The sequence below is a fragment of the Pseudomonas sp. CHM02 genome, assembly GCF_000612585.1.
Lineage (GTDB): Bacteria > Pseudomonadota > Gammaproteobacteria > Pseudomonadales > Pseudomonadaceae > Aquipseudomonas.
Genome location: NZ_JFCA01000001.1, coordinates 1 through 57671, shown reverse-complemented (window position 1 = coordinate 57671; position 57671 = coordinate 1). Strand labels below are relative to the sequence as shown.

General features: G+C 60.3%; 48 protein-coding genes, 4 tRNA genes and 1 riboswitch (1 of these 53 running past the window's edge). Of the genes, 13 read left to right on the top strand and 39 right to left on the bottom strand.

Translation table 11 applies throughout. The annotated features are described in order from the left end of the window. The 3 genes from BM70_RS0100260 to BM70_RS0100250 form a co-directional block, all read right to left on the bottom strand. On the bottom strand, positions 1-84 hold the 5' end (the start) of the coding sequence (locus BM70_RS0100260) for an NTP transferase domain-containing protein (RefSeq protein WP_025854140.1). Its footprint begins 507 nt before the window's first position; the window shows 84 of its 591 coding nt (coding positions 1-84); its start codon is at positions 82-84; the stop codon falls past the left edge of the window. Next, on the bottom strand, positions 81-1067 hold the full coding sequence (locus BM70_RS0100255; RefSeq protein ID WP_025854139.1) for an XdhC family protein: 987 nt from the start codon (positions 1065-1067) through the stop codon (positions 81-83). The genes BM70_RS0100260 and BM70_RS0100255 overlap by 4 nt, the downstream gene beginning before the upstream one ends. 261 nt (positions 1068-1328) lie before the next feature. Further along, positions 1329-2660, bottom strand: a complete 1332-nt coding sequence (locus BM70_RS0100250; protein ID WP_025854138.1) for a dicarboxylate/amino acid:cation symporter — start codon at positions 2658-2660, stop codon at positions 1329-1331. Positions 2661-2998: 338 nt separating this feature from the next. Between BM70_RS0100250 and BM70_RS0100245 the strand changes: the two genes are divergently transcribed. After that, the gene (locus BM70_RS0100245) at positions 2999-3997 is read left to right on the top strand and encodes an AraC family transcriptional regulator (protein ID WP_025854137.1); all 999 of its coding nucleotides are present in this window, start codon (positions 2999-3001) and stop codon (positions 3995-3997) included. Between the two features lie 140 nt (positions 3998-4137). Here BM70_RS0100245 and BM70_RS0100240 read toward each other — a convergent pair whose 3' ends face one another. Genes BM70_RS0100240 through BM70_RS0100230 form a run of 3 tightly spaced genes read right to left on the bottom strand, consistent with a single transcriptional unit; the run spans position 4138 to position 6485 of the window. Beyond that, complete coding sequence (locus BM70_RS0100240; protein ID WP_025854136.1) at positions 4138-5484, bottom strand: ATP-binding protein; 1347 nt, start codon at positions 5482-5484, stop codon at positions 4138-4140. Further along, complete coding sequence (locus BM70_RS0100235; RefSeq protein WP_025854135.1) at positions 5481-6158, bottom strand: response regulator; 678 nt, start codon at positions 6156-6158, stop codon at positions 5481-5483. The genes BM70_RS0100240 and BM70_RS0100235 overlap by 4 nt, the downstream gene beginning before the upstream one ends. A gap of 18 nt (positions 6159-6176) precedes the next feature. Continuing rightward, positions 6177-6485, bottom strand: coding sequence for a hypothetical protein (locus BM70_RS0100230; protein ID WP_025854134.1), 309 nt, complete (start codon positions 6483-6485; stop codon positions 6177-6179). A gap of 147 nt (positions 6486-6632) precedes the next feature. Between BM70_RS0100230 and BM70_RS0100225 the strand changes: the two genes are divergently transcribed. Next, positions 6633-7349 (top strand): 4'-phosphopantetheinyl transferase, encoded by a 717-nt coding sequence (locus BM70_RS0100225; protein WP_025854133.1) that lies wholly within the window; start codon positions 6633-6635, stop codon positions 7347-7349. Between the two features lie 82 nt (positions 7350-7431). On the opposite strand, the gene BM70_RS0100220 is transcribed toward BM70_RS0100225, so the two are convergent. Together BM70_RS0100220 and BM70_RS0100215 are read right to left on the bottom strand one after the other, a co-directional pair. Continuing rightward, a complete protein-coding gene (locus BM70_RS0100220) occupies positions 7432-9042 on the bottom strand; it encodes an ATP-binding protein (RefSeq protein ID WP_025854132.1) in 1611 nt (536 codons plus the stop codon). Beyond that, on the bottom strand, positions 9039-9764 hold the full coding sequence (locus tag BM70_RS0100215) for a response regulator (protein WP_025854131.1): 726 nt from the start codon (positions 9762-9764) through the stop codon (positions 9039-9041). The genes BM70_RS0100220 and BM70_RS0100215 overlap by 4 nt, the downstream gene beginning before the upstream one ends. A gap of 815 nt (positions 9765-10579) precedes the next feature. On the opposite strand from BM70_RS0100215, the gene BM70_RS0100210 reads away from it, so the two are divergent. Then, complete coding sequence (locus BM70_RS0100210) at positions 10580-13477, top strand: ribonucleoside-diphosphate reductase subunit alpha (RefSeq protein WP_025854130.1); 2898 nt, start codon at positions 10580-10582, stop codon at positions 13475-13477. A gap of 88 nt (positions 13478-13565) precedes the next feature. Here BM70_RS0100210 and BM70_RS0100205 read toward each other — a convergent pair whose 3' ends face one another. The 7 genes from BM70_RS0100205 to BM70_RS0100175 form a co-directional block, all read right to left on the bottom strand. Further along, complete coding sequence (locus BM70_RS0100205; RefSeq protein WP_371262090.1) at positions 13566-14495, bottom strand: hypothetical protein; 930 nt, start codon at positions 14493-14495, stop codon at positions 13566-13568. Between the two features lie 292 nt (positions 14496-14787). Next, positions 14788-16098 (bottom strand): flagellar hook protein FlgE, encoded by a 1311-nt coding sequence (gene flgE, locus BM70_RS0100200; protein WP_025854128.1) that lies wholly within the window; start codon positions 16096-16098, stop codon positions 14788-14790. A gap of 31 nt (positions 16099-16129) precedes the next feature. Further along, positions 16130-16855, bottom strand: a complete 726-nt coding sequence (gene flgD, locus BM70_RS0100195; protein WP_025854127.1) for a flagellar hook assembly protein FlgD — start codon at positions 16853-16855, stop codon at positions 16130-16132. A 16-nt stretch (positions 16856-16871) separates the two neighbouring features. Next, positions 16872-17315 (bottom strand): flagellar basal body rod protein FlgC, encoded by a 444-nt coding sequence (gene flgC / locus BM70_RS0100190; RefSeq protein ID WP_015885456.1) that lies wholly within the window; start codon positions 17313-17315, stop codon positions 16872-16874. Positions 17316-17318: 3 nt separating this feature from the next. Then, entirely contained in the window at positions 17319-17726 is a 408-nt protein-coding gene (gene flgB / locus BM70_RS0100185; protein ID WP_003175633.1) for a flagellar basal body rod protein FlgB, read from the bottom strand. A 284-nt stretch (positions 17727-18010) separates the two neighbouring features. After that, positions 18011-18838, bottom strand: coding sequence for a protein-glutamate O-methyltransferase CheR (gene cheR / locus BM70_RS0100180; RefSeq protein WP_025854126.1), 828 nt, complete (start codon positions 18836-18838; stop codon positions 18011-18013). Positions 18839-18881: 43 nt separating this feature from the next. Continuing rightward, positions 18882-19814 (bottom strand): chemotaxis protein CheV, encoded by a 933-nt coding sequence (locus tag BM70_RS0100175; protein WP_025854125.1) that lies wholly within the window; start codon positions 19812-19814, stop codon positions 18882-18884. 82 nt (positions 19815-19896) lie between these two features. Between BM70_RS0100175 and flgA the strand changes: the two genes are divergently transcribed. The 4 genes from flgA to BM70_RS0100155 all read left to right on the top strand — a co-directional run bounded on the left by flgA (position 19897) and on the right by BM70_RS0100155 (position 22491). Then, positions 19897-20661, top strand: coding sequence for a flagellar basal body P-ring formation chaperone FlgA (flgA, locus tag BM70_RS0100170; protein WP_025854124.1), 765 nt, complete (start codon positions 19897-19899; stop codon positions 20659-20661). Positions 20662-20802: 141 nt separating this feature from the next. After that, positions 20803-21126 carry a flagellar biosynthesis anti-sigma factor FlgM gene (flgM, locus tag BM70_RS0100165; RefSeq protein ID WP_025854123.1) on the top strand — a complete coding sequence of 108 codons (324 nt, stop codon included), beginning with the start codon at positions 20803-20805 and terminating at the stop codon, positions 21124-21126. A gap of 48 nt (positions 21127-21174) precedes the next feature. Continuing rightward, the gene (locus BM70_RS0100160; protein WP_025854122.1) at positions 21175-21645 is read left to right on the top strand and encodes a flagella synthesis protein FlgN; all 471 of its coding nucleotides are present in this window, start codon (positions 21175-21177) and stop codon (positions 21643-21645) included. 96 nt (positions 21646-21741) lie between these two features. Next, positions 21742-22491 carry a flagellar brake protein gene (locus BM70_RS0100155; protein WP_025854121.1) on the top strand — a complete coding sequence of 250 codons (750 nt, stop codon included), beginning with the start codon at positions 21742-21744 and terminating at the stop codon, positions 22489-22491. Between the two features lie 60 nt (positions 22492-22551). Here the strand turns inward: BM70_RS0100155 and BM70_RS0100150 are convergent, their stop codons facing one another. Continuing rightward, on the bottom strand, positions 22552-23937 hold the full coding sequence (locus tag BM70_RS0100150; RefSeq protein ID WP_025854120.1) for an MFS transporter: 1386 nt from the start codon (positions 23935-23937) through the stop codon (positions 22552-22554). A gap of 269 nt (positions 23938-24206) precedes the next feature. After that, a tRNA-Arg gene (locus tag BM70_RS0100145) sits at positions 24207-24283 on the bottom strand. A gap of 325 nt (positions 24284-24608) precedes the next feature. On the opposite strand from BM70_RS0100145, the gene BM70_RS0100140 reads away from it, so the two are divergent. The 3 genes from BM70_RS0100140 (at position 24609) to BM70_RS0100130 (ending at position 25733) form a co-directional block, all read left to right on the top strand. Then, on the top strand, positions 24609-24836 hold the full coding sequence (locus BM70_RS0100140; protein WP_025854119.1) for a hypothetical protein: 228 nt from the start codon (positions 24609-24611) through the stop codon (positions 24834-24836). Positions 24837-24846: 10 nt separating this feature from the next. Then, positions 24847-25026: a PA3371 family protein gene (locus tag BM70_RS0100135; protein WP_025854118.1), complete on the top strand. Its 180-nt coding sequence runs from the start codon at positions 24847-24849 to the stop codon at positions 25024-25026. A 380-nt stretch (positions 25027-25406) separates the two neighbouring features. Then, complete coding sequence (locus BM70_RS0100130; protein WP_003175643.1) at positions 25407-25733, top strand: Arc family DNA-binding protein; 327 nt, start codon at positions 25407-25409, stop codon at positions 25731-25733. Positions 25734-25923: 190 nt separating this feature from the next. On the opposite strand, the gene mgtE is transcribed toward BM70_RS0100130, so the two are convergent. The 8 genes from mgtE to ltaE form a co-directional block, all read right to left on the bottom strand. Next, on the bottom strand, positions 25924-27366 hold the full coding sequence (gene mgtE / locus BM70_RS0100125) for a magnesium transporter (protein ID WP_025854117.1): 1443 nt from the start codon (positions 27364-27366) through the stop codon (positions 25924-25926). A 339-nt stretch (positions 27367-27705) separates the two neighbouring features. Beyond that, positions 27706-27782, bottom strand: a tRNA-Arg gene (locus BM70_RS0100120). Positions 27783-27854: 72 nt separating this feature from the next. Next, positions 27855-27931, bottom strand: a tRNA-Arg gene (locus tag BM70_RS0100115). Positions 27932-28039: 108 nt separating this feature from the next. Next, positions 28040-28130, bottom strand: a tRNA-Ser gene (locus tag BM70_RS0100110). Positions 28131-28192: 62 nt separating this feature from the next. Next, a complete protein-coding gene (gene csrA, locus BM70_RS0100105) occupies positions 28193-28381 on the bottom strand; it encodes a carbon storage regulator CsrA (protein WP_003175645.1) in 189 nt (62 codons plus the stop codon). Positions 28382-28555: 174 nt separating this feature from the next. After that, entirely contained in the window at positions 28556-29797 is a 1242-nt protein-coding gene (locus BM70_RS0100100; protein WP_010208327.1) for an aspartate kinase, read from the bottom strand. A gap of 94 nt (positions 29798-29891) precedes the next feature. After that, entirely contained in the window at positions 29892-32510 is a 2619-nt protein-coding gene (alaS, locus tag BM70_RS0100095) for an alanine--tRNA ligase (RefSeq protein ID WP_025854116.1), read from the bottom strand. Between the two features lie 146 nt (positions 32511-32656). Further along, positions 32657-33661, bottom strand: coding sequence for a low-specificity L-threonine aldolase (ltaE, locus tag BM70_RS0100090; RefSeq protein WP_025854115.1), 1005 nt, complete (start codon positions 33659-33661; stop codon positions 32657-32659). A gap of 190 nt (positions 33662-33851) precedes the next feature. After that, positions 33852-34021, top strand: a riboswitch (FMN riboswitch). A gap of 96 nt (positions 34022-34117) precedes the next feature. On the opposite strand from ltaE, the gene BM70_RS0100085 reads away from it, so the two are divergent. After that, entirely contained in the window at positions 34118-34627 is a 510-nt protein-coding gene (locus BM70_RS0100085) for a 6,7-dimethyl-8-ribityllumazine synthase (RefSeq protein ID WP_025854114.1), read from the top strand. 192 nt (positions 34628-34819) lie between these two features. Here the strand turns inward: BM70_RS0100085 and astE are convergent, their stop codons facing one another. The 7 genes from astE to BM70_RS0100050 form a co-directional block, all read right to left on the bottom strand. Then, positions 34820-35824, bottom strand: coding sequence for a succinylglutamate desuccinylase (gene astE / locus BM70_RS0100080; protein WP_025854113.1), 1005 nt, complete (start codon positions 35822-35824; stop codon positions 34820-34822). A gap of 11 nt (positions 35825-35835) precedes the next feature. After that, positions 35836-36126 carry a hypothetical protein gene (locus BM70_RS0100075; RefSeq protein WP_003214319.1) on the bottom strand — a complete coding sequence of 97 codons (291 nt, stop codon included), beginning with the start codon at positions 36124-36126 and terminating at the stop codon, positions 35836-35838. Between the two features lie 38 nt (positions 36127-36164). Further along, complete coding sequence (astB, locus tag BM70_RS0100070; RefSeq protein WP_025854112.1) at positions 36165-37511, bottom strand: N-succinylarginine dihydrolase; 1347 nt, start codon at positions 37509-37511, stop codon at positions 36165-36167. 186 nt (positions 37512-37697) lie between these two features. Next, complete coding sequence (astD, locus tag BM70_RS0100065; protein WP_177326519.1) at positions 37698-39167, bottom strand: succinylglutamate-semialdehyde dehydrogenase; 1470 nt, start codon at positions 39165-39167, stop codon at positions 37698-37700. Further along, entirely contained in the window at positions 39164-40189 is a 1026-nt protein-coding gene (astA, locus tag BM70_RS0100060; RefSeq protein WP_025854110.1) for an arginine N-succinyltransferase, read from the bottom strand. The genes astD and astA overlap by 4 nt, the downstream gene beginning before the upstream one ends. A gap of 51 nt (positions 40190-40240) precedes the next feature. Beyond that, the gene (aruF, locus tag BM70_RS0100055) at positions 40241-41260 is read right to left on the bottom strand and encodes an arginine/ornithine succinyltransferase subunit alpha (protein WP_003175655.1); all 1020 of its coding nucleotides are present in this window, start codon (positions 41258-41260) and stop codon (positions 40241-40243) included. A 246-nt stretch (positions 41261-41506) separates the two neighbouring features. After that, positions 41507-42727: an aspartate aminotransferase family protein gene (locus BM70_RS0100050; protein WP_025854109.1), complete on the bottom strand. Its 1221-nt coding sequence runs from the start codon at positions 42725-42727 to the stop codon at positions 41507-41509. A 309-nt stretch (positions 42728-43036) separates the two neighbouring features. Here BM70_RS0100050 and BM70_RS0100045 point away from each other — a divergent pair, with 309 nt between their 5' ends. Further along, positions 43037-48967: a dermonecrotic toxin domain-containing protein gene (locus tag BM70_RS0100045; protein ID WP_025854108.1), complete on the top strand. Its 5931-nt coding sequence runs from the start codon at positions 43037-43039 to the stop codon at positions 48965-48967. Positions 48968-48981: 14 nt separating this feature from the next. On the opposite strand, the gene BM70_RS0100040 is transcribed toward BM70_RS0100045, so the two are convergent. The 7 genes from BM70_RS0100040 to acs all read right to left on the bottom strand — a co-directional run bounded on the left by BM70_RS0100040 (position 48982) and on the right by acs (position 57011). Next, entirely contained in the window at positions 48982-49962 is a 981-nt protein-coding gene (locus tag BM70_RS0100040; protein ID WP_025854107.1) for a GlxA family transcriptional regulator, read from the bottom strand. A 226-nt stretch (positions 49963-50188) separates the two neighbouring features. Further along, on the bottom strand, positions 50189-50953 hold the full coding sequence (locus BM70_RS0100035; protein ID WP_016973723.1) for an ABC transporter ATP-binding protein: 765 nt from the start codon (positions 50951-50953) through the stop codon (positions 50189-50191). A 27-nt stretch (positions 50954-50980) separates the two neighbouring features. Further along, positions 50981-52093, bottom strand: a complete 1113-nt coding sequence (locus BM70_RS0100030) for a succinylglutamate desuccinylase/aspartoacylase family protein (RefSeq protein ID WP_025854106.1) — start codon at positions 52091-52093, stop codon at positions 50981-50983. Position 52094: 1 nt separating this feature from the next. After that, on the bottom strand, positions 52095-52793 hold the full coding sequence (locus BM70_RS0100025) for an ABC transporter permease (RefSeq protein WP_025854105.1): 699 nt from the start codon (positions 52791-52793) through the stop codon (positions 52095-52097). Continuing rightward, on the bottom strand, positions 52790-53479 hold the full coding sequence (locus BM70_RS0100020) for an ABC transporter permease (RefSeq protein ID WP_010208305.1): 690 nt from the start codon (positions 53477-53479) through the stop codon (positions 52790-52792). The genes BM70_RS0100025 and BM70_RS0100020 overlap by 4 nt, the downstream gene beginning before the upstream one ends. Before the next feature lie 91 nt (positions 53480-53570). Next, the gene (locus BM70_RS0100015; RefSeq protein WP_025854104.1) at positions 53571-54356 is read right to left on the bottom strand and encodes an ABC transporter substrate-binding protein; all 786 of its coding nucleotides are present in this window, start codon (positions 54354-54356) and stop codon (positions 53571-53573) included. Between the two features lie 699 nt (positions 54357-55055). Continuing rightward, the gene (gene acs, locus BM70_RS0100010) at positions 55056-57011 is read right to left on the bottom strand and encodes an acetate--CoA ligase (RefSeq protein WP_025854103.1); all 1956 of its coding nucleotides are present in this window, start codon (positions 57009-57011) and stop codon (positions 55056-55058) included. 397 nt (positions 57012-57408) lie between these two features. Between acs and BM70_RS0100005 the strand changes: the two genes are divergently transcribed. Then, positions 57409-57671, top strand: a 263-nt coding sequence (locus BM70_RS0100005) for a DUF2790 domain-containing protein (protein WP_025854102.1), incomplete at its 3' end; no start/stop codon positions are given.

The following is a 57671-nucleotide window of genomic DNA, read 5'->3' as shown; positions in this document are numbered from 1 at the left end:
CAGCAACTTATCCTGGTCAGCCCCCGCCACAGCGCGATAGCGACTGCCCTGCCCCGCCGCCAATACAATCGCGGTAATCGTCACTCAGCCACGACCGGCAGCGGCTTTTTCTGCATCGGCACCACGCCGTTCTTGATCGCGACTATTTCCGCCATCAGCGAGAGCGCGATCTCCGACGGGGTATGGCTGCCGATATGCAAGCCAATCGGCCCATGCAGACGTGCGATCGCCTCGGCAGACAACCCCAGCGCAGCCAGGTTTTCGCGCCGCTTCTGGCTGTTGACCCGTGACCCCAGCGCGCCAATGTAGAACGCGCTGGAGTTCAACGCCGTCAGCAACGCCATGTCATCCAGCCGCGGGTCATGGGTCAGGCAGACGATGGCCGTGCGCTCATCCGTCTGGATATTCAGCACCGCTTCATCGGGCATCCCCGGCACGAAGCGCCCGTGCTGTTCCTGCCAACCGTAGACGAATTCATCACGCGGATCGCAGATCAACACGTCGAAATCCAGCAGTCGCGCCATCTCTGCCACATAGCGCGACAGTTGCCCGGCGCCGATCAGCAGCAGACGCCAGCGCGGACCGTAGATGGCCCGCAGGCGTTCACCGTCGAAGGTGACCACGTCGGTCTTGCTCGCGCTGCTCAAGCTCACACCGCCGGTGGCCAGGTCCAGCTCGCGGGCGACGATCTCATGGGCTTCACAGCGCTCCAGCAACTGCGCCACCCAGGCCCAGTCTTCCACGCGCTCTTCAGTCAGGCGCAGCGTGCCACCACAAGGCAAGCCGAAACGGGCCGCCTCATCGCGGGTAACGCCGTAGGTGACCAATTGCACCGGCGGCCCATCCTGCGCCAGCCGGCCATCCTGCAGGCGCGCAATCAAGTCGTCCTCGATGCAACCGCCCGACACCGAGCCAATCACCACGCCATCGCCCCGCAGCGCCAGCATGGCACCTGGCGGACGCGGCGCACTGCCCCAGGTCTGAACAACGCTGTACAACACGACTTGCTGCCCGGCACGGCGCCATTCGAGCACGCTGCGCAAGACATTCAGATCCACACTGTCCATCAAGACTCCTGCAAGCGATGCAGCGCAGCCCTGCGGCTGGCCAATGGATTTTAGAGCGGACAACCCCACGCGAGTTTCATCAGCTTAGACCGACCCGGGTGAACGGCCGCCCAATAGATACAGGCTTTATCGCAATTTGATGAAGTACTTACTTAATGTAAATCAAAAAATGCAAAAAGTGGCGCGCCAGAAACGCAAACGCCCCGAACCAGTCGGGGCGTTTGTGCGTAGCGGTTGGCGTCAGGTCACGCCATCAGCCGCTTACTTGACGACAGGGGCAGGGCCTTCAGCAACACCCAGGTCATCGATTTCGCGGGTTTCCGAGATACCGGTACCACCAGACGCCAGCTCGCTTTGCAGCTTGTCGGTGTCCAGCTCCTTGACCCACTTGGCCACAACGATGGTGGCTACGGCGTTACCAACGAGGTTGGTCAGCGCACGGGCTTCGGACATGAAGCGGTCGATACCCAGGATCAGCGCCAGGCCGGCAACCGGCAGGTGGCCTACGGCCGACAGGGTGGCAGCCAGTACGATGAAGCCCGAACCGGTCACGCCTGCAGCGCCTTTGGAGGACAGCAGCAGCACCAGCAGCAGGGTGATCTGGTGGGTGATGTCCATGTGGGTGTCAGTCGCCTGGGCGATGAACACGGCAGCCATGGTCAGGTAGATCGAAGTACCGTCGAGGTTGAACGAGTAGCCAGTCGGGATCACCAGGCCTACTACGGACTTCTTGGCACCCAGGCGCTCCATCTTGATCAGCATGCGTGGCAGTGCGGATTCGGAGGACGAAGTACCCAGAACGATCAGCAGCTCTTCACGGATGTAGCGGATCAGTTTGATCACGCTGAAACCGTGGGCGCGGCAGATAGCACCGAGCACCACCAGCACGAACAGGACGCAGGTGATGTAGAAGCAGATCATCAACTGGCCCAACTGCACCAGGGAACCCACGCCGTAGGCACCGATGGTGAACGCCATGGCACCCAGGGCACCGATTGGCGCGAGCTTCATGATCATGTTGATGATGTTGAACATCACGTGAGCGAAGCGATCGATGAAGTCCAGCACCGGCTTGCCGTAGGCACCCAGGCGGTGCAGGGCGAAACCGAAGATCACCGAGAACATCAGCACTTGCAGGATGTCGCCGTTGGCGAACGCGCCGACGATGGTGTTAGGGATCACGTTGAGGATAAAGCCGACGATGCTCTGGTCTTTACCGGCAGTGACGTAGGCCGCCACTTTGGAGGCGTCCAGGGTCGCTACGTCGATGTGCATGCCGGCGCCCGGCTGCACGACGTTCACCACGATCAAGCCGATCAGCAGCGCGATGGTAGAAACGATTTCGAAGTACAGCAGCGCATAGCCGCCGGTTTTGCCGACCGATTTCATGCTTTGCATGCCAGCGATGCCGCTGACAACGGTGCAGAAGATGATCGGGGCGATGACCATTTTGATCAGTTTGATGAACCCGTCACCCAGTGGCTTGAGGGCCACGCCGGTCTGCGGGTAGAAGTGACCGAGCAAAATACCGATAACGATTGCAACGATCACCTGGAAGTACAGGGATTTGTAGATTGGCTGACGAGTCGTCATTGCAAAATTCCTCAATCGTCCCGTGTGGCAAATATCCGCCATTGCCCACGACACTTGAATTGCGAACCCTCCTGCACTGGAGGGATTTGTTGTTTGCGAGGCCTATAGACGCAAGCCTGCGCTGTCATCCTTATCGCAAACGCCGTGCCACTTTGCCGAAAAACCCTGAAGGCCTTTAGACATCAGGGCTCAGGGTTTTCGGTCGCCCTCCCGAGCGCTCAATCGAGTGGCGGATTTCCGCCCACTGATCCGATCTCGTCCTACAATTTGGCGGATATCCGCCTTGTGACCCTCTCCGGGGATGCTACGATCCGCCCTTCCATGGACGAGGCCTTCGCATGCGTGAACGTACCATCGCCAGTCACTACGCCCGGGCAGCCCTCGGCGGGGCGCATCGGGCCGGCTACGACTATTCGGGCCTGTTGGCGCAGGTGGGCATCACCCCGGAATTACTGACCGAACCTCGCGCCCGCATCGCCCCGGAGCAATTCACCCGGTTGCTGCAGATGCTTTGGCTGGCGCTGGATGACGAATACCTGGGGTTCGCCGACGGGCCCAGCAAACGCGGTACCTTCGCCATGATGTGCCACGCGCTGATCCACTGCCGCACCCTGGAGAAAGCTCTGGAACGCGGTTTATTATTTTATAGCCTATTCCCACAAGGGCCGCGCTGGCAGCTGACACGCGAAGGCGAAATGGCACGCCTGAGCCTGGATGACACGCAGTTGTGGGACCCGGATCACTTCCTGACTGAATGCCTGCTGGTGATCTGGCATCGCCTGGGCAGTTGGCTGATCGGCCAACGCATCCGACTGCACCAGGCCACCTTCAGCTACTCAATGCCGGCGCACGCCAGCGAATATGACCTGCTGTTTCCCTGTCGCCAGGTATTCGGTGCACCGAACAGCAGCCTGGTGTTTCCCGCGCGCTATTTGAAGCTGCCGCTGTTGCAGGATGAACGCACACTCAGGCACTTTCTAGAGCGCTCGCCGGCCGACCTGCTGTCTCGGCCGGACGAAGGCGACAGTTTGAGCAGCCAGCTACGCCGCTTGCTCAGCCGTGACCGCACGCCCTGGCCAGACCTGGAAACCGTCGCCCAGCATCTGCACATCAGCCCGCAGACGCTGCGCAGGCATTTGCGCGAAGAAGGCACCAGCTTTCAGGCGCTCAAGGATGAACTGCGGCGGGACATCGCCATCTATCATCTGGGCCGCGCGGATTTGTCGTTGCAGGAGATTGCCGAGCAGCTCGGATTTTCCGAACCGTCGGCGTTTCATCGGGCGTTCAAGAAGTGGACAGGGCTGACGCCGGGGGCGTATCGAGCGCAGGAAAGCTAGAGCGGCGATGTCTGGACTGGCCTCATCGCAGGCAAGCCAGCTCCCACATTTTGACCCGATTCACACACATTCTGATGTGTGAACACAATCCACTGTGGGAGCTGGCTTGCCTGCGAAGAGGCCGGCACAGCCAATGGAGATCACAAAGCCGGGAAGTGAATCTTGAACGCGGCGCCGCCCAAAGGCGAATCGCCCAAGGTCAGCCGCGCGCCGTAGCTTTCAATGATGTCCTTGACCACCGCCAAGCCAATCCCCTGCCCCGGATGCTGACGATCCAGCCGCTCACCCCTTTGCAGGATGCGCGCACGTTGATCCGGTGGCACGCCAGGACCATCATCTTCAATGCACAGCTCACTGCCTTCCAGGTTTTCCACGAAGCTGATGCGCACTTCGCTCAAACACAGGCGGTAAGCGTTTTCCAGCAGGTTGCCGAGCAACTCCAGCAACGCGCCCTTCTCGATCGGCACATCGCATTCCTCCGGCAGCTCGAAGCGCACCGTGACGCGCTTGTCGCGGTACACCTTATCCAGCGTATCGCAGAGGCTTTGCAGCACCGGTTCCAGCCGAACCTGGTGGCGCACCAGGCCGCTTTTGCGCAGGCTGGCCCGTTGCAACTGGTAGCTGATTTGCTGGCTCATGCGCTCGATCTGCGACTGCAGTACCCAGGCCTGGTCGCGATCTTCCGGGCGCTGGGCCATGTCTTCGCTCACGCCTTGCAACACCGCCAGCGGGGTTTTCAGGCTGTGGGCCAGGTCGTCGAGGGAGTCGCGGTAGCGCGCCCGTTGCTCACGCTCACTGTGCAGCAAGCGGTTGAGGGAGCCGGTGAGGCGCAACAGTTCGCGGGGGTGTTGTTCGGAAAGACTTTCGCGAGTGCCGCCTTCGATCTGGTCGAGTTCCTGGCTCAGCCGCCGCAGAGCCTGCAGGCCCCAGGTCAGGCCCAGCCACAGCAGGGTCAGCAACACCAGCAAGGCCGCGCCGAAGCCCAGGTAGAGGTTCTCGCGCAGGCCTTCGAGGGTCAGTTGGTATTCGCGCACCGGTTGCAGGGCGACGATACTGAACGCCGCGCTCTTGCCGCCCAGCAGCTTGACCTCGACGTCATACACGAAGAATTCCTGGCCGTTGGCCTCGCGAATCCGTGCAAATTCATTACCGCGCCCGTCATAGCGCGGTTTGTAATTGATGTTTTCTTCCTTGGTCGCCCGCGAGCGCCATACCAGATGGCCTTCACGGTCATAGATATAGCCCAGCAAGCGGCTGTCGGTGAGGTTGAAACGCTCGTCGGGCAACTGCGCCGGCATCAGCAGGCGGTTGTTTTCGACCCGTGCGGCAGAGATCAGAGTGGTGACGTCCGACGCCAGGCGCTGCTCGATGGAGTCCTGCAACGCCAGGCTGAACGCCCCCTGCATGGCCGGCAACAAGCCCAGCATGAACAACACGGCCAGGGTGGCGGCCGCCAGCATCAAGCGCACGCGTAACGAGCGAATCAACGGCAGCGCTCATTGAACAGGTAGCCCAGGCCACGCACTGTGTCGATCGGCTTGAACCCGCCCGGCCCTTCCAGCTTGCGGCGCAGGCGGCCAACCAGCACTTCGATGACATTCGGATCACGCTCGTCGTCATCCGGGTAGAGCTGCTCCATCAAGCGGTCCTTGGCGACCACTTGCTGGTGATGGCGCATCAGGTATTCGAGGATGCGGTATTCGTAGGCCGTCAGCGCCAGCGGCTGTTCGTCGAGGGACGCCTGCTTGCGATTGAGGTCCAGCAGCAACGGGCCGGCCACAATGGTCGATTGGGTAAAACCGCTGGAGCGGCGCAGCAAGGCGTTCATCCGCGCCTCCAGCTCTTCGAACTGGAACGGCTTGACCACGTAGTCGTCGGCACCGGCAGCCAGGCCTTCGACCTTGTCCTGCCAGTTGCCACGAGCGGTGAGGATCAGGATCGGGAAGGTCTTGGCCTGGCTACGCAGTTGGCGGATCAGGTCCAGGCCGCCCATGCCGGGCAGGCCCAGGTCGATGATCGCCAGGTCATGATTGAACTGGCCAGTCTGGTACAGGGCCTCTTCGGCATTGGCCACGGCCTCGACCACATGCCCGCTGTCGGTCAGGCGGGTAAACAGGTGATGACGCAGCAGCGCCTCATCTTCCACCACCAGCAATTTCATAAGGCTCTCCAAAGCAAATCAACTGTCCGACAGAGGGATATCATAGCGGCCCTGCAGGTCTTGCGGGCGCAGTTTAATGCCATTGAACTGCCCGGTCAGGTGTTCATAGCCGGTGCGATAGGCCGGCTGCGGGGTTGCAAGGCCCAGGGACTGGCCCCAAGGCGTGGGTTGGCTGCCGGCCTCTTCGAAGCTGACACGCTGGATCAGGGTGCTGGATTTCTTGGTTTTCTCACTGCCGAAGGCGGCGAAGGCACCGTCGGCGGCCTGGGCCCCGGCCGTGGCACTGAGCATGGTTAACGCCAACATCAGCTTTTTGATCGCAGTCATGGGGTTACCTCTACGCGTTGGGCTGTGTGCCTTTGTGTAGGTCCAAGACTACGCAGATGCCCCTGAACTCCCCCTGAACAGGCTCTGAACCGCACCTGAACCGCAGCGGACTATCCTCCTGCCTATCAACTCGGCAAAATACCGCCCATGAATCCCCTACCTGCTTGCTGCACCCCACTCGACGCCCATTGGCCCCTGCCTGAACCCTTGCAGGGCGCTGTGTTTCTCAGCACGCGTTTTGACCCGAGCTTATTAACGGCAAGCGACTTCCAGCGCAGCGCCGTGCCGCCACCGGCCAGCATCCAGCGCTCGGTGGCCAAGCGTCAGGCCGAGTTCCTGGCTGGGCGGCTGTGCGCCCGCGCCGCCCTGCAACAACTCGATCACCTCAATTACATCCCCGCGATCGGTGAAGACCGTGCACCGGTGTGGCCGGCGCACATCAGCGGCTCCATCACGCACAGCACCGGGCATGCCGCCGCGATTGTCGCGCACAAGGCGCAATGGCGCGGACTGGGCATGGACCTGGAGAACGTGTTGAGCCTGGAACGGGCGGAGCGGTTGGCGGGAGAAATCCTGACGGCGGATGAGTTGCAGCGCATGGCCGCCTTGCCAAGAGAGCAGATCGCGCAGTTGGTGACGCTGACGTTTTCGGCCAAGGAAAGCCTGTTCAAGGCGCTGTACCCGATCGTGCAGACGCGTTTTTACTTTGAGCATGCTGAGTTGCTGGAGTGGTCAGATTCCGGCCAGTTTCGGCTGCGGTTGCTGACGGACCTGTCCGGCGAGTGGTGCCATGGCAAAGAGTTGGTTGGGCAATTTGCGTTGAACGATGGACAACTGTTGAGCCTGGTGGCTGTCGGCGCCTGATTGACCGTCATCGCCGGCAAGCCCGCGCCTACACGTGCGACGCGCCCCCCCCTGTAGAGCCGGCTTGCCGGCGATAGCAATATCAAGGCTTATCCTGATCCCTCGGCCAGCTCAGGCTAAAGCACGCCCCACCCAGATTGTTGCTCTTGCTGATCAACGCCCGCCCGCCGTGCCAGTAGATAATCCGCCGCACAATCGACAACCCCAGGCCATGCCCACCCGAGGCGCGGGTGCGGCTGTCATCCAGGCGCAGGAACGGCGTGAAGATACGTTCCCAGGCACTTTCCGGCACGCCGGGGCCGTCGTCTTCGACATCGATGCGACAGCGCACCTGGCCCACCTGATAACTGATCAACACCTGGCCCTGGGCATGACGCATCGCATTGCTCACCAAATTCTGCAGGGCACGGTGCAGGTAACGCGGCTCGGCGTCGACCCAGGCGTCATCCCAATGCGCCGAAGACAGGCAAATACCCCGGGCCACACTCACCTGTGGGCGCAGTGGCGACAATTCGCCGATCACCTGATCGAGCAGCGCATCCAGGTCAACCCGCTGGAAATTCAGCTCCGGCGAGCCTTGTTCCAGGCGCGCGTAAGTCAGCATTTCATCCACCAGCCCGTCGAGGTCCTGGATATCACTGTCCATGCCGTCCAGGTATTTGCGCCGCGCCTCGGGGGTAGTGGCATCGCCAACCATCTCCAGGCCGAAACGCAAACGCGCCACCGGGGTACGCAATTCGTGGGATACCGCGCGCACCAGTTCACGCTGGATCGCCAGCAACTGCTGCAAGTGCTCGGCCATGCCATTGAACGCCGCCGCCAGGCGCCCCACCGAGTCGGCACCACGAGCCGGCACACGGACCTCCAGGTTGCCCTTGGCGATGCGGGTGGCGGCGGCTTCCAGGCCGCGCAGTCGACGTTCAAGCTGGCGTACCAATAGATAGACGATCAAACCGATCAGGGTCAGGCTGATCAAGGCGATCAGGATCAGCCATTGCGCCGGGTAAGGGTTCATTTGATACAAGGGGCCGATTTCCAGCACCCACGGCGTACCGACCATGCCGGCAAACACGCGGATCGAATCGCCGCCCTTGCCCAGGGCCATTACCGTATCGCCTTCCGATACGCGGCGGCGCTGGTCTTCGTCCATATCGGCCTGGTCGAGGGGCATCAGGTGCATGTCGAAGCCAAACCCCTTGGCTTCCTTTATGTCCGCTAGGCGTTGCGGCTGCTCGGCCACCGGGAAGCGCACCAGTTCGTCGGCGAGCAGGTAGATAGTCGCGCGCGCCAGCTGTTCGCTGATCTGCTGCACTTCGCCCGCGAGCACCAGTTGTTCCTGATCACTGACCAATCGCAGCACCCGTGCGGCGTGAGGCCCGGTCTGCTCCACCAGCACCTGGCCACGTTGCAGGCGATTGCGCTGGCTCAAGTCCAGTTGCGCATCGGCCAGCGGGCGCAATTCCAGCGGGATCCCCAGCAAGCGCTCCCACACCGCCAGGGCACGTTGACGCTCGATGGTGCTCATGGGCTGCAGGTTATCGCCCATCAGCGCGAAGGTGCCGTGGGCCAGGCGCTCGCGGTACTGGCCGCTGCGCACCTCGTTGAGCAAGTGCAGGGCCAGCACCCCGAGCAGCGCGACCAGGATCAGCGCCGCGCACATGCCCCCGTAGATGCGCAGGAAGATCGAGTTCACAGCGACATGTCGGCGGCGGCTTCGGGGACGAACAGGTAGCCTTTGCTGCGGATGGTCTTGATCAGGCGCGGGTGGATCGGGTCGTCGCCTATCTTGGGGCGTATGCGAGAGATACGCACATCGATGGAACGGTCCTGGCCGTCGTAGCCGATGCCGCGCAGGGCGATGAAGATTTCTTCGCGGGACAGAATGCGCCCGGCATTCGCTACCAGCAGCCACAGCAGGTCGAATTCGGCGCTGGTCAGTTCGATGCCGTCATTATTCAGCCAGGCCTCGCGCAGGGCGTTGTCCACCACCAAGGGACCGAATTGCAGGCGGCGCTGGCTCTCCGCGACCGCCGGTTCCGCCGGTTCGCTGCGTCGCAGCAGGGCCTGGATGCGCGCCAGCAGCAAGCGTGGGCGCACGGGTTTGCACACGTAGTCGTCGGCGCCCATGTCCAGGCCCAGCACTTGATCCATGTCGTCGGTGCGCGCGGTAAGCATCAGGATCACGCCGTCATAGCGCTCGCGCACCTTGCGGCAGATGCTCAGGCCGTCTTCGCCGGGCAGCATCAGGTCGAGAATCACCAGGTCCGGCTGTTCGGCGATGATGCGCGCCGCGGCCAGGGCGCCATCCCCCTCCACCGACACCCGCAGGCCGTTGCTCTCCAGATACTCACGGGTCAATTCGGCCAGTCGCTGGTCGTCCTCGACGATCAATACCTGCCAGGCTTCTTGCTCCATGCGTTACCTCGGTTCTCATTATTGTAGGAGCGGGCTTGCCCGCGAAAAACATAAGGACGCCGCGCTCACTCAGGATGCCAGCGTTACCGTTGGCGTCCTTCGCGAGCAAGCTCGCGCCTACAGTTGTCATGTGGGGCGAGCAAGATATCGCGAGGATAAAGGTCGATTGTAGCCATGGGCCAGCCCTCAAACACAAGCAGGGAAATCCATTCGGTGATCGCATTTTTTTGTGATAGGGTTCGCGCCCTCAAAAATCCAACCTGCTGTTTTTGCCTTGGAATATTCGGTGACAAACGGCCGAATCCAGCAGCAATGCGGCCTACACGGGTGTTCCACGTTTCATACACATTTTACCCACAGCGTTATCCACAGGTAGTGCGTTGCTAAGCCCCCGAAAACGCATTATCTTGTAGGTCGGCGCTAAAAAAACCCTACATGTAGGGTTTTAAGCGAAAAAACCAAACACAGATCAGACAAGAAACTCAAGCCCTTTCTTGCTCTCGTTTGGTTAAACCAAAGCATTTTTTGAAAGCCCAAACCGCGCACGCGGATGGCAGCCGTTTTCACGCTCCTACAGCGCAAAACGGTACGGGTGTTGCAGTGCTTGAAGCTGGCAACTGTCACCCACCAGGAATACGGCCAAGGGCTTGTCAGCCCCGAACCGAAGACTTCGGCATGGAAGCGGCGCGAACAGCTCCCTTCCTCCTGTCCCGAAGTTGTTATGCCAGGCCCAGGCCTGCTGTAAGTGCTTCAGGACGGAACGGTGGGCACCGTGATGGTGCCCAAATAAATATAGAATGTGGAGACACCCCCCCATGCAAACCGACACAACTCGCGAGAACCCGCAAGGCTCCGTGCCGCAGGCCGCTGATTCGAACCTGGATCTGTCCGCCACCGCACCCGGCCAATTGCGAGTGATCAAGCGTAACGGCACTGTCGTTCCTTACACCGATGACAAAATCACCGTCGCCATCACCAAAGCGTTTCTTGCAGTTGAAGGCGGCACCGCTGCCGCTTCGTCGCGCATCCATGACACCGTTGCCCGCCTGACCGAACAAGTCACCGCGACCTTCAAGCGTCGCATGCCATCGGGCGGCACCATCCACATCGAAGAAATCCAGGACCAGGTCGAACTGGCCCTGATGCGTGCCGGCGAGCAGAAAGTCGCCCGCGACTACGTGATCTACCGTGATTCGCGCGCCAAGGAACGTGCCGTACGCTCCCCGGCCGAAGAAGCCGCCGTGCAAGCGCATCCGTCGATCCGTATCACCCTGGCCGATGGCAGCTTCGCGCCGCTGGACCTGGGCCGCCTGAACACCATCATCACCGAGGCCTGCGAAGGCCTGGAAGAAGTCGATGGTGACCTGATCCAGCGCGAAACCCTGAAGAACCTGTACGACGGCGTGGCCCTGACCGACGTCAACACCGCCCTGGTGATGACCGCCCGCACCCTGGTAGAGCGTGAGCCGAACTACTCGTTCGTGACCGCGCGCCTGCTGATGGACACCCTGCGTGCCGAAGGCCTGGGCTTCCTGAAAGTCGCCGACAGCGCCACCCACCACGAGATGGCTGACCTGTACGCCAAGGCCCTGCCTGCCTACATCGCCAAGGGTATCGAATTCGAATTGCTGAACCCGGTCCTGGCCACCTTCGACCTGGAAAAACTCGGCAAGGCGATCAACCACGAGCGCGACCAGCAGTTCACCTACCTGGGCCTGCAAACCCTGTACGACCGTTACTTCATCCACAAGGACGGTATCCGCTTCGAACTGCCGCAAGTGTTCTTCATGCGTGTGGCCATGGGCCTGGCGATCGAAGAGAAGCAGAAAGAAGACCGTGCCATCGAGTTCTACAACCTGCTGTCGTCCTTCGACTACATGTCTTCGACCCCGACCCTGTTCAACGCCGGCACCCTGCGTCCACAGCTGTCCAGCTGCTACCTGACCACCGTGCCGGATGATCTGTCGGGCATCTACCACGCGATCCACGACAACGCCATGCTGTCCAAATTCGCCGGCGGCCTGGGCAACGACTGGACGCCGGTGCGTGCACTGGGTTCGTACATCAAGGGCACCAACGGCAAGTCCCAGGGTGTTGTACCGTTCCTGAAAGTCGTGAACGACACCGCCGTAGCCGTGAACCAGGGTGGCAAGCGCAAAGGCGCTGTCTGTGCCTACCTGGAAACCTGGCACATGGACATTGAAGAGTTCATCGAACTGCGCAAGAACACCGGTGATGACCGTCGTCGTACCCACGACATGAACACCGCCAACTGGATCCCTGACCTGTTCATGAAGCGCGTCTTCGATGACGGCAAGTGGACCCTGTTCTCGCCATCCGAAGTCCCGGACCTGCACGACCTGACCGGTAAAGCCTTCGAAGAGCGCTACGAGTACTACGAAGCCCTCACCGAGTACCCAGGCAAGGTCAAGCTGTTCAAGACCATCCAGGCCAAAGACCTGTGGCGCAAAATGCTGTCCATGCTGTTTGAAACCGGCCACCCATGGCTGACCTTCAAGGACCCGTGCAACCTGCGCAGCCCGCAGCAGCACGTGGGCGTGGTCCATAGCTCGAACCTGTGCACCGAGATCACCTTGAACACCAACAAGGACGAGATCGCCGTTTGCAACCTGGGCTCGATCAACCTGCCGAACCACATCGTCAACGGCAAGCTGGACACCGCCAAGCTGGAGCGCACCGTCAACACCGCCGTTCGCATGCTCGATAACGTGATCGACATCAACTACTACTCGGTGCCACAGGCGCAGAACTCCAACTTCAAGCACCGTCCGGTCGGCCTGGGCATCATGGGCTTCCAGGACGCGCTGTACCTGCAACACATTCCTTACGGTTCGGATGCTGCTGTCGAGTTCGCCGACAAGTCCATGGAAGCGGTCAGCTACTACGCGATCCAGGCTTCCTGCGACCTGGCCGACGAGCGCGGCGCCTACGAGACGTTCCAGGGTTCGCTGTGGTCCAAAGGCATCCTGCCGCTGGATTCGCAACAGATCCTGATCGAAGCCCGTGGCCAGAAGTACATCGACGTAGACCTGAACGAATCCCTGGACTGGGCGCCGGTACGTGCCCGTGTGCAGAAAGGCATTCGTAACTCCAACATCATGGCCATCGCACCGACCGCGACCATCGCCAACATCACCGGCGTATCGCAGTCGATCGAACCGACCTACCAGAACCTGTATGTGAAATCGAACCTGTCGGGCGAATTCACCGTGATCAACCCGTACCTGGTCCGCGACCTGAAAGTCCGCGGCCTGTGGGACTCGGTCATGATCAACGACCTGAAGTACTACGACGGTTCCGTGCAGCAGATCGAGCGCATCCCGCAAGAACTCAAAGAGCTCTACGCGACGGCCTTCGAAGTGGACACCAAGTGGATCGTTGACGCCGCCAGCCGTCGTCAGAAGTGGATCGACCAGGCCCAGTCCCTGAACCTGTACATCGCCGGCGCTTCGGGCAAGAAGCTGGACGTGACCTATCGCATGGCTTGGTACCGTGGCCTGAAAACCACTTACTACCTCCGTGCCCTGGCCGCGACCAGCACCGAGAAGTCGACCATCAACACCGGTAAGCTGAACGCTGTTTCCAGCGGCGGCAACCACGGTGATGATTCGGTCCTCGCCGCTCCAGCCGGCCCGGCACCCGTGCCAAAAGCCTGCGCGATCGACGAGCCGGATTGCGAAGCTTGCCAATAAGCTGAGCCGGTCCCGGGCTTGAATAGCCGGGATTGAGTAACCCCCGATAAACCCTGGTTGCAGTTGGGTTTATCGGGGGTTTTGTTTTTTATGAGTACAACACCGTCATGATGCCTTCCCCAGGCTCGCCACCTCGCCGCCCCCACAACTCAACCCGATTACCGATTACCGCCATGGAATGATCTCCGTACTCTACCGTACCGACCATTCCCGCCCTGAAATCCTTAGCCTGACCCACCTGATAATTATTGCGCAACCCAAGACGATCCAGACCTTCACGGGGGTGCTCTCCATCATTGAGGCTGTTCATCGCAGCCATGAAACTGCGCCCCGCCGTGCCATCGTTGTTCTCCATTTGCGCCCGCTTGGCACTCGCGGCATACATGAAGTTGGCATCCGTCATCATCGCCGGGTCATCCCCCTTGAATTGTGCGTGCCTGGCCGCTTGTTTTACTTCGTCTTTGGTCAATGACAGCATGAAGCCATCGCGCATCGTCACGTCGTAGCCGTTCGCTGTCGCCCTCACCTCTTTGAAGACATCGGTTGGCTTCTGTCCAAACTGCATCATTGCGGCTTTTATGGCGGACACCGTGATGCAATTGCCATCGGGGCCCTGACTGAATCCACTCCAGATATTGTCAGGTTTTTTGCCGGGGTTGCTGTTATCGGGCTTGTAATTGAAGTGCTCTGAACCCTCAGTGATTGGCTTGTCGCTCATGGGCTCAGAAGGCCCAAAATCACTTCGAGGAACGCCAGGGCCGCGGCCACCGTCACCACGACCGCCAGGCGACACAGATGGTGCAGGTGGACGTACATTCCCATCATTGGGAAACCACTCCTTCAACAGCCGCCTGAGAAACTCACGAAACGCCTCACCCGCCTCTTCGATCAGCTTGTTGAGTATTTCCCTGAATGCCTCATCCCCCAGCTTCTTGCGCAGCGCATTCAACTTGTCGCGCGTATCTTGAACCGTCTGGTTCTTGCTGGTCAGCTGCGCATCGAACAGCTCGTCGAGCAACTGCCTGACCGCAGACACTTCAGCCACTGCCGCGACGACAGGTGTATCGCCACCGGCCAGGCCAGGCCTATACCCCACACGTCCAGCCCCTGGCCCGGACACTCCTGAATGCCACATACCCGTGCTCCCTTGATTGGTGAGCCACCCAGGCTCCGGTCCAATCAGTGGCAGGACGGGTACGGCACGTTCCTTCCCAGACCTCGAAGCCAGTAACCCGATGTGTCGCGGGCACTTTTCCTACACCCACAAAAAAGCCCCTCTTGCGAGGGGCTTCTTGTTGAGCGCTACCGCATCAGGTCATCTGAATGATGGTCTGCATGATGGTGCTCTGGGTGGAGATGGTCTTGGCGTTCGCCTGATAGTTGCTCTGGGCCTTGATCAGGTCCACCAGCTCGTTGGTCAGGTTGACGTTGGAGTTCTCCAGGGAGTTGGCCACGATCGAACCCAGGGTACCGGCTTGCGGGGTGTCATAACCTGGCTGGCCCGACGCGAAGGTCTCCCTCCAGGTAGTACCGCCGGCAGGCTGCAGGCCTTGTTCGTTGTTGAAGCTGGCCAGGGAGATCTGGCCAATGGCCTTGCTCTGCTGGTTGCTGAACGTGGCGAATAGTACGCCGTTGCCATCGATTTTCAGGCCAGTGATCTGGCCGGTGGCGTAGCCATCGGTGACCGGTGGGTTGCGGTAAGTGGCCGAGTTGTACTGGGTGATATTGGCCATGTTGACGGCGATCCCTGTCGGGTTGGCGTTCGCGCCGTTTGCCTTCCACACACCATCCGTCACGGTACCCGGGATCCAGCCGGTGATGGTCAGGGTCTTGTCGGAGACACCAGCGGTCACGACGCTGGTCAGCTTGCCGTTGCCATCGAAGGTCAAGGTCGATGGTACAGGCGGAGTCGACGGCGTACCGGTTGGCGCCGAACCGTCAGGGTTGCGGCCGTCAATCAGGGTATAGGCGTTCCACTTGTTGCCGTCGGTTTTCACCAGGTACTGCACCATGGGATGCGCGTTGCCCTGGGAGTCGTACAAGGTGGTGCTGTACTGGGTGGTGAAGGTGCTGGTCTCGTTCGGGTTGAACGGCTTGGCCACCTGGTCGATCGCCGGCTCCGAGGAGTTCAGGTTACTGGTGGAATCCACTTTGGTGGACGCCTTGGGTGGCAGGTTCGACAGGTTCAGTTGCAGGTCGACCAGGCCGCCCTTGATGATCTTGCCGTCCTCGTCCGCCGCGTAGCCTTGCAGGCGCGAAGTGCCGGTGTTGTTGGTAATGTAGCCGTCTTTGTCGGCACGGAAGGCACCACTGCGGGTGTACTCCAGCGAACCGTCGCTGCCCTTCTGGACGAAGAAGCCACCGCCCTGGATCGCCATGTCCAGGATGCCGCCGCTGCCGTTGACGTCACCTTGGGTGAACTGCTGGGACACGGCCGCCAGGTTCACACCGTTGCCGATGCTGTTCTGGCCGGTGCCCAGTTTGGAGGCGGCATAGATGTCCGCGAATTCCGCACGGGACGACTTGAAGCCGGTGGTCGCGACGTTGGCGATGTTGTTGCCGGTCACGTCCAGTTGTTTGTTGGCCGCATAGAGGCCGCTAAGGCCGATGTTAAAAGACATGTTTCTCTCCCTCTGCCGTATTTAGCCGGCTCTATGTACCGATAGTCTGAATTTGCGACAGCTTGACGCTGCCCATGCCGCCTGCAAGGTTGAGCAGCATTTCGCCGCCGGTCTTGCTCAGGGTCACGCTCGTTACCGTCGCTGGCAGCGAAGTGGCCAGGGCAACGGAGTCGCCCTTGTCGTTCTTGGTGGTGGCATTGAAGGTGTAGGTGCCCGCAGGAGCCACCTCGCCCTTGTCGTTCTTGCCATCCCAGATAAAGCTCTGAGTACCGGCGCTCTGGGCGCCCATCTCGATGGTGCGCACCACATTGCCGTCTTTGTCGGTGATCTTGACGGAGACGTTGCCGGTCGCCGCTGTGACATCCACCGAACCGGTCATGCTCTTGCTCGTATCAACCATGGCCTTGTCGGTCTGGATGATGATCGAGCGGCCTACCAGCGACGACGCCTGCAGTGCCTGCGACGAGCTGAAGTTGCTGGAGATCGCATTCACCGAGTCGTTCAGGGTGTTGATGCCTTCCAGGCTGCTGAACTGCGCCAGTTGTGCCACGAACGCGCCGTTGTCTTGCGGCGACAGCGGGTTCTGGTTTTTCAGCTGGGTCACGAGCAGTTGCAGGAACGCATCCTTGCCCAGCGACTGATTGCCTGTCGCCGACTTGGCTGCGTCACCGACGCTGCTGTTGTCTTGCGCGGACTTGACCTTCGAGTTGAAAAGGTCCTGGACTGCCGTGTTGTTTGACGTATCAACGATGGCCATTATTTGGCGCCCCTTATCACTGACCCAGGGTCAGGACCTTCTGCATCATGGTTTTGGCGGTGTTCATCATTTCCGCGTTGGTCTGGAACGAGCGGCTGGCGGAAATCATGTCAGCCATTTCCTCGACCACGTTGACGTTGGGGTAATAGACATAACCCTTTTCGTTCGCAGCAGGATGGTTGGGCTCGTAACGGGCCTCGAGGTTGCTCTGGTCTTCGACCACGCCGAGCACCTGAACGCCGGAGCCTGCGGCACCTTGATCCTGGAACAGCGAATCGCTGCCGCCGCTCTGGCCACCCTGGAACATGGTGGCGAACACCGGGTGACGGGCGCGGTAGGTCTGGTCAATGCTCGAAGACACGGTCTCGGCGTTGGCGATGTTACTGGCGACGGTGTTCAAGCGCGTGGTCTGCGCGCTCATGCCACTGCCGGCAATATTGAAAACACTGGACAGGGACATGGCTTACTCTCCACGCAGGGCTGACATCAGCCCTTTGAATTTGCTGTTGAGCAGAGTGAAGCTGGCTTGGAAGTTCACCGAGTTCTCGGCGTAGGCCGATTGCTCCAGTTGCGCGTCGACGGTGTTCTGGTCGATCGACGGCTGCATCGGCGTGCGATACAGCAACGACTCGTCACCACTGCTCAGGCCTTGCGCTTCGATATGACGGCTGTTGGTCATGTTCAAGGCGAAGGTGCCGTTCTTGGTCTTGTCCTGCTGCGCGGCGAGCACGGCGGAGAAGTCCAGGTCCCGAGCCTTGTAGTTCGGGGTGTCGGCGTTGGCAATGTTGTTGGCCAGGACTTCGGCACGCTGGGCGCGGAAGCCCAGGGCTTGTTCGTGGATACCGAGCGCTTTATCGAAGCTGATGCTCATGGTGGAAACCTTTAAGGGCTGACCTGCTTTTCGTTAACTGGGTTATAGCAAGGTGCATGCCAATCTGGCGGGAGCCCGTATATCAAGGGTTTCGGAGGCGATTGCCGGCGGCAATGCCAGAAAAGCGGCAAGCGGTTTCCGCGTGGCGCCAGTAAAGCGGCAACGGGGAGTTGCCGCTTTGATAGACCTTGCCGCAAAAAAATGTGGGGCCGGGCTTTCTGTCGGCGCTGGCTTGCCAGCGCCTACACAAAACTGGCTCCCACATTTTGTTTACCGCGTACGGCTTATTTGGCCTGGTAGATGATTCCCGGGCTGCACTGCACCATCTGGTAATGGTCCGGCAGGCCGTTCAGTGCTTCGGAAGCACCGAGGAACAGGTAGCCACCGCGCTTGAGCGTGCCATGGATGCGCAACAGGATGTCTTTCTTCACTTCAGCCGAGAAATAGATCAGCACGTTGCGGCAGAACACCATGTCGAACTTGCCCAGGCTGGCGTAGCTGTCGAGCAGGTTGAACGAGCGGAATTCCACGCGGTTCTTGATCGGCGCCTTGACCGCCCAACGCCCCGCCCCTTTCGGGTCGAAGTAGCGTTGCAGGCGCTCCTGGGACAAGCCACGGCCCAGAGCCAGGCTGTCGTACTCGCCGGTCTTGCAATTGGTGAGCATGGTGCCGGACAGGTCGGTGGCGACGATTTGCGCCCCGGCCTTCAACTGGCCCATGTTGGTCCGCTCGAACTCATCGATGGACATCGAAATCGAGTACGGCTCCTGCCCAGAGGAACAGGCTGCCGACCAGATGCGCAGGCGCTGGCCCGGGCTCGCCTTGATGGCTTCAGGCAGCACTTTGCTCTTGAGCACTTCAAAGGGGTAGGTGTCGCGAAACCACAGGGTTTCGTTGGTGGTCATGGCATCGACCACCATCTCCTTGAGCCCGCTGCGCGGCTGTCCCTGGATGCGCTGGACCAGCTCACCCAACGACTTGATGCCCTGCTGCTCCATCAGTTTGTTGAGACGGCTGGATACCAGGTACTGCTTGTTTTCACCGAGCAATATGCCACAGGCTTTTTCCAGGAAGACCCGGAATTGTTCGAAATCCAAATTACCCGTAGACAATGATACCGCCTCTTAAATCGTGTGACCGCCAGGGGAAATGCCCCTAGCCGTGATCTGCTGCCTTGATCCGGTCGACTACCCGGGATGCCAGGTCATCAGGACGGAATTTGGCCAGGAAGTCATCGGCACCGACCTTCTTGACCATCGCCTGGTTGAATACACCCGACAACGAAGTATGCAGGATGATATGCAACTTTTGCATGCGCGGGTCGTTGCGAATCTCGGCCGTGAGGGTGTAGCCGTCCATTTCCGGCATCTCGATGTCGGAGATCATCATCAAGAATTCTTCTTCCGGCTTCTTGCCCTCATCCACCAGCTTACGCAGGTAGTCCAGCGCCTGGCGACCATCATTGAGCGCCACCACTTCCACGCCGACGGTCTGCAGGCAACGGGTCACCTGTTTGCGCGCCACCGAGGAATCGTCCACCGTGAGCACACGCAGGGAGACCGCCTTGTGCGCCGTCTCGGCGTCCACCACGCCCACGGAAATGGATTCCGAGGTCGGCGCCACTTCGGCGAGGATCTTCTCCACGTCGATGATTTCCACCAATTGGTTATCGACCCGCGTCACAGCCGTGAGGTAGTGATCACGACCGGTACCCTTGGGCGGCGGATGGATCTCTTCCCAGTTCATGTTGACGATGCGCTCCACCGAGCGCACCAGGAAACCCTGGGTCTTGGTGTTGTACTCGGTGATGATGACGAACGGGTTCTCGCGGTCCTGCAAACCTGCAGACCCTGTGGCCAGGGCCAGGTCAAGAATCGGGATCGTCGCGCCACGTATGTTGGCAACGCCACAGACCACCGGGCTGGACTTGGGCATGATCGTCAGCTTGGGGCACTGCAACACTTCCCGCACCTTGAACACGTTAATGCCATATAGCTGCTTGCCATCCAGGCGGAAAAGCAACAACTCCAGGCGATTCTGCCCTACCAGCTGTGTGCGCTGGTTTACTGAATCCATTACTCCTGCCATGCCCAGACTCCTACGCTAAAACCTTTGAGGATGCGACGCGCACCCAACACTAAACGGCACGAGCTTTGCTATTTATTGAATTATGGATATTAAAACGACAGTTTCCCGACGCCTTCACCTGACCCGGTTCAGCAGATTGCTCTGCGCACCGCTGGCGCTGCTTGCCTTGGGCCTGGGCGCCACGGCCCGCGCAGACAACGTCACATTGCCTGATCTACTTATCGGCGTCACCCAGGGCTTTCTTGAGTTCACTGTAGAAGATTATCTGGCGACCACCCAGACGCCGGGGCGTTACGAAATCCAGGTCAACCAACTGGACCCACGCTTGCGCATGCCCATGTGCGACAAGGAATTGACAGCCACCCTGGAAAGCCCCGCCCAGCCCATTGGCCGCGTGACGGTCAAGGTCCGCTGCGACGGCGCGTCGCCCTGGACGGTGTTCGTGCCGGCCCAGGTCAAGCTGTTCCGTGACGTGGTGGTGGTTGCCCGTCCGCTCAAACGCACCGGCATCATCGGTTTCGAGGACGTTGTGTTGCGCGAGCGCGACATCAGCATGATCAGCCAGGGCTACCTGACCTCACTCGATCAGGCCGTCGGGCAGAAATTGACCCGACCAGTGGTCACCGATCAGGTCATCACCCTGGTGCATCTGGAGCAGGCCGAGGTTGTCCGCAAGGGCGATCAGGTAGTCATTTCCGCCAGCAGCGGCGCGCTGCAGGTCAAAATGCCGGGGGAAGCCCTGTCCAATGGCGGCATGAGCGAACAGATACGCGTGAAGAACCTCAACTCCAACCGTGTGATCAAGGCGCGAGTCACGGCACCGGGTCAGGTGGAGGTGGCTTTATAGACCACTGGTATCGGGCGCCAGCTTTTCCTACACTGTCGGCTGGATGTCGGCCTGTGCAGTTTATTGTCAATCGCGCCTAAAGTTTGTCCGGGTATGGCCGAAAACATGGCAAGCGTCCAAATACCCAGAGGTTTTTTCATCATGGTCATCGATTTCAGTCGTTTAAATAACACCCCGACAACGTCAGCACCTACGCGCACTACCGGCACCAAGGACAGCGTAGAAGCCAAGGCCCAGCCACTGCCCGCCAAGGCAGAAGAGGCCAGCGCCAGCCAGAGCGGGGAATCCGTACACCTGAGCAATGAGGCTCAACAGTTGCAGAAGGTCACTGACTCGCTGCGCGATCAACCGGTGGTCAATAAAGCCCGTGTGGCCGAATTGAAACAGGCAATCGCCGATGGCAGCTATAAAGTCGACAGCAACCGTGTAGCCAGCAAGCTGCTTAATTTCGAAGCCGAGCGCTAGGCAAAGGCCTGCGCCGGGCTTTTGGACGCTTAAACCCCAAGGCCAGCCATGCATCACGACGAAAATCTGCTTCAACTGATCATTGACGATCTCGCGCCGACCCAGCAGCTCCTCGAACTGCTCAGGGAAGAATCCCTGGCGCTCTACGGCCGGGATATGCCTCTGCTGGAAGAGATTCTGGCACGCAAGCAGTCGCTTATTGTCCTGCTGGAACAGCACGGCAAAAAACGCAGCCAGATCCTCGTCAGCCTGGGTCTGCCCGCCGACCATGATGGATTGGCACAGCTGGCCAGCCACTCCTCGGTCGGCGATCAATTACTGGCCCAGAGCAAAGAACTCAATCAATTGCTCACCCAGTGCCAGGAAGCCAACCTGCTCAACGGTCAGTCGATCCAGCTTCAGCAAGCTACGACCGCCAACCAGTTGCGTATACTTCACGGCGGAGAGCCTCCAGCGCTTTACAACGCTCAGGGTTCCACCTCGCGCCTGGTCAAGCCAAGCACCCGCAGCCAAGCCTGACGCCGGTTTGCAGCGCGACCTATCCAAGGCGCGCCACATACTGGCAGAATGCCTGCTCTTGCGTGTAGTCGTATTTTGTCTGGAGATGGAAGAACCGTGTTCAACGCCCTTAATGCGGAAGATGCCCCGCAGCCACCCAAGGTCCTCACCACCCCTCTGGAAATCGCCAGCACCCTGCGGATGCTGCAAGAAAGCCATGACCCGCTGATCATCACCTTCCACGAACGCAGCCAACGCTTCCAGAGTTACCTGGTGGACGTCGACCGCGACGGCGGCACCCTGGCCCTGGATGAAATGATCCCCCGCGACGGCGAGCGCTACCTCGAAAACGGCGAACCGTTCCGCATCGAAGGCTTCCACGACGGCGTGCGTGTTGCGTGGGAAAGCAATGGCAGCATGAGCATCAGCGAAAAGGACGGCCACCGCATCTACACCGGCAGCCTGCCCGACGAAGTGGTCTACCACCAGCGCCGCAACGCCTTCCGCGCGGCCTTGAAGCTGGCGCAACTGGTCAACATCGAGCTGGGTGGCGAGAAGCTCAAGGCGCCCATCAGCGGCAAACTGCTGGATATCTCCGCTACCGGCTGCAAACTGCGCTTTGAAGGGGACATTTCCGAGCGCCTGCAACTGGGCCAGGTCTATGACCGCTTTATCGCCGCCCTGCCCTTTGGCAGCATGACCACCTCGGTCGAACTGCGTTACCTGCACTTCGAAGAGAAGATCAACACCACCTTCGCCGGCGTGCGTTTCCACAACATGAGTGGCTTGGTGCAGCGTCAGGTCGAACGCTTTGTGTACCAACTGCAGCGTGAAGCACGACGCTTCGACAAAGACGACGATTTTTAAACCTTAGGATCGCGGCAAAAAAAACGGGCAGATCCTGATGGGATCTGCCCGTTTTTGCTTTCAGGGGCGCGCCCTGCTCAAGTCGTGAGGGTGCTCGTCCGGCCCAACAGGTTCAGGCGGCCCTACAAAGGGCGGCTCGTCCGTCTCCGGGTTCGACTCCGCTTCCGGCTCAGGCTCCGGGGCAGTGGTCTGCATTTGTTCCTGCACCACCGCCTCGTCCACCCGCGGATCAAGGCAAGCCACCAGCGGCGAGCTGGACATGCTGTCGGGCATCGCAACGTGATGCAACGGTGCGTCGTCCACCTGATGCAGGTTGGTCACGGCTTTCGGCCGGATGCGCCACACCAGGATCAACGCACACAGGCTGAAAAATGCATACAGCATCTGGCTGCCGAACATCTTCATCACCACACCGGCCAGCAACGGCCCGACACTGGCACCGACGCCGTAGGTCACCAGCAGCATGGCCGTGAGCGACACACGACGATCACCTTCCACATGGTCGTTGGAGAACGCTACCGCCAGTGGATAAAGACAGAACTGCACCAGAGAGCAGACGAAGCCTGCCACGAACAGCACTTCCAGCGGCACGTGGGTCAATATCGCCAGCGGCAAGGCCGCCACCGCCAAGCACAGGGCAAAGCAGCGAATCAGCAGCGCGCGGTCATAGCGATCCGACAGCCAACCCAATGGCCACTGCACCACCAGCCCGGCAAAAATGCAGCTCCCCATGAACAGACCCACCTGTTCGGTGGTCAGCCCCTGCTGAGAGGCGTACAGCGGCGCCAGACCGTAGAACGAGCCGACGATCAACCCCGCCCCGAGCACTGTACTTAGAGACTGCGGTACGCGCTTGATAAAGAAGCGTGGCTCCATCGGCGCAGGATGCAGCGGCGCCGGGTGAATGCGTCGCGTCATGGCCACCGGCACCAGGCACAGCGCAAAACACAGCGCGACCAGCATCAGCAATTCAAGACCCAACTGAGGGTGCATGACCAGGATCAACTGACCGAGCACCAACCCCAGGTAAGACGCGATCATATAGCCGCTGAACACCACGCCGCGCTGCTTGGCGTCGGCCTGCTCATTGAGCCAGCTCTCGATGACCATGTACTGGCACATCATGCCCAGGCCCACGATCATCCGCAGTACGATCCAGGCCGGCAACCAGTCGATCAAACCATGGCCCAGTACGGCCGCACCGACAATGCCGGCGCAGGTTGCATAGGCGCGGATATGCCCGACCCGGGCGATCAGGCGATGCCCGATCTTGCCACCCAGCACCAGGCCAAAATAGTTGGCCGCCATCAGCGCACCCACCCACAGGCTGTCGACATGGTCGGCCGCCAGGCGCAGGGCCAGGTAAGTACTGAGCAGGCCTGAGCCGATCAGCATCATCAAGGAGGCGAAATAAAGGGCTCGAAAAGATTTCCAGATCTGGCGCATCGGCGTTCCGAGCGGCTCCTTGCAGTGAGAGACAGGGCTATCGGCATGATAGTCCGGGGTGACCGTGTCCGGACAGGCGGAAAGGTCTGATTCCGGGGATTATTTTGCTTAACAGCTCAGACGCTGCCTGGCCGCCCAGAAGGTACACAGCTGGCGATAAATACATCGCGCACCTGCTGTGAACCCTGAACACTCGCAAGGTTCGACCCGAGTTTGAAGAGCGCCCACAAAAAAGCCCTGTCAGAATTGTCTGTACAGGGCTTTGAATCTGGTGTCCCAGGGCCGGTTCGAACGGCCAACCTTCCCCTTAGGAGGGGGATGCTCTATCCAATTGAGCTACTGGGACAAATGACAGCCGTCGAGCCAGCGTGCGTGGCGACGGACGGCGTGCATGTTAACGGTCAGGGTGGGTTTTGTCATGTCGTCCGTAGGCTTTTTGGCTGTAGGCCGATCCGCATCCGATCAAATGTAGTTTGACCCCATAAACACGGCACTTGAGCGCCATCGTGCAAAATGCAATCCACTAAAATGCCATCATTGCAAATTGCAACCCTCCGACCTTTTAAAGTAGACTCAAGCCATTGATTTTATTGATTTAATAGATTGGCACGACACCTGCAATACTTCTCCTGAAACCCAATAAGCCACGGTGTTAAGCGGAGAACATAATCATGAACAGTGCCTTTTTGTTAGCCCTCAACACCGTAGCCCTGGCCGCATTGGTCATGTTCCATTTTCAATCGACGGGCAGTAACGACCCGGCACAGCTCAGCCAGGCCGTGCCACATCATTTGCAACAACGCCCACAACTGGCGGTCATGACGCCAAACGCGCAATCGCCGGTACGCCTGACCCAAGGCACCCAGGCCGAGCCTGCATCTGAACACTGGGTTTTCTGAGGACGTCGCGATGAGCAAATTTGCCTGGTTGTTTTTGTGCCTGACCGCCTTTACCGGCGTTCTGGGCCTGGGTGCCGAGTCGCCAGGCGGCCAAACCACCGCCTTCATCGCCAGCGGCGTGCTCGCCAGCCTCTTGTTGCTGACCCTGATCGTGGGTCGTCGCATCAAATTCGATCCCGTCCTGCGCTAATCCCCCTCGCCTACCTTATGTCGCCTCGTCCTCGCTAATCGGCAAATTGCCACTAGTCTTAAATTTGAGGGCAAAAGGCCACTTTGCTATAGGATGTGCGGCCTTAAACCCTGTGGTGGCCTGGACTTACAGGAAGTTCCTTCGCGGATTCACGCGTTGAAAAGTTTTCCAACCAGTCCGCAAAAATGCAAATGAGTGCTGGCATAAAGCCTCTAGGCAGTTCAATATTTGTCACAGAATTGACGCCAAGTAACTGGCAAATCTGAGGCATGATGCGGCCTCTTTGCAATTCAGGTTGAACTTTGGTCGTGAGCCTTGTCTTAACACTCATCTTGCGGCCAATTCCAAAAACCGCTCCCCTGAACTAACCGGTTAAATATATGCGCCCATTGAAACAGGCAATTTATTCCAGCCGTACGGCTGACAAGTTCGTCGTACGTCTGCCAGACGGAATGCGGGAACGCATTGCCGAGGTGGCTCGCAATCATCACCGCAGCATGAACTCCGAAATCATCGCTCGCCTGGAACAAAGCCTCATTCAGGAAGGTGCGCTGGGCGACGAGTTGAGCATGCGTCTGGACAGCCCCGAGCTGTCGCTGCACGAACGCGAACTGCTGCAGCGTTTTCGTCAGCTCTCCCACCGTCAGCAAAATGCTCTCGTCTCGCTTATCGCGCACGACGTTGAGGCGGCCGCAGAAGCCAATTGAGTTGCAACTGAAAGCCGAAGCCAGCCATGTGCTGGCTTTTTTTTGCCTGGGATTTAAGGGGATGCGTCTGTAGGAGCGAGCTTGCTCGCGAAGAACCCGCGAGTGCTGCAGGGATGGCAGGCATGACGCGTTATCGTTGGCGTTTTTCGCTGGCAAACCAGCTCCAGGAGAGCTGGATTGCCATGAGGGATCAGAGCAGGAAGATCGTTGCCAGACCCAGGAAGATGAAGAAGCCACCACTGTCGGTCATGGCCGTGATCATCACGCTGGCGCCCATGGCAGGGTCACGCCCAAGGCGGGCCAGGGTCATGGGGATCAACACCCCCATCAGCGCCGCCAGCAGCAGGTTCAGGGTCATGGCGGCCGTCATCACCACACCAAGCGACCAGCTGCCATACAACAGGTAGGCCACAATACCAATCACCCCGCCCCATACCACGCCATTGATCAGCGCCACCGCCAACTCCTTGCGCATCAGGCGCGAGGTATTGCCGGTATTCACCTGGTCAAGCGCCATGGCGCGCACGATCATGGTAATGGTCTGGTTACCGGAGTTACCACCGATCCCCGCCACGATCGGCATCAATGCCGCCAGGGCTACCAGCTTCTCGATCGATCCTTCAAACAAGCCGATGACCCGCGAAGCGATGAACGCGGTAATCAGGTTGATGGCCAGCCACGCCCAACGGTTACGCAGGGAGCGCCACACCGAAGCAAAGATATCTTCCTCTTCACGCAGACCCGCCATGTTGAGGACTTCGGTTTCGCTCTCTTCACGAATCAGGTCGACCATTTCATCGATGGTCAGACGGCCAATCAGCTTGCCGTTCTTGTCGACTACCGGAGCCGAGATCAAGTCATAACGTTCAAACGCCTGAGCGGCATCGTAGGCATCTTCATCCGGGTGAAAACTCACCGGATCACTGGCCATGACATCGGCGACTTTCTTCTCGGGATCGTTGACCAGCAAACGCTTGATCGGCAGCACGCCCTTGAGAATGCCTTCGTAGTCGACCACGAACAGTTTGTCGGTATGGCCAGGCAGCTCTTTCAGCCGGCGCAGATAGCGCAGCACCACTTCCAGGCTGACGTCTTCGCGGATGGTGACCATCTCGAAGTCCATCAGCGCGCCGACCTGATCCTCGTCATAGGACAACGCGGAGCGCACACGCTCACGCTGCTGGCTGTCGAGGGCCTCCATCAGCTCATGAACAACATCACGGGGCAGCTCGGGGGCCAGGTCGGCCAGTTCGTCGGCGTCCATCTCCTTGGCAGCAGCCAGGAGCTCGTGATCATCCATGTCGGCGATCAGGGTTTCTCGCACCGAGTCGGAGACTTCGAGCAGGATGTCGCCGTCGCGGTCGGCCTTGACCAACTGCCAGAGGGTCAGTCGATCATCCAGCGGCAGGGCTTCGAGAATATAGGCGACGTCGGCGGAGTGCAGGTCGTCGAGCTTGCGCTGCAGTTCGACGAGGTTTTGCCGGTGAACCAGGTTTTCGACCAGGTTGTTATTCGGGCCATCCTGGCGATGCGTAAGGTCTTCGACCACGCGTTGGCGCTGCAGCAGCTCGATGACTTGAGCCAGGCGATCCTGCAGGCTTTCTTGTGTTTTCTTTACTTCTACTTCGGTCATAGGCGAACTCCACTCCCAGCAGCGGGGCACGCCGGAAGGATCAATCAGTCAATTCATGATTGGTAAAACGGGGTACTGAGTAACTACTGGGTAAGTCCATGGAGGTATTCCACAAGCCCCGGCGGGGCTGACGGGCGCAATGATACACCGCCCGGCCACTTTAAACGTTAAAAAACTGGAAAGAACAAGCGCTTGCGAGCCAAAGCTGAGCATCGGCTGCATCTAAGAACTGCGACGACGCAGCGAGAAAGGAAAACACACGGGAGCAGGAGAAAAAGATAAATCCTGCATAAACCCCGGACGGCAAAAAGCCCGCACTAGGCGGGCTTTTTGTTTGTATGGTGCACTCGACAGGATTCGAACCTGTGACCGCTCGGTTCGTAGCCGAGTACTCTATCCAGCTGAGCTACGAGTGCAGATTGTGTTTTTAGACCAGATCACAACTGGTTGTAACCGAATCACCTGCATTGCTGCAACTGACTCTTAAATGGTGCACTCGACAGGATTCGAACCTGTGACCGCTCGGTTCGTAGCCGAGTACTCTATCCAGCTGAGCTACGAGTGCATTTGTTGCCGCGCATTATAGGCCGTTCAATCTCTATGTAAAGCTATTTTTTCGAGCAATTTCAACAACTTACCGAAAAAACCAGATTGCAACGTACTAAGCAAATAATGGCGGAGAACGGGGGATTCGAACCCCCGACACCCTTTTGAGGTGTACTCCCTTAGCAGGGGAGCGCCTTCGGCCACTCGGCCAGCTCTCCGCAACACGGGGCGTATATTAACCACGTTCATCCCCGTTTGCAAACATAAAAAACGATAAAAATTAAAGGCTTGGTTCTTCGTCCTTCTCTTTCTTGATCCGCAGGTAGATTTCCTCGCGGTGCACCGCTACCTCTTTCGGAGCGTTAACCCCGATACGTACTTGATTGCCTTTGACGCCGAGCACGGTCACGGTGATTTCGCCATCACCGATAATCAGGCTTTCTGCGCAACGACGAGTCAGAATCAGCATACCTTTCTCCTCACGCATTTCAGTTCAGGAACAACAGTCTGCAAAAAAAAGGCCTTCGACCTACAACCAAAAGGCCATAGCCCTACCGCCTAAGTATTGTCGAGCGCGCGCAAAAGAACATGCGCCCTACAAAAAAAGGAAAGGCGCGGTAAACCGCGCCTCCCTGGCACTGCATCACTCGCCCTGTCGGGCCGGAGCGTCGAGCTCAAACGCGGTATGCAGGGCACGTACAGCCAGTTCCAGGTATTTCTCTTCGATCACCACCGAGACTTTGATTTCCGAGGTGGAGATCATCTGGATGTTGATGCTTTCCTTGGCCAGCGCCTCGAACATGCGGCTGGCAACGCCGGCATGGGAACGCATGCCCACGCCCACGATCGACACCTTGGCAATCTTGGTATCGCCGACCACTTCACGGGCGCCGATTTCCTTCGCAGTGTTCTGCAGGATCCGCTCCGCCGCATCGTACTCGTTGCGGTGCACCGTGAAGGTGAAATCGGTGGTGTTATCGTGCGAAACGTTCTGCACGATCATGTCGACTTCGATGTTCGCGCCGCTGATAGGGCCCAGGATCTTGAACGCCACGCCCGGGGTGTCTGGCACGCCACGGATAGTCAGCTTGGCTTCATCACGGTTGAAAGCGATACCGGAAATGATCGGCTGTTCCATGGATTCCTCTTCATCAATAGTAATGAGGGTACCCGGACCCTCTTTGAAGCTGTGCAATACGCGCAGCGGAACGTTGTACTTGCCGGCGAATTCCACCGCACGGATCTGCAACACCTTGGAACCGAGGCTGGCCATTTCCAGCATCTCTTCAAAGGTGATCTTGTCCAGGCGCTGGGCCACGGACACCACACGCGGGTCGGTGGTGTAGACGCCATCCACATCGGTGTAGATCTGGCATTCATCGGCCTTGAGGGCCGCGGCCAGCGCCACGCCGGTGGTGTCCGAACCGCCACGCCCGAGGGTCGTGATGTTGCCCTGCTCGTCCACACCTTGGAAGCCTGCTACAACTACCACGCGCCCGGCTTTCAGATCCGTACGGATTTTCTGATCGTCAATCTGCAGGATACGCGCCTTGGTATGCGCGCTGTCGGTGAGGATGCGCACCTGGCTGCCAGTGTAGGACACCGCTGGTACGCCGCGCTTGTTCAGCGCCATGGCCAGCAAGGCGATGGTCACCTGTTCGCCGGTGGACACGATCACATCCAGCTCCCGCGGGAGCGGCTGTTGATCACCACTGATTGCCTTGGCCAGATCGATCAGGCGATTGGTCTCGCCGCTCATGGCCGACAGCACCACCACCAGGTCGTCGCCGGCATCGCGGAATTTCTTAACCTTGTCGGCCACCTGCTCGATTCTTTCGACAGAGCCGACCGAGGTGCCTCCAAATTTCTGTACGATCAAAGCCATTTCTAAGCCGCCTCAGCCCGTAAAGGGGCGCCTAATATCCAATCAACCAGCACCGAGCAGCCCGTGACTAGACCACGGGCCGGTTAACAGTGCCTTAAATACCTGCCTCGACAAACGGCACGGTCAGGGCCAGGGCCGCGTCCAGCGCTGCGACGTCTACACCACCGCCTTGCGCCATGTCCGGACGACCACCGCCTTTCCCGCCCACTGCCGCGGCGGCTTGCTTCATCAAATCACCGGCCTTGAGTTGGCCAGTCAGGTCCTTGGTTAAACCGGCAACCAGAACGACCTTATCCTCATGGACACTGCCGAGCAGGATCACTGCGCGGCCGAGCTTGTTCTTCAACTGATCGACCAGGGCCAACAGCGCCTTGCCATCCTGGCCGTCCAGGCGTGCAGCCAGGACTTTCACGTCCTTGACGTCCACGGCCGAAGCCGACAGATCGTCCCCTGCAGCGCTGGCCGCCTTGGCTTGCAACTGCTCCAGCTGTTTCTCCAGGGCGCGGTTGCGCTCCAGCACAGCGGACAGCTTGTCGATCAGGTTGTCGCGGCTGCCCTTGACCAGGGTGGCCGCTTCCTTGAGTTGTTCTTCAGCCGCATTCAGGTAGGCCAGGGCCGCAGCGCCGGTCACCGCTTCGATACGACGCACACCAGACGCCACGCCGCCTTCGCTGACGATTTTCAGCAGGGCAATGTCGCCGGTACGGTTGGCGTGGATACCGCCGCACAGCTCCACCGAGAAGTCGCCGCCCATGCTCAGGACGCGCACGCTGTCGCCGTATTTCTCGCCGAACAGTGCCATGGCCCCCTTGGCCTTGGCGGTCTCGATATCGGTCTCTTCGGTTTCCACCGGAGTGTTCTTGCGAATCTCGGCGTTGACGATGTCTTCCAGGGCCTTGATCTGCTCAGGCTTGATCGCTTCAAAGTGGCTGAAGTCGAAACGCAGGCGCTGGCTGTCGACCAACGAACCCTTCTGCTGAACGTGCTCGCCCAGTACCTGGCGCAGCGCGGCATGCAGCAAGTGGGTGGCCGAGTGGTTCAGCGAGGTGGCGTGGCGCACGTCGGCGTCTACCTGGGTGTCTACCGGCGAACCGACGGTCAGGCTGCCCGACGCCAACACACCGTGGTGCAGGAACGCACCGCCGGTCTTGGTGGTGTCACGCACATCAAAACGACCGGAAGCCGCCTTGAGGAAACCGCAGTCGCCAATCTGGCCACCGGATTCGGCGTAGAACGGCGTCTGGTCCAGGACCACCACGCCATCATCGCCTTCATTCAATACGTCAACCGACTGGCCTTCCTTATAGAGGGCAACCACTTTGGCCGCACCGCTGGTGGCCTTGTAGCCGGTGAACTCAGTGGCCACGTCAACCTTGACCAGGCTGTTGTAGTCCATGCCGAAGGCGCTGGCCGAACGCGCGCGTACGCGCTGGGCTTCCATCTCGCGCTCGAAACCTTCCTCGTCGAGGGTCAGGTTGCGTTCACGGGCGATATCGCCGGTCAGGTCCATCGGAAAACCGTAGGTGTCATAGAGCTTGAACACCACGTCGCCCGGCACCACGGTGCCCTGCAGGCCGGCGAGGTCTTGCTCGAGGATCTTCAGGCCCTGCTCCAGGGTCTTGGCGAACTGCTCTTCTTCGGCCTTGAGCACGCGCTCGATGTGCGCCTGGTTCTGCTTGAGTTCCGGGAACGCTTCACCCATCTCGGCCACCAGGGCCGCGACGATCTGATAGAAGAAGCTGCCATTGGCGCCCAGCTTGTTACCGTGACGGCACGCGCGACGGATGATACGACGCAGCACGTAGCCACGGCCTTCGTTGGACGGCAGCACGCCATCGGCAATCAGGAAGCCGCAGGAACGGATGTGGTCAGCCACCACTTTGAGCGACGCTTGGTCTTCATTGGCACAACCAATGGCTTTGGCGGCCGCGGCCAGCAGGCTTTGGAACAGGTCGATCTCGTAGTTGGAATGCACGTGCTGCATCACCGCACTGATCCGCTCCAGGCCCATGCCGGTGTCCACCGACGGCGCTGGCAACGGATGCAACACGCCATCGGCGGTGCGGTTGAACTGCATGAACACGTTGTTCCATATCTCGATGTAACGGTCGCCGTCTTCCTCTGGCGAGCCCGGTGGGCCACCCCAGATATCGGCGCCGTGGTCGTAGAAGATCTCGGTGCAGGGGCCGCACGGGCCAGTATCGCCCATGGTCCAGAAGTTGTCGGAGGCGTACGGCGCGCCTTTGTTGTCGCCGATGCGCACCATGCGCTCAGCCGGCACGCCGACTTCCTTGGTCCAGATGTCATACGCTTCGTCATCGCTGGCGTAGACGGTGACCCAGAGTTTTTCCTTCGGCAGCTTCAGTACGCCGGTGAGGAAGGTCCAGGCGAAGTTGATCGCGTCTTGCTTGAAATAATCGCCAAAGCTGAAGTTGCCGAGCATTTCGAAAAAAGTGTGGTGACGGGCGGTGTAGCCGACGTTTTCCAGGTCGTTGTGCTTGCCACCGGCGCGTACGCATTTCTGGCTGCTGACGGCGCGGGTGTAGGCGCGTTTTTCCTGGCCCAGGAAGCAGTCCTTGAACTGGTTCATTCCCGCGTTAGTGAACAGCAGGGTAGGGTCATTGCCTGGGATCAAGGAGCTGGAGGCGACACGGGTGTGACCTTGCTCTTCGAAGAAGCGAAGGAAGGCTTCACGGATTTCTGCGCTTTTCATTAGGTTCTTCCACGGAGGCTGCGGCCAAAGGCCAGTGCGCAACATCATCAGACGAAGCGACGGCAAAGGGCCGCATTATATCGGCCCTTTGCCGGTGGTACAGCGTGTTTATGCGATAGAAACAGTCAATTAGACGGTCTGCACTGTCATTTTCGGGAAAAGTCGACGAATGTCTGCACGACGTGCTCGATCTGCGCGCGGCTGACGTCCAGATGCGTGACCATACGCAGGCGCGGCGCGGCGCTCAACTTGACCCCGCGCTCGGCGGCAAAGGCCTTCAAGGCCTGGGCCTGATCGCCGATCTGCACGTAGACCATGTTGGTCTGCACCGGCTCTACCGTGTAGCCAGCCTTGCGCAGCTCATCCCCCAGCCATTGCGCGTTGGCGTGGTCGTCCGCGAGGCGCTCCACCTGATGATCCAGCGCATACAGCCCTGCCGCCGCGAGCGAGCCGGCCTGGCGCATGCCGCCGCCGACCATCTTGCGCAGGCGCCGTGCCTTGGCGATCAACGCGCTAGTGCCGCACAGCACCGAGCCGATCGGCGCGCCGAGGCCCTTGGACAGGCACACCGACACCGAGTCGAAATGCTGGGCAATCTCCCGCGCATCCACCCCCAGCTTGACCGCTGCGTTGTAGAGCCGCGCGCCGTCCAGGTGCAGGGCCAGGCCGTGTTCACGGGTGAACGCGCGGGCGTTCGCCAGGTATTCCAGCGGCAGCACCTTGCCCTGCATGGTGTTTTCCAGCGCCAGCAGGCGGGTGCGGGCGAAGTGGAAGTCGTCGGGTTTGATGGCTTCAAGTACGTGGTTCAGGTCCAGGGAGCCGTCCGCCTGGACTTCCAGTGGCTGGGGTTGAATCGAACCCAGCACGGCCGCCCCGCCGCCTTCGTATTTGTAGGTGTGGGCCTGTTGACCGACGATGTACTCCTCGCCGCGTTCACAATGGGCCATCAACGCCAGCAAGTTGCTCATGGTGCCGGTGGGCACGAACAACGCTGCGGCAAAACCCAGGCGCTTGGCCAGTTCGGCCTCCAGACGGTTGACGCTGGGGTCTTCACCGTAGACATCATCGCCGCTGGCGGCATTAGCCATCGCGTCGAGCATGCCAGGGGTGGGTTGGGTCACGGTGTCGCTGCGCAGGTCGATCACAGTCATGAAACAGGCCTCTAACAGATTGAATAAGTCCTTTTGTGGATGATTACTGCGGGCAAAGCCGCGGAATATCAAGCCCCATCGATATTCAATCGAATACCAACCAAACAAACCGATATAGCTTATCGATACGGCAATCGTGCAGTTTTTTAAAAACCATGTTAAAAACTCTCCGCCGCCAGGGTTCTGGCGGCAACGTTCTCAGGGCGGGGTGCAATTCCCCACCGGCGGTAATTGCACGCAATGTGCATAGCCCGCGAGCGCTTGGCGCCTCGAACTGCTCACGCAGGACGGCGACAAGGTCAGCAGACCCGGTGTGATCCCGGGGCCGACGGTCATAGTCCGGATGAAGAGAGAACGGGATTGGCACCTAAGGGCCGCGCACCTCGTGTGCTTGCGTACCCTTAAATCCCATTCGATTCATAACGCCCTGTTTTTTTCTTAAACAGGAGTCAGAACATGCAACCCACCGCAATCGACAGCAAAAGCAAAAACCACCACGGCGAGCGCGTCGCGTTTATCCAGGCCTGCTGGCACAAGGATATTGTCGACCAATCGCGCAAAGGCTTCCTCGCCGAAATGATCGCCCAGGGCTACCAGGAATCGGACATCGATTTCTTCGAAGTCGGCGGCGCCTTTGAAATGCCCCTGCACGCCAAGCTGCTGGCCAAGACCGGCCGTTACGCCGGTATCGTCGCCGCCGCGCTGGTGGTCGACGGTGGCATCTACCGTCACGAATTCGTCGCCCAATCGGTGGTCAGCGGCCTGATGCAGGTGCAGCTGGAAACAGAAGTACCGGTGTTCTCGGTGTCCCTGACCCCACACCACTTCCACGCCGGCAGCGAACACCACAGCTTCTTCTTCGATCACTTCGTGCACAAGGGCCAGGAAGCTGCACGTACCTGCGCCGACACCCTGCACAAGGTGCGTGCGATTCGTCACAGCCAGCCGCGTGCTGTAGCCGTCTAAGGCGCACCGCAAACCCAATGTGTTTGGGCTTGCTGTGGTGAGAGGCGGTGCGACGATTCGACTTGTCCCCCGACAGGTTCACTGCAAACCAATGGGGCAGCTTCGCAGCCCAGCGCGGGGCAAGTCGAATCGTCGCACCGCCTCTCACCACAGCAAGCCCTTTCCCACATTTGATTGAGTCAAACTTGAGTTTTATGCCAGGCCAGCGTCCGTGGTCGGCACAATCAATATCCCCGCTCGCAAACCGTTCTTCACCTTCGGGTTGGGGAAGATGATGCGCGCGCCCTCCTCCTCGATCACCCAACGCGTCTTGGCCACGTCTTCGGCCAGCAGGTAACCCTGAGCCAATGGCGAAAAGTTTTCCACGTCCGCCGGCAGGTGCAGCAGGAAGGCATCGCTGTGCTTGATGACTTCACGGGAGACGGCAAACAGTTGCAGGCCATCGAGGCTCTCGGTGTGCGGCTCGTTGCCTTCAATGATCTGCTTCAGGCGCGTTTCCAGGCGAGACACGTCCACACCCTGGTTCTGCCCGAACGGCCGCGCCTTGCCCAATTCCAGGGTAAAGGCTTCGGCCTCCAGCTGTTCATAGGTGAACGCCGTGAAGGTGATCGAGGTCTTGTTCTGCAACAGCACTGCTTGCATGCCGGCCGCGTTCAGCCGTGCCAGCTCGTGACGTGAATGCTGGCGACCTTCCTTCCACGGGTACAAGGCGAACTGCTCGATCTTCGAGCCGCGAATGGCCGTGTGCAGGTCGTAATGCAGCCGCGAACGGCCCGGCAGGCTGAAGAAGCTGCGGGCCAGCTGTTCCAGCTCGGCGGCGCGCATGGCTTCGGGGCCGATGTTTTTTTCATGCCGGCCGTTGAACAACCGGTTGACGTCCAGTTCAAGGTAACGCTCGCCGCGGCGCATGGCCTCGGGGTTGCCGAACAGGAACAGAATACGGGAACGGGGTTTGATCTCCCCACGGGCGATGCCATGCAACAGGCGGTCGAGCAGTTCGATCGGCGCGGTTTCGTTGCCATGGATGCCGGACGACAGCAGCAGGTCGCTGCCGTTGTCCTTCGCTTCAGGAGGGCGCACTTCGAGCGCGCCCTCGCTGAGCCAGCGCATCTGCACGCCGTCGACAGTCAGTTGAATTTTTTGCGCCGGTTCGCGACCGGCGAGGGTCAGTTCAAGCAGTTTGCCGAGGGCGAGCATAAGCAGCTTCCTTAGTGGTTGCAGCCAGGACCGTGGACGTGATCGTCGTCATCACCTTCGACGTCGGCCGGTTCCATTTCCAGTTGCAGGCTCATCAGGTTGGTGGCCAGCGGGCGCATCAGCAGGTTGGCGTACTCGGCGTCGCCTTCTTCCACGTCCACACCGATCAGCAGTTGGCCGCGGCCGTCGTGCTGGATCCAGATTTCCTTGCCCTGCCAGACTACGGCGACGCGGGTGCAGGAAGTTTCCAGCTGAGTGCCGTCGGTGTCTTCAAGAATCAGTTTCAGGGTGTCGGTGGTCATAAAATAGCTCTCAGCATAGGGCGTAAAAGAAGGTGGCGTTAATTGATCTGGAAAGGATAAACCGAGCCCAGTTTAAGGATTTGCGTCAGTTCATCCAGTGCCGTCCGGCACTCAAGCAGCAATTGCGGGTCAGCCAGGTCGCTTTCGCGCAGGCTGTCGCGGTAGTGCTTGTCGACCCATTGGGTCAGCGTGTCGTACAACGGCGCAGTCATGATAACGCCTGGATTCACCGCCGCCAGTTCCGTTTCGTTCAAGGCTACGCGCAAACGCAGGCACGCTGGGCCACCGCCGTTCTGCATGCTTTGCTTGAGGTCGAACACCTTCACTTCGCGGATCAACCCACCGGAAGCGGTCAGGCCCTGCAGGTACTGCCAGACGCGTACGTTGGCGCGGCATTCTTCCGGCACGATCAGCAGCATCGAGCCATCGGCGCGGCTCAGCAACTGGCTGTTGAACAGGTAGGAACGCACGGCGTCCTCGACACTGACCTGGGCACGGGGCACGCACACCGACTGGAAGTTGCCGCCCAACTTGCCCAGCTTGCCTTGCAGCTCGCCCAGCATCTGTTCGGTATTGAGGAACGCGTCCTCGTGATAGAACAGTACTTCGCCGTTACCCACCGCGATCACATCGTTGTGGAACACGCCGGCGTCGATCACGGCCGGGTTCTGCTGGGCGTAGACTACGCCCTCATCCTTCAAGCCGTGCAAGCGTGCAACGGCCTGGGACGCTTCGAGGGTCTGGCGCGCCGGGTACTTCTGCGGTGCCGGGTAACGGGTGTCGAAGGCGCTGCGCCCGTACACGAAAAACTCTACGCCCGCCTCGCCATAGTCGCGGCAGAAACGTGTGTGGTTGGCCGCGCCTTCATCACCGAACTGTGCCACCGCCGGCAATGCAGCGTGATGGGCGAAGTGCTTCTGGTCGGCAAACATCGCCCCCAGCACGCGGCTGGTGGTCGGGTGTTCGATGCTGCGGTGGTACTTGCAGTTGAGGTTGGCGGCGGTGAAATGCACGCGGCCGTCAAAGGTGTCGGCGCTCGGGCTGACGGTGGCGGCGTTGGCCACCCACATGCTCGACGCCGAGCAGCTCGCGACCAGCAGCGGCATGGCGTGCTTGGCGGCCTGCTGGATGACCTGGGCGTCGGTGCCGCTGAAACCGAGGTTGCGCAAGGCCGCCACATCAGGACGTTCCTGGGGCGCCAGTACACCTTGCACAAAGCCCATGTCCATCAGGGCTTTCATTTTTTGCAGGCCCTGCAACGCCGCTTCCTTCGGGTTGGAAGACTGCTGGCTGTTGCTCTGGGACGCGACGTTGCCGTAGGACAAACCGCCGTAGTTATGGGTCGGCCCCACTAGACCGTCAAAATTGACTTCATAGGATTTCATCGGCGAGGCTCCACGAACATCTGTTTTTATAGGCATAAAATGACTTGAATACACCACAAACCAAGTGTGGGAGCGGGCTTGCTGTGGTGAGGGGGCTCGCCCCCCGACGGGTACGCCGCCGAATTCCGGGGCTGCTTCGCTGCCCAGCGCGGGGCAAGCCCGCTCACCACAAAGTCGGCTCCTACATCAGGTCAGCGTAATGCCGGGGGTTAGTGTGGCGGGGACCACCAGGCTTGGCGTTTCCAGCGAAGCCACCGGGTACGCGCAATAATCCGCCGCGTAATAGGCACTGGCGCGATGGTTGCCCGACGCGCCTACCCCGCCGAACGGCGCGGTGCTGGCGGCGCCGGTCAGTTGTTTGTTCCAGTTGACGATGCCGGCGCGGCTTTCCAGCCAGAACTGTTGGTAGCGCGCTTCGGAGTCCGACAACAAGCCAGCGGCCAGGCCGTACTGGGTGTTGTTGGCTTCGGCAATCGCCGCTGCAAAGTCAGCGTAGCGGATCACCTGCAACAGCGGGCCGAACAGTTCTTCATCCTCGCGCTCGGTTACACCGGTCACGTCGATGATGCCAGGGGTCAGCAAGGCAGCCTGATCCTGCGGCTGGGTCATTTCCAGCAGCGCAACGGCGCCATTGGCGAGCATCAGTTCCTGGGCGTCCATCAAGGCTTTCGCCGCACCGAGGGAAATCACCGAGCCCATGAACGGCGCGGGTTGCTGATCAAACGCGCCCACTTCAATCGTCGCGCTGACCGCCACCAGGCGCGCCAGCAACGCATCGCCCCAGGCGCCTTCCGGCACCAGCAGGCGACGGGCACAGGTGCAACGCTGGCCGGCCGAGATAAACGCCGACTGGATAATGGTGTAGACCGCCGCATCCACGTCGGCCACTTCGTCGACCACCAGCGGGTTGTTGCCGCCCATTTCCAGGGCCAGGATCTTGTCCGGGCGCCCGGAGAACTGCTGGTGCAGATGGTTGCCGGTGCGGCTCGAACCGGTGAAGAACAGCCCGTCGATGCCAGGGTTGGCCGCCAGGGCGATGCCGGTTTCCCGCGCGCCTTGCAGCAGGTTCAACACGCCCGCCGGCAGGCCGGCTTCGATCCAGCACTGCACGGTCAGCTCGGCGACTTTAGGGGTCAGTTCGCTCGGCTTGAACAGTACGGTATTACCCGCCAGCAAGGCCGGCACGATGTGCCCGTTGGGCAAGTGACCCGGGAAGTTGTAGGGCCCGAACACCGCCACCACACCGTGTGGCTTGTGGCGCAACACGGCGGTGGCGTCGCCCAGGGGGCCACTCTTCTCGCCGGTACGCTCGCGGTAGCTCTGCACCGAGATCGCGATCTTGTTGGCCATGCTGGTGACTTCGGTGGCCGACTCCCACAGCGGCTTGCCGGTTTCCTCGCCGATGCAGCGGGCGATTTCATCGGCGCGGCTTTTCAGGGTGGCCGCAAAGGCTTCGAGCACGCTGATGCGCTCTTCCAGCGGGCGCCGAGCCCAGGCCGGGAACGCCTGGCGCGCGGCCTGCACGGCGGATTCGACCTGCTCGGCAGTGGCGCCATTACCGGCCCACAGCACCTGCTGGGTCACCGGGTTGCGCGACTCGAACAGTTCACCCTGGCCAGCCAGCCAGCTACCTGCGATATACAGCGAATTCATTATTTCGACTCCCGAGCAGCGGACAACGGTACGGCGCGCACTTGATCACCCACCACCAGTTGCAGGCGCTTGGCGGTCTGCGGATCGACCACCAGCGTGCCTGCCGCCAGGCGGGCCGGTGCGGCGGTAATGCGGCAATCCTCGCGCTTGCGGTTATGGATCAGGAACGGCGTGGCGTCGTCCCCCGGCGTGCCGATCGCCAGTACCAGTGACTGGCTGTCGCGCACGGCGCGGATCTTGGTGGTTTCACACTCCACTGCCGGGCCGGCGTCGAAGATATCGACATAGCCCTGGTAGCTGAACCCTTCGCTCTTGAGCATGCTCAGCGCCGGCTCGGTGTCCGGGTGGACTTTGCCGATCACGTTGCGCGCATCCTCGGACAGGAAGCAGCTGTACAGCGGAAACTTCGGCATCAGCTCAGCGATAAACGCCTTGTTGCCCACGCCGGTGAGGTAGTCGGCCTGGCTGAATTCCATCTTGAAGAAGTGCCGCCCCAGGCTCTCCCAGAACGGCGAACGCCCGGCGTCGTTGGACACCCCGCGCATCTCGGCAATGATCTTGTTGCCGAACAACTGCGGGAATTCAGCGATAAACAGCAGACGCGCCTTGGCCAACATGCGGCCGTTGAGGCCGGTGCGGTAATCGGCGTGCAGGAACAGCGAGCACAGCTCGGAATTGCCGGTGAGGTCGTTGGCCAGGAACAGCGTCGGAATCTCGCGGTAGATGTTCAGCTCCTGGGAGGCGCTGACCGTCAGGCCGACCCGGAAGTTGTACCAGGGCTCACGCAGGCCGACGGCACCGGCGATGGCAGAGATGCCCACCACGCGACCTTCGTCGTTTTCCAGCACGAACAGGTAATCGGCATCGCCACGCCCGGCGTCGCCGCGAAAGGTTTTTTCCGCCCAGCCAACCCGGTGGGTCAGGCGCTCTTCGTTGGCCGGCAAGGTGGTAAGGCCGGTGCCGGTGCTGCGCGCCAGATCAATCAGGGCCGGTAAATCGCTGCTGCGTACGGGACGAACGATCATGCTATCTCCTCGAACGGGCCGCTGTTGTCAGCCACCCGCGAAACTCTCTTTTTAAACCGCTACCAGGCGCACGCTCGCGCCTTCGCCAACACCCAGGGCTTCGGCCGCTGCGAGGTCCAACGTCACCGGTTTACCCGGCGCGTAGTCCAGCTCCAGCATCACCGCGCGGTAATCCTGCAACTGCGCGTTGCTCACCAGGTACTGGCGGCCGACACCCTTGACCATCTCACCGATCTTCACCGGCACCACACGGCTCTGGGCGATCGAGCGAATGCCCGATACCCGTGCGTGCAGCGTCGGGCCGCCGTCGAAGATGTCGATGTAATGGTCGGTCTCGAAGCCTTCGCGCATGAGGATGTCGAAGGTGATCTGTGCACGCGGGTGCACCTGGCCCATGGCTTCCTGGGCCTCGTCCGGCAGCAGCGGCACGTAGATCGGGTAATGCGGCATCAGCTCGGCGAGGAAGGTACGGCTTTTCAGCCCGCACAAGCGCTCGGCGGCGGCGTAGTTGAGGTCGAAGAAGTTGCGGCCAATGGCGTCCCAGAACGGCGAGTCACCGTTCTCGTCGCTGTAGCCGACAATTTCGGTCACCACCGAGTCGGCAAAGCGCTCGGGGTGGCTGGCGACGAACAACAGGCGGCCACGGGAATTGAGTTCCGACCACGGCGAACCGACCAGCTCCGGCACCACGTAGAAACTGGTGAGCAGGCTGTTGCCGGTGAGGTCGTGGCACTGGGAAAGCACGTGGATCTTGTTGTGGATCTTCAGCTCGCGGGAAGCGTGCACGAAAGTCTCGTTACGGAAGCTGTAGAACGGCTCCGAGTAACCGGCCGAGGCGACGATGGCCGAGCAGCCGGCGAGCTTGCCGGTCTCGGTGTCTTCGAGCACGAAGAAGTAGCTCTCTTCACCGTTGAAACTGACCTCGGCCGCGAAAGACGCTTCGCTGGCGGCGATCTTGTCGCTCAGGCGTTCCACATCGTCCGGCAAGGAGGTGACACCAATCGGGCTGTCCGCAGCCAGACGCTGTACCTCGCCCAGATCAGCCATTTGCGCGGGGCGCATCACCAGCATGGTGTCACTCCTTAACTCGAAAAACTCACAGAGGGAAAAATGCCGGACAGGAGAACTGCTCACACCGCTCTCACGGTGTAAACAAATCTATGTGGGAGCCGGGCTTGCCCGCGATTACGGCGTGTCAGTCAGCACAGATGTTGCCTGTACCACCGTCTTCGCAGGCAAGCCAGCTCCCACATTTGATCCAGTCCGGCCTTTGGAATTTGTGTTCGGCGCCCGATTGTTCGGACGCCGAGCGGTCCATCAAGCTTGCGTCAGCGCTTTAACTGCACGTTCAAAACGGTCCAGGCCTTCCTGGATGTCCGCCTCTTCCACCACCAGGCTCGGGGCAAAACGCACCACGTCCGGACCGGCCTGGAGGATCATCAGGTTTTCTTTCTCGGCCGCGTTGAACACGTCCTTGGCCTTGCCTTTGAAGGCGTCGCTCAGCACGCAACCGAGCAGCAGGCCCATGCCGCGCACTTCGGTGAAGATGCCGTATTGCTTGCCGATCTGCTCCAGGCGCGCTTTGAACAAGTCGTGCTTGGCATTCACACCGGCCAGCACTTCTGGCGTGTTGATCACGTCGATAACCGCCTCGGCCACCGCGCACGCCAGCGGGTTGCCGCCGTAGGTGGTGCCGTGCGTGCCGACCACCAGATGCTTGGCCAGGTCTTCACGGGTGAGCATCGCGGCAATCGGGAAACCGCCGCCCAGGCTCTTGGCGCTGGTGAGGATGTCCGGCACCACGCCGTAGTGTTGGTAGGCGAACAGGTGGCCGCTGCGACCCATGCCGGTCTGCACTTCGTCGAACACCAGCAGCGCATTGTTGGCGTCGCACAGCTCACGCGCGCCTTGCAGATAGGCCAGTTCGGCCGGCAGTACGCCGCCTTCGCCCTGGACCGGTTCCAGCACCACGGCGCAGGTCTTGCCCGACACGGCGGCTTTCAGCGCGTCCAGGTCGTTGTAAGGGACGTGGGTGATGCCGGTGATTTTAGGACCGAAGCCATCGGAGTACTTCGACTGGCCACCGACGTTGACGGTGAACAGGGTACGGCCGTGGAAGCTGTTCAGCGCGGCGATGATCTCGTATTTCTCGCTGCCGAAACGGTCGAACGCCACGCGACGGGCCAGTTTGAACGCGGCCTCGTTGGCTTCGGCGCCGGAGTTGCAGAAGAACACGCGCTCGGCAAACGTGGCGTCGATCAGTTTGTGGGCCAGGCGCAGGGCCGGCTCATTGGTGAAGACGTTGGACACGTGCCACAGCTTGTTGGCCTGTTCGGTCAGTGCACCGACCAGCGCCGGATGGGCGTGGCCCAGTACATTGACCGCGATGCCGCCGGCAAAGTCGATCAGCTCGCGACCCGCCTGGTCCCACACGCGCGAGCCTGCGCCACGCACGGGGATGAAGGCGGCAGGTGCGTAGTTGGGAACCATCACCTGGTCGAAATCGGCACGTTGCACCGGGGCTTGCTCAACGGACATCGGAGTCTCCTGAAGAGGAACGCCTGCCTGGAACTGGCGGGCGATGCAGGGATTGTAAGGACAGTTTTCAGTAGGGCCTTGTCGCCAAGCGACAACTTCTTATAGCGCCACCCCCCGTTTTACGCGGGTTTACGCCAATGCGACAAATAGCATCGCAATGGCGCAGTTTAAACGCTGGCGCGTCACAGCGGCAGGTGCTCGAGCAGGATAGCTGCAACGTCATGGGTGACTGGCTATCTATCTACCCCCGGCCAGCCACGCGAAATTGTTCTGCTCTCACGCCTATTCATCACGCAAAGGCGTTTTCCCGTGACCCAACCCACCACGTCCCTCCTGCCCCCGGACCTGCCGACTTATCGAGACCTGCACGTCGATATTCTCGCGCAAGCCGTTCCCGCTTGGCTGCCCAACCTTTCCTCTACCCGGCGCACCGCACTGAACAACGTAAAACCGGACTTCCCCGCGTGGTACAAAACCGCCACGGCCGAAGATCATGACACCCTGAAAAACCGCATGAATACCGCCTGGAAGACACAACACCAGGTCGATCAGGCCATGGCCAACCTGAAATCACCGCAAAACTTCGGCGCGCCCCTGCTACAGCAATTGCTCAAGCAGCGCTTCGGTATCGAGCGTGACGTCAGGACCACGTATTTGCGGCTCTACATCCCCCTGACGATTCCGTGGTTTGCTGTTCGCTCAGGCGCGGCAAGAACCTGGACCGTGTCATTGCTGGACGCCGCCCTGCACAACTTTGAAGCCGGCGAGGTATTCGAAGCGCAATCAGGCTTCATCACCAAACCCACCAGCACGGGTCAATTCGACAGCCTGCCCGCGCTCGACACACTGATCACAGTGGCACAATTCACCGCGCTGTGCCGGGAACTGGACATCGGCGGCAAGTACCAGCACTACCTTGAGCAATTCTTTGACTTCAAGAACCCGGTGGCCACTACCAGCCTCGAGTTGAAATTCAAGCAAAGCCAGGTGGCAGACCTGAGCGTCGCGTTGCAGATGGCCTCGATGAAAGGCGATTTGCCGGATGACCTGTCCGTCATACGCCTGCAACGCCTGCTCAGCACCGACGACCACCCAGGCACCTGCTACCCGCTGCAGTGTTACAACCTGACCATCATGTCGACCGCACTTACCGGCATCGTGCTGTTTGCCGAGAACATCGGCAGCCGTCACGCGGTAAGCGTTATCGCCTATATCCCGGGCGACCCCTACGCGCCGCTCAAGCACTACCCCACACTCGTCGACTTCATGACCGCGTTGGGCAACAACCTGCGTAACGCCAAGTACCAAGCGTTCTTCAGCCGTTTCGTCAATCACGCAGAACGCGGCCCCTTCTTCGCCGACCTCAACCGCAGGCTGACCCGGGTCACCTGGCACCCGCACACCCGCGGCGATCCGCTGCCGTCCTGGCGCGAGACGCCCATCGACCGGCCACACCTGACCTTCAGCGCCAATAGCATCAGCGGGGATCTGTTCAGCCACCTGTTCCAGACCAAACTCAGCAAGGTGTTCAACGATGCCCGTGCCCTCGCGGTGTCCACTGCCATCGTCGACCAACGCGTACGCTGGGAGCGCTGGGCCATCGTGCAGAAAGTCGCCTCGGCTATCCTGCAAATCGCAGCATTCATCGCCGCCCCGTTCGTTCCTCCCGTGGGCCTGCTGATGCTCGGCTACAGCGCCTACCAAATGCTCGACGACGCCTTTGAATGGATCATCGACTGGGCGGTGGGCGACGTGACCGAAGCATTCGGACATTTGCTGTCATTCGCAGAGCAAGGCATACAACTGGGCCTGTTTATCGCAGGCCCCCCTATCGCTGCGGGCGCCCTGCGCACGCTGCTGCCCGCCGATGCCGTAACGTTTTTCGACGGCCTCAGACCCGTCACCCTGCCCAATGGCAAGACCCGGCTCTGGAAGCCCGACCTCGCGCCCTACGCCCACGACCTCCAACTGGCCAGCCACTCCTATCCAAACCCTCAAGGTTTGCATGCCTACAACGGTAAAAACATCCTGCTGCTCTCGGACAAACCCTTCGTGGTACAGACCGATCCGGTCACCCAACAACCCTACCTGCAACACCCCACCCGCACCAACGCCTACCGCCCGCCCTTGCTGACCAACGGCAAGGGCGCCTGGCTGAATGAACTGGACACCCCCTTGAGCTGGGACAGCGCCACCCTCATGAAACGCCAAGGCCCCAAAACCGCGGGACTCAGTGATGAACAACTGGCCGATGCGCGCCGCATCAGCGGCATCACCGACGGCGCGTTGCGCAAGATGCACGTCAACCAGCACCAGCCGCCGCCCCTGCTGATCGACACCCTTGAACGCTTGCAGATCGACCAGACACTGCAGGACTTCATCGACCAAATGAACAGCAATGACCCGGCGGTGTATGGGCGCGCCGATGTGCAAACCCAACTGCACCTGCTCGCCAACCTGGGCCTTTGGCCAAAAGCCAAGACCCTGCGCTTTTTGGACGCCCAGGGCACAACCCTCTGGGAGCTGCCCGGCGAAACGAACGCCAGTGTGGTGCAGATACACGAAGCCCAGCTTAAAAACGGTGACTTGCTGAAAACCCTGCTGGAAGCACTGGATGAATCACAACGCAAAACCTTACTGGGAGAAGCCTTCGGCGACCCGGTCACCTCTGTGGAAAATCGCACGCTCAAACTCAGGAAAAAACTGGCCGGGCTGGCCCATTCTCATCGAGCCGAACTGTTCAATACCCGTTACCAGAAGCTGGACACCCCCACCGCCCCTCGACAGCAAGCATTGGTCGACAACACACCCGGCCTGCCGCTCAGCGCAGCCGATGCCTTGCTAGAAACGGCCAGTAGCCAGGAACTCAAGGAGGTCGACCAAGGGACGGTTCCTGCGCGCTTGAACGAGTTGGCGCAATCACTGCGGGATGAGGCCAGGGTCAACCATACCTACGATGGCTTGTACCTGGACTCGACGGACGACATCGACACCCATCGACTGGCCCTGCACTCCCTGGAGCGACTGCCCGGCTGGGCGGCAAAAAAAGTGCGCCTTGAAATCAGGAGCCCCGCGCCAGAATCCACCCTCCTGGATGCCATCGGCAAACCTAAGGCGCGCATCAAAAGAACCCTGGTCCGCTCATCCGAGGGTCGCTACACCCCACACGACCAGAGCGGCCCGCTGTCCGGCGAAACCGACCTGTACACGGCGATTCTGCAGGCCCTTCCCGATGCCCAGCGCAACGCCCTGAGCCTGCACATCGGCCAAGGCCCCGCCCTTCGGCAAGCCCTGCGCACCCATGCCCTGGAACGCGCGCCCTTGCGCACGTTGATCACCGCCCAACCCGCCCACACGCCCACTGACACCCGCACCCACCTGCGCCTGCTGGGCATGGACAGCTATCCTGCGGCACCCGCCGCCGGCCCCAACCTGCCGCCCCTCTCACAGACATTGGCGCGAGAGCTGTTCCCGGCACACACGGCAGAGCAAATCGGCGATCTGATCCGGGATCTGGATGGCCGTCCAGGCGGGGCCCTGCCGATATTGACCGCGATGCGCCAGGAGTTCCGACAGCTCGATCGCGACTTGGCAGCCTGGGTCGCCAGTACGCCGCGACGCTACCCGGGTACCGAGGTGAACATGAGCCGCCAGGAGTACAGAGACATCCAGGGGAATCGCGACAAGCTCAGGCAGGAACTGCTGCGCTGCTGGCGCAAAGAAACCGCCGTTGATTCATACTTCGAGCCCCCGACCCGGAACGGCCGCAAGCTCACGTCGCTCCATCCGCTCTCGGGTGATCTGCCAGCGTTGCGAGCGAATTTCGCCCACATCTCCTACCTGGTCATCAAAGGCAACGACACAGCGCTGAATGTCGAAGCGTTTTTGCGCAGTTTCCCCAACCTTCGCTACCTCAGCATCAGTAATGCCCGGTTGGGACAACTGCCCGCCGCCATCAGCGCCATGCCCACGCTCAACACATTGATCCTGAGCGACTGCGGCATCACCCTGACACCTGAAAGCCTGAGCGCCCTGACCTCCATGACCAGGCTGCGAACCCTGGACCTGTTCAATAATCCACTGGGGCTCACGCCCAGTGTTGAACGCATGAGCAATCTGGACACTGTGGACCTATCCAACACAGGCATTTCCACGGTACCTGCCGGCCTGCTCAACCGACCGGAGCTGGAGCTGGCCGTGCTTTCCCACAACCAGATCACGCAGCTGCCCAGCGAGATATTCGACCTGCCCGCCGACACCCAAAAGATCCTCGATCTCTCCGACAACCCCTTGTCGCGCCCCACCCTGGAGCGGGTGAAGGCCTATTTCCAGCGAACCGGCCACTATTGGGAAATTGACGCCCCAGCCGTCGATACCCGGCAGGTCAACCTGCTCTTTCCCGACTTCAGCGAAAACGAAGTCAACCGTTTCATTTTTGGCCTGCCTGGCAACCTGGAAATGGGTCAAATCGAATTGGCACGCCTGGAAGTTGAATATGCAGCGCTGTCCGAAGGGCTCGACACCTGGGCCCGGCAGGCCACGACGCCCGAGGAGCAAACCCGGCGACACGCGTTTAAAGAGAAGCTCCAGGCCTGCTGGCGCCGGGAAGGTGAATTGGACCCGAGCAGCCCACAGGTCATTCCCACGTACATGCTGGAAAGCCCGCAACCGTTCATTGGCACATTCCCATCACTCGACAGCGGTGCGTTCAAACAGGTGTCGTCATTGCGCCTGAAGGGTGCAGGGGATCCGTTCCCCCTGCAGTCATCGCTGTTTTTCAGGGGGTTCCCAACGCTCAACCACTTGTCTATCGAGGGTTATGTCATGGGCGATATTCCCCGCCCGCTATGGGATCTGCCCCAACTCTCATCCTTGAGCCTGCCCCACTGCGCAATCACATTATCTGTCGAGAACGCCGCCTCACTGGCCACGCTGAACGAGCTGGGAGCACTGGACTTGAGCCATAACCCACTGGGGCGTCTGCCGGACTTCGGCTCGCTCCCCAAGCTGTCCAGTATTGACCTTGAGGACACCGGCCTGACGGCGATTCCCGACGACCTGCTGACCAACGTCGAGCGCCAACGCGTCAACCTCAGCGACAACCTGATCACCCAGGTTCCTGACCGCGCGTTCACGCTGCCCACCGCGGTAACCATTGCCTTTGATCTTTCCCGCAACCCACTGAGCAGATCAGCGTTGATGCAGGTCAAACGGCATTGCCAGCGTACTGGCGAGCACTTGCGGGCCGATGCCCCGGCGGCGATGCGAGACAGGATCCAAAGGCTGTACCCCACCCTCACCGAAGGCGAAGCCAACCGCTTTTTCTTTGAGCTGCCTGGAGACCTCGACGCGGCAGGGCCAGCCATCGAGCGGCTTGAAGCCGAATACACTCAACTGCGTACAGACCTTGAAGAATGGGTGGTGGACGTGCCAACCCGACACCCGATACTGGACGAACCATTGGATGCGCAAACGCGGGCCCAGGACCAAGTCAACCGCCGGGCATTCAAAACGCTGCTTGAAGACGCCTGGCGCCGCGAGACCGAACTGGACGACAACGACGGCCCCGAGCTGACCCACAAGCTGGCCTTTGATACCCCCATCCTCGGCGAACTGCCCCAATTGAGCGCGCGGTTTGACCATGTCACGTCAATCGAACTCGATGGCGAGGGCAGCACCACCGAAGTCGATGGGTTACTCAAAGGCTTCCCCAAACTCAGGAGCCTGATCATCTCCAAATTCAGCCTGGGTGATATTCCACCCGCAGTGTTCAGCCTGACCGAACTGGAAACCCTGAGCCTGACCGAGTCGGCTATCGAACTGACGCCGACCAGTGCCGACGCCTTGTCAGGGCTGAAGAACCTGCTGTACCTGGACCTGAGCGACAACCTGCTGGGCCTCACGCCCGATGTCAGTCAAATGGCCGAATTGGGGTCGCTGTACCTGCAAGACACCGGAATGACCGAAACGCCCAAAGGCCTGTTCACCCTGCGCGCGCTGGGCACCCTGGACTTGAGCGACAACCGGATTGAAGAGATTCCTGCCAACCTTTTGCAACTCGCCAGGCCGCTCAATCACGCGTCGGATTTCAGCGGCAATCCACTGTCGCCGTTAAGCATCAATATCCTCAGGCGGTACTACCTGCAAACCGGTAATGACTTAGCGGTAGCGCAAGCCAGCCTGGATGCAGCCGGCAATCCATTGGCAAGGCCCGCCTCGCCGGAGCCCATGGAGGAATAAGCCGCCGCCAGCGATCAGCCGCGCTCGGACGGCACCGACGACAATTCGAATGGGCTGCTGCTGCGCCGCTGGTTGCGGTCTTCACGAGGGGTTGCGCCGAAGAAGTTGCGGTAGGCGCTGGAGAAATGCGGCCCCGAGGAGAAGCCGCACGACAGGCCGATCTGGATGATCGACTTGCTGGTCTGCATGAGCATCTGGCGCGCCTTGTTCAGGCGCAATTCCAGGTAATACTGGCTGGGAACGCGGTTGAGGTACTGCTTGAAGATCCGTTCCAGTTGTCGTCGCGACACGCACACATGCTGGGCAATTTCGTCGGTGGTCAGCGGCTCTTCGATATTCGCTTCCATCAACAAAACGGCCTGGGTCAGCTTGGGATGGCTGGAACCCAGGCGGTTTTGCAGCGGGATGCGCTGGCGCTCACCGCCTTCGCGGATGCGTTCCACCACCAGTTCTTCGGAGACGGCGCCGGCGAGTTCGGCACCATGGTCACGGGCCAACACCGCCAGCAGCAGGTCTAGCACCGACATGCCACCGCAGGCGGTCAGGCGGTCACGGTCCCAGTCGAACAGGTGGCTGGTGGCGATGACCTTGGGGAAGCGCTCGGCAAAATCATCCTGCCAGCGCCAGTGCACGGCGGCGCGGTAACCGTCGAGCAAACCCAATTGCGCCAGTGGATAGACACCGGCAGACAAGCCGCCGATGACGCAACCGGCACGCACCAGTTGCTTGAGCGCGGTGCTCAGTTGCGAGGCGATGACGGTCGGCGGTTCGTCCGCCAGCAGGAACAGTTTCTGGAAGCCCTCGAGCTTGCCGGCCCACGGCTCGCCCGGCAGTTGCCAGGCGCCTTCGGTTGGCGGCTCGGCCTGCAGGAACGACAGTTCGTAGACCACGTCCGGATGCACTCGCTGAGCAACGCGCAAAGCCTCCTCAGCCAGCGCAAGCGTCAGTGCTTTCGTGCTGGGCCAAATCAGGAAACCAATTTTATGGGCGGTCATGGAGTGCTATCCGAAGCGAGTAACGGTAATGAAGACAGGGGCTAATGCTAGCCCGGAAACGAGCACAAATCTCAAAACAAACCGCGATCCCTTGTAGGAGCCGGCTTGCCGGCGATCGCGGTGGATCAGGTAGATCGGTATCGCTGGCAAGCCAGCTCCTACAGGGATTGGGCCAAATTCCAGGCCGCGAAGCATGCACCAATTCAGCGCACAAAAGCAGCCTTGATTATTTCAAGCTACCGGACAGGAACTGCTGCAAACGCTCGGACTGTGGGTTAACCAGCACTTCGCGCGGGTTGCCACGCTCTTCGACGATGCCTTTGTGCAGGAACACCAACTGGTTCGACACCTCACGGGCAAAGCCCATTTCGTGGGTCACCACCACCATGGTGCGGCCCTCCTGGGCCAGGTCCTGCATCACCTTGAGCACTTCACCGACCAGTTCAGGGTCGAGGGCCGAGGTGGGCTCGTCGAACAACATCACTTCCGGTTCCATCGCCAAGGCACGGGCGATGGCTACGCGCTGCTGCTCGCCGCCGGACATGTGACCGGGGAACGCATCTTTACGATGACCCACACCGACCTTGGCCAGGTAGTGCTCGGCCTTTTCACGGGCTTCTTTCTTCGACACGCCCAGCACGTGCACCGGGGCTTCCATCACGTTTTCAAGCGCGGTCATGTGTGACCACAGGTTGAAATGCTGGAACACCATGGACAGCCGCGAACGCATGCGTTGCAGTTGCTTGGGGTCGGCAGCCTTCATGGCGCCGTCCTTGTTGGCCACCAGCTTCAGCTCTTCATTGTTGAGCAGGATCTTGCCGGCGTGCGGTTGCTCCAGCAGGTTGATGCAGCGCAAAAAGGTACTTTTGCCCGAACCACTGGAACCGATGATGCTGATCACATCACCGGCCGCGGCGGCCAGGGACACCCCTTTGAGCACTTCATGACTGCCATAGCGTTTATGCAGGTCTTGGACTTCAAGTTTGTACATGCGGTCGGTTCTCACAAAAACAGGTGGTCAGTCGTTGAGCAAGCGCCCGTGACGCAGCGCTTCGCGCCCCGCCACCTTGGCCAGCCAGAAACCCGCTTGGGCATAACGTAGCCGTTCAACGGCAAACAACACCCCCGAGGTGCCCGCGCAAATCGTGCTGACGCGGTCTTCCAGGGGATCAATCACTTCAAAAATCGGCTCGCCTTTTTCGACCACATCACCGGCTTTACGCAGGTAACTGATCACCCCGGCGTGGGGCGCGAACAACAATTCGGTGCCTTCAAACGGCAGGCCTTCACAGGGCTCGAATTGTGGCGCGGGCCATTCGCCGTTGATCAGGCCCTGCTCGGCGAGGAACGCGAGGATGCCTTCGGCGTGGAAGATCGCCTCGTCGCGGCCGGTATCGGCCTGGCCGCCCAGCTCCAGCGTCGTCGCCAGGCAGGCCAGCGGGATCTGCGCTTCAGGGAACGCCTGGGACAAACGCAACCACGGCAGCGAGCAGGCTTCATCGAACGAACTGCCGCCGGAGTCTTCCGCCAGCAGGCCGACTTTCACATTCAAGTGCGCCGACAACGAGCGCCACTGCGGCCAGTGCTGTGGCAGCGCGTACATGTGCAGCGCGGCTTCGGCGTCGCAATGCAGGTCCAGCACCACATCGGCGGTGCAGGCATGGCTCAGCAGGATGCGCTGCATACCTTGCAACTGGCTGCTCGGCTCGGGCAAGGCACTGAGCGTATCGCTCATCGCCTGGCGGATCATGCGCACGTTGGCGTGGGGATCATCGCCCAACTTGCCTTTGAGCAACTCGGCCACCGGCTCGCTCAGTTCAACGAAATCACGGTTGAAGTTCTTGCCGCTGCCCACCTCGAAACGGCCCTGGTGGCTGCCTTGCAGCAACTGGCCCAGGCCCATCGGGTTAGCGACCGGCACCAGTTCGATCACGCCGTTGAGCGCACCTTGCTGTTCCAGTTCGGCGAGGCGCTTTTTCAGCTCCCACGCAGCGCGCATGCCGGGCAGCTCATCGGCGTGCAGGCTGGCCTGGAGATAGGCCTTGCGCTCGCCCTTGCCGAAACGGAACACGCTCAATTGGCGCTCACACCCCAGGTGGCCCCAGGGCAACCGGTGATCGATACGTTCCATATCAGTGCTTCCTCGGCGCCAGGTAGCTCAGCCAGCGGCGCTCGGCCAACTTGAACAGGCGTACGAGGATGAAGGTCAGGCACAGGTAGAACACGCCAGCGGTGATGTAGGCCTCGAACGGCAGGTAGAACTGCGCGTTCACCGTGCGTGCGGCACCGGTGATATCGATCAGGGTGACGATGGACGCCAGGCTGGTGGTCTGCAGCATCATGATCACTTCGTTGCTGTACTGCGGCAGCGCGCGGCGCAGGGCCGACGGCAGCAGGATGCGGCGATACAGCTTGTAGCGCGACATGCCCATGGCCTTGGCCGCTTCGATCTCGCCATTGGGTGTGGCCTTGAGGCTGCCGGCGATGATTTCGGCGGTGTAGGCGCTGGTGTTGATCGCAAAGGCCAGGCACGCGCAGAAGGTGGCGCTGGACAACAGTGGCCACAGGAAGCTCTCACGTACCGCCTCGAACTGAGCCAGGCCGTAGTAGATCAAGAACAGCTGCACCAGCATCGGCGTGCCGCGGATCACGTAGGTGTAGAGCCAGGCCACACCATTGACAATCGGCTGCTTGGACACACGCATCAAGCCCAGGGGCAAGGCGGCGAGCAAGCCGAAGAACAGCGAGATGACGAGCAGTTTCAGGGTAGTCACCAAGCCGCCAAGGTACAGCGGCATGGCCTCCCAGATGACGTTGTAGTCGAAGATCATAGATCAGCCGCCCTTACGCCTACCGAGTAGCGCTTCTCAAGATGACGCAAGGCCAGCAACGACACGCTGGTGATCACCAGGTACATCGCCGCCACTGCGAGGAAGAAGGTAAAAGGCTCGCGGGTAGCGTCTGCCGCCTGCTTGGCCTTGAACATCATGTCTTGCAGGCCCACCACCGAAATCAGCGCAGTGGCCTTGGTGAGGACCAGCCAGTTGTTAGTGAACCCAGGGATCGCCAGCCGGATCATCTGCGGCACCATCACCCGGAAAAACACCTGGAAACTGCTCATGCCATACGCAAGGCCGGCCTCGGCCTGGCCCTTGGGAATGGCCATGAAAGCGCCGCGGAAGGTTTCCGACAGGTAGGCGCCGAAGATGAAACCCAGGGTGCCGATACCGGCGGCCAGGGGGTTCAAGTCAATATAGTCGTCATAGCCGAGCATCGGCGCGACGCGGTTGAGCAGGTCCTGACCGCCGTAGAAAATCAGCAGGATCAGCACCAGGTCGGGGATCCCGCGGATCACCGTGGAATACAAGTCACCCAGCCAGGCCAACCAGCGCACCGGCGACAGGCGTAACGCGACCCCGATCAGACCCAGAACAATGGCCAAGGCCATGGACGACAAGGCGAGCTGAAGCGTCAACCATGCGCCATCGAGGATGACGGCCCCGTAGCCTTTCAACATGATTCAGGTCCTCGAAAAGGGGGATGAAAAAATGGCGCAAACCTCAGGAATTCTGTTGCTTGCGCCATTCAGGACAGACAGCTGCGACGATTTACTTGGCGTCAGCGCCGTAGATATCGAAGTCGAAGTACTTGTCCTGGATCTTCTTGTACTCACCGTTGGCGCGGATTGCGGCAATGGCTGCGTTGATGCGGTCCAGGTTTTCCTTGTCGCCTTTACGTACCGCGATGCCTACACCGTCGCCGAAGTATTTGACGTCGGTGAACGCCGGGCCCACGAACGCGTAGCCTTTGCCTGCGTCGGTCTTCAGGAAACCGTCCTGCAGCAGGGTGGCGTCAGCCACGGTACCGTCGAGACGACCGGCTTCAACGTCCAGGTAGATTTCGTTCTGGGTGCTGTAAGGAACGATGGTGGCACCTTTGGGAGCCAGGACTTCCTTGGCGAAACGGTCGTGGATCGAACCGCGCTGCACACCGATCTTCTTGCCTTTCAATTCATCCAGGCTGTCGCTGACGGTGGTGCCTTCCTTCAACACCAGGCGCGCTGGGGTCAGGTAGTAGCGGGTGGTGAAGTCCACGGACTTCTTGCGGTCATCGGTGATGGACATGGACGACAGGATCGCGTCGATCTTGCGCACTTTCAGCGCGGGGATCAGGCCGTCGAATTCCTGCTCGACCCAAGTGCACTTGACGTCCATCTGCTTGCACAGGGCGTTGCCGATGTCGTAGTCAAAACCGACGATGCTGCCATCGGGAGCTTTGGAGGCAAACGGAGGGTAAGCCGCTTCGATACCAATTTTCAGAGGCTTGCCTTCAGCGAAAGCCTGCATGGACAGCACGGACAGCGCCAGGGCGCCCAACAGCACGAGTTTCTTCATCTTGGGACTCCATCGGTATAGGGCAAAACAGCAGTATGAGCCATGGCCCACGATGCGACGTAAGGGAAACCGAATTGCGGTGCTGCGTCCCACACCAGTTACACACTGGAGACGACGAGCGAGTGATCGGCATTCTAACGACAGGCCGGAAGCCGATATTTCCTCAATGCGACAACAATTTACAGAAGCACCGAGAAAGCAGTTCCAGCTCATTGACAGCCTCTGAATTTTATGCAGAGACAAAAGACATTAAACCTGTAGACGCTGCAAATTGCGGGCCTATTATTCGCAAACCCTTCTGGCACGGCAAGTCTGGCGTTTAATCTTATTTCCAGGGGTGTCTAAAACGCGGTTTTTCAGGGCGCGGGCGTAGCACTTTGCCTCATGTTTGGGCGAGGGGTTACACATTTGCGCCAGCCGGTAACATTCAGAAACCTCCTACCTGGGAAACCGATATTTATTGACGTCCGATTAGACATCGCTGAGCACCTTGTGGTGAGCGGGCTTGCCCCGCGCCGGGGCGCGAAGCGGCCCCAAACCCTGCTGCTACAGTTTTGCCTGAAGACATGCGGCGGGTTTGAAAGGGGCTGCTGCGCAGCCCAGCGCGGGGCAAGCCCGCTCACCACAACGGGGTATCCTCTGAGCACAAAAAAGCCCCACCCGGCTCACGCCGGATGGGGCTTCGTCCCACTAACCCGCTTACGCGACGTTCATGGTCTTGTGCGTCTCAATCAAATGCGCCACTACACCCGGATCCGCCAGGGTGGAGATATCCCCCAATCCGTCGTATTCAGCCGTGGCGATCTTGCGCAGGATACGCCGCATGATTTTCCCCGAACGCGTCTTCGGCAAGCCCGGCGCCCACTGGATGACGTCCGGCGAAGCAATCGGCCCGATCTCCTTGCGCACCCAGTTTTTCAACTCCAGGCGCAGCGCCTCGTTTGGCTCTTCGCCATTTTTGAGGGTGACATACACATAGATGCCCTGGCCCTTGATGTCGTGCGGCACCCCCACCACCGCCGCTTCGGCGACTTTCGGGTGGGCGACCATGGCGCTTTCGATCTCGGCGGTGCCCATGCGGTGGCCGGACACGTTCAGCACATCGTCCACACGGCCGGTGATCCAGTAGTAGCCGTCTTCGTCGCGACGCGCACCGTCACCGGTGAAGTACATGCCACGGAAGGTCTTGAAGTAGGTGTCGACAAAGCGATCATGGTCGCCGTACAGCGTGCGCGCCTGGCCCGGCCACGAATCGAGGATCACCAGATTGCCTTCGGCGGCGCCTTCGATCAGGTTGCCGAGGTTGTCCACCAGCGCCGGCACCACGCCGAAGAACGGACGTGCCGCCGACCCCGGCTTGAGCGCATGGGCGCCGGGCAGCGGGCTCATCATGTTGCCGCCGGTTTCGGTCTGCCACCAGGTGTCGACAATCGGGCAACGGGATTGGCCGACGTTCTTGTAGTACCAGTCCCACGCCTCTGGGTTAATCGGCTCACCCACCGAACCGAGCAGGCGCAGGCTGCTGCCATCGGCGCCTTCCACGGCTGCGGTGCCGGAAGCCATCATCGCGCGGATCGCGGTCGGCGCGGTGTAAAGGATATTGACCTTGTGCTTGTCGACGATCTTCGCCACCCGCGTGATGTCCGGGTAGTTCGGCACACCTTCGAACAGCAGCGTGGTCGCGCCATTGGCCAGCGGGCCGTAGACGATATAGGTGTGGCCGGTGACCCAGCCGACGTCGGCGGTGCACCAGTAGATTTCGCCCGGGCGGTAGTCGAATACGCGCTCGTGGGTCAGGGCTGCGTACAGCAGGTAGCCGCCGGTGGTGTGCTGCACGCCCTTGGGCTTGCCGGTGGAACCGGAGGTATAGAGAATGAACAACGCTTCTTCGGCGCCCATCTCTTTCGGCGCACACACGGTGCCCGCCACTTTCATCAGGTCTTCGTACCAGATGTCGCGATGCTGGTTCCACTTGATCGCGCCATTGGTGCGCTTGCACACGATGACTTTCTGGATGCTGCTGGTTTCCGGGTTGGTCAGGGCGTCGTCGACGTTGGCCTTGAGGGAAACTTTCTTACCGGCGCGAATGCCTTCGTCGGCAGTGATCACCACCTTCGACTTACAGTCGATGATGCGACCGGCCAGGGCCTCCGGCGAGAAACCGCCAAACACCACGGAGTGAATCGCACCGATGCGGGTACAGGCCAGCATGGCGACCACGGCTTCGGGGATCATCGGCATATAGATAGTCACCACGTCGCCGCGGTGCACATCCTGGCCGCGCAGGGCGTTGGCGAACTTGCAGACTTCTTCATGCAGCTCGCGGTAGGTGATGGTGCGGCTCTCGGAAGGGTCATCGCCTTCCCAGATGATTGCCGCCTGGTCGCCGCGCTCGGCAAGGTGACGGTCCAGGCAGTTGTAGGAAACGTTCAGGGTGCCATCGGCGAACCACTTGATGTCGACATGGTGATCATCGAACGAGGTCTGCTTCACCGTGGTGAAAGGCTTGATCCAGTCAAGGCGCTTGGCTTGCTCGCGCCAGAAGCCATCGGGGTTGACCACCGACTGCTGGTACATGGCCTTGTAGGTCGCCTCGTCGGTCAGCGTGTTGGCTGCTACTTCGGGGCGAACGGGGTACAGGGAAGCCGCACTCATCTTTCTTACCTCGGTGACATAGTTGTTGTTGTATGGCCCTGTTGTAGCCGGGGCGGGTCTATAGAACCATTCGACGATGGTAGTAACAAGCCCCTACAAATTGCCCTGATATGCCCCTGTGCAGCTCTAGCCCGCGGACCGTGGCGCTTTGCGCCTTTGTGAAAAAAGCTTTACCACGGGATTGTTACAAAAACCGCCAATAGTGTTTATCAAAAGTACGGGTATATGAATATAACCCGGGGGCCTAAAATCAACTCCGCCAACAAGGCACTGTGATTAACAACGCAACAGCCCCCACGAAGGCAACGTTAATCCGAACTTCCCAACTCTTAAGTTACACACGTGGCCTCACAAGGGCCCCGTGACCCCTTTCGCCCTGAACAAGGTAAATAGAGAAATGAAAGCTTTAGTAGTTATGGCCCTCAGCAGCTTGTGCGCAACCGCCGCCCTGGCCGACGAAGCCCCGACTGACGTAGCTGGCCGGAACACCCCGATCGTTGAAGACTACACTTACAGCACCCACTTGGATGTTGCCAAAGTATTGTCCATGAGCAGTATTCCGGAAGTATGCGAAGTTGTACCGGTGAAGATGGAATATGAAGACTCACAAGGTCAGCGCCATATTCTTAATTACCATGTGATGGGCAACGGTTGCTCTAA

What these genes read in the sequence shown, in the direction of transcription:
- flgD (WP_025854127.1), bottom strand. Translation starts at nt 16,855, where the DNA reads ATGGCCATCGTTGATACGTCAAACAACACGGCAGTCCAGGACCTTTTC.
- astB (WP_025854112.1), bottom strand. Translation starts at nt 37,511, where the DNA reads ATGAAATCCTATGAAGTCAATTTTGACGGTCTAGTGGGGCCGACCCAT.
- BM70_RS0100150 (WP_025854120.1), bottom strand. Translation starts at nt 23,937, where the DNA reads ATGCGCCAGATCTGGAAATCTTTTCGAGCCCTTTATTTCGCCTCCTTG.
- BM70_RS0100050 (WP_025854109.1), bottom strand. Translation starts at nt 42,727, where the DNA reads ATGTCCGTTGAGCAAGCCCCGGTGCAACGTGCCGATTTCGACCAGGTG.
- BM70_RS0100030 (WP_025854106.1), bottom strand. Translation starts at nt 52,093, where the DNA reads ATGGAACGTATCGATCACCGGTTGCCCTGGGGCCACCTGGGGTGTGAG.
- flgE (WP_025854128.1), bottom strand. Translation starts at nt 16,098, where the DNA reads ATGTCTTTTAACATCGGCCTTAGCGGCCTCTATGCGGCCAACAAACAA.
- BM70_RS0100235 (WP_025854135.1), bottom strand. Translation starts at nt 6,158, where the DNA reads ATGAAATTGCTGGTGGTGGAAGATGAGGCGCTGCTGCGTCATCACCTG.
- alaS (WP_025854116.1), bottom strand. Translation starts at nt 32,510, where the DNA reads ATGAAAAGCGCAGAAATCCGTGAAGCCTTCCTTCGCTTCTTCGAAGAG.
- BM70_RS0100130 (WP_003175643.1), top strand. Translation starts at nt 25,407, where the DNA reads ATGCGCCCATTGAAACAGGCAATTTATTCCAGCCGTACGGCTGACAAG.
- astA (WP_025854110.1), bottom strand. Translation starts at nt 40,189, where the DNA reads ATGATCGTTCGTCCCGTACGCAGCAGCGATTTACCGGCCCTGATTGAT.
- BM70_RS0100250 (WP_025854138.1), bottom strand. Translation starts at nt 2,660, where the DNA reads ATGACGACTCGTCAGCCAATCTACAAATCCCTGTACTTCCAGGTGATC.
- BM70_RS0100085 (WP_025854114.1), top strand. Translation starts at nt 34,118, where the DNA reads ATGCAACCCACCGCAATCGACAGCAAAAGCAAAAACCACCACGGCGAG.
- astE (WP_025854113.1), bottom strand. Translation starts at nt 35,824, where the DNA reads ATGCTCGCCCTCGGCAAACTGCTTGAACTGACCCTCGCCGGTCGCGAA.
- BM70_RS0100160 (WP_025854122.1), top strand. Translation starts at nt 21,175, where the DNA reads ATGCATCACGACGAAAATCTGCTTCAACTGATCATTGACGATCTCGCG.
- acs (WP_025854103.1), bottom strand. Translation starts at nt 57,011, where the DNA reads ATGAGTGCGGCTTCCCTGTACCCCGTTCGCCCCGAAGTAGCAGCCAAC.
- BM70_RS0100040 (WP_025854107.1), bottom strand. Translation starts at nt 49,962, where the DNA reads ATGACCGCCCATAAAATTGGTTTCCTGATTTGGCCCAGCACGAAAGCA.
- BM70_RS0100245 (WP_025854137.1), top strand. Translation starts at nt 2,999, where the DNA reads ATGCGTGAACGTACCATCGCCAGTCACTACGCCCGGGCAGCCCTCGGC.
- flgM (WP_025854123.1), top strand. Translation starts at nt 20,803, where the DNA reads ATGGTCATCGATTTCAGTCGTTTAAATAACACCCCGACAACGTCAGCA.
- BM70_RS0100215 (WP_025854131.1), bottom strand. Translation starts at nt 9,764, where the DNA reads ATGGAGCAAGAAGCCTGGCAGGTATTGATCGTCGAGGACGACCAGCGA.
- BM70_RS0100135 (WP_025854118.1), top strand. Translation starts at nt 24,847, where the DNA reads ATGAGCAAATTTGCCTGGTTGTTTTTGTGCCTGACCGCCTTTACCGGC.
- BM70_RS0100230 (WP_025854134.1), bottom strand. Translation starts at nt 6,485, where the DNA reads ATGACTGCGATCAAAAAGCTGATGTTGGCGTTAACCATGCTCAGTGCC.
- BM70_RS0100175 (WP_025854125.1), bottom strand. Translation starts at nt 19,814, where the DNA reads ATGGCAGGAGTAATGGATTCAGTAAACCAGCGCACACAGCTGGTAGGG.
- csrA (WP_003175645.1), bottom strand. Translation starts at nt 28,381, where the DNA reads ATGCTGATTCTGACTCGTCGTTGCGCAGAAAGCCTGATTATCGGTGAT.
- BM70_RS0100225 (WP_025854133.1), top strand. Translation starts at nt 6,633, where the DNA reads ATGAATCCCCTACCTGCTTGCTGCACCCCACTCGACGCCCATTGGCCC.
- BM70_RS0100210 (WP_025854130.1), top strand. Translation starts at nt 10,580, where the DNA reads ATGCAAACCGACACAACTCGCGAGAACCCGCAAGGCTCCGTGCCGCAG.
- BM70_RS0100075 (WP_003214319.1), bottom strand. Translation starts at nt 36,126, where the DNA reads ATGACCACCGACACCCTGAAACTGATTCTTGAAGACACCGACGGCACT.
- BM70_RS0100020 (WP_010208305.1), bottom strand. Translation starts at nt 53,479, where the DNA reads ATGTTGAAAGGCTACGGGGCCGTCATCCTCGATGGCGCATGGTTGACG.
- flgB (WP_003175633.1), bottom strand. Translation starts at nt 17,726, where the DNA reads ATGAGCATCAGCTTCGATAAAGCGCTCGGTATCCACGAACAAGCCCTG.
- BM70_RS0100025 (WP_025854105.1), bottom strand. Translation starts at nt 52,793, where the DNA reads ATGATCTTCGACTACAACGTCATCTGGGAGGCCATGCCGCTGTACCTT.
- BM70_RS0100140 (WP_025854119.1), top strand. Translation starts at nt 24,609, where the DNA reads ATGAACAGTGCCTTTTTGTTAGCCCTCAACACCGTAGCCCTGGCCGCA.
- mgtE (WP_025854117.1), bottom strand. Translation starts at nt 27,366, where the DNA reads ATGACCGAAGTAGAAGTAAAGAAAACACAAGAAAGCCTGCAGGATCGC.
- flgA (WP_025854124.1), top strand. Translation starts at nt 19,897, where the DNA reads ATGGATATTAAAACGACAGTTTCCCGACGCCTTCACCTGACCCGGTTC.
- aruF (WP_003175655.1), bottom strand. Translation starts at nt 41,260, where the DNA reads ATGCTGGTGATGCGCCCCGCGCAAATGGCTGATCTGGGCGAGGTACAG.
- BM70_RS0100255 (WP_025854139.1), bottom strand. Translation starts at nt 1,067, where the DNA reads ATGGACAGTGTGGATCTGAATGTCTTGCGCAGCGTGCTCGAATGGCGC.
- BM70_RS0100100 (WP_010208327.1), bottom strand. Translation starts at nt 29,797, where the DNA reads ATGGCTTTGATCGTACAGAAATTTGGAGGCACCTCGGTCGGCTCTGTC.
- flgC (WP_015885456.1), bottom strand. Translation starts at nt 17,315, where the DNA reads ATGTCCCTGTCCAGTGTTTTCAATATTGCCGGCAGTGGCATGAGCGCG.
- BM70_RS0100035 (WP_016973723.1), bottom strand. Translation starts at nt 50,953, where the DNA reads ATGTACAAACTTGAAGTCCAAGACCTGCATAAACGCTATGGCAGTCAT.
- BM70_RS0100015 (WP_025854104.1), bottom strand. Translation starts at nt 54,356, where the DNA reads ATGAAGAAACTCGTGCTGTTGGGCGCCCTGGCGCTGTCCGTGCTGTCC.
- ltaE (WP_025854115.1), bottom strand. Translation starts at nt 33,661, where the DNA reads ATGACTGTGATCGACCTGCGCAGCGACACCGTGACCCAACCCACCCCT.